The organism is Pluralibacter sp. (genome assembly GCF_019237635.1).
Classification (GTDB): Bacteria; Pseudomonadota; Gammaproteobacteria; order Enterobacterales; family Enterobacteriaceae; genus Enterobacter_B.
The window spans coordinates 1-41,049 of sequence record NZ_JAFAGS010000185.1 but is presented as its reverse complement, the minus strand read 5'-3'; the positions used below and the strand labels follow the sequence as shown (position 1 = coordinate 41,049).

37 protein-coding genes, 3 pseudogenes and 1 other annotated feature are annotated in these 41,049 nt (G+C 57.8%); of the genes and pseudogenes, 27 read left to right on the top strand and 13 right to left on the bottom strand.

From position 1 onward, the window contains the following. A partial coding sequence (locus JO226_RS22515) for an inverse autotransporter beta domain-containing protein (RefSeq protein WP_296407665.1) occupies positions 1 to 4,155 on the bottom strand: 4,155 nt, incomplete at its 3' end. Positions 4,156 to 4,677: 522 nt separating this feature from the next. On the opposite strand from JO226_RS22515, the gene JO226_RS22510 reads away from it, so the two are divergent. The 4 genes from JO226_RS22510 (at position 4,678) to JO226_RS22495 (ending at position 8,824) form a co-directional block, all read left to right on the top strand. Then, positions 4,678 to 5,052 carry a hypothetical protein gene (locus tag JO226_RS22510; protein WP_296407662.1) on the top strand — a complete coding sequence of 125 codons (375 nt, stop codon included), beginning with the start codon at positions 4,678 to 4,680 and terminating at the stop codon, positions 5,050 to 5,052. A gap of 205 nt (positions 5,053 to 5,257) precedes the next feature. Beyond that, the gene (locus JO226_RS22505; RefSeq protein WP_296407673.1) at positions 5,258 to 6,301 is read left to right on the top strand and encodes a hypothetical protein; all 1,044 of its coding nucleotides are present in this window, start codon (positions 5,258 to 5,260) and stop codon (positions 6,299 to 6,301) included. Then, entirely contained in the window at positions 6,301 to 7,437 is a 1,137-nt protein-coding gene (locus JO226_RS22500; RefSeq protein ID WP_296407660.1) for a BamA/TamA family outer membrane protein, read from the top strand. Before JO226_RS22505 ends, JO226_RS22500 begins: the two co-directional genes overlap by 1 nt. A 163-nt stretch (positions 7,438 to 7,600) precedes the next feature. Next, positions 7,601 to 8,824: a DUF3748 domain-containing protein gene (locus tag JO226_RS22495; protein WP_296407657.1), complete on the top strand. Its 1,224-nt coding sequence runs from the start codon at positions 7,601 to 7,603 to the stop codon at positions 8,822 to 8,824. Between the two features lies 1 nt (position 8,825). On the opposite strand, the gene JO226_RS22490 is transcribed toward JO226_RS22495, so the two are convergent. Then, the gene (locus JO226_RS22490) at positions 8,826 to 9,155 is read right to left on the bottom strand and encodes a YceK/YidQ family lipoprotein (protein ID WP_296407655.1); all 330 of its coding nucleotides are present in this window, start codon (positions 9,153 to 9,155) and stop codon (positions 8,826 to 8,828) included. A gap of 241 nt (positions 9,156 to 9,396) precedes the next feature. Continuing rightward, positions 9,397 to 9,471 (top strand) — a sequence feature (ROSE (Repression Of Heat Shock gene Expression) occurs in the 5'-region of heat shock genes and acts as an RNA thermometer to modulate expression.). Between JO226_RS22490 and ibpA the strand changes: the two genes are divergently transcribed. From ibpA to JO226_RS22455, 7 genes are all read left to right on the top strand, one after another. Then, entirely contained in the window at positions 9,465 to 9,878 is a 414-nt protein-coding gene (ibpA, locus tag JO226_RS22485) for a small heat shock chaperone IbpA (RefSeq protein WP_296407652.1), read from the top strand. Its footprint overlaps the feature before it by 7 nt. A 116-nt stretch (positions 9,879 to 9,994) precedes the next feature. Continuing rightward, the gene (gene ibpB, locus JO226_RS22480) at positions 9,995 to 10,423 is read left to right on the top strand and encodes a small heat shock chaperone IbpB (protein WP_296407650.1); all 429 of its coding nucleotides are present in this window, start codon (positions 9,995 to 9,997) and stop codon (positions 10,421 to 10,423) included. 145 nt (positions 10,424 to 10,568) lie between these two features. Further along, the gene (gene dinD / locus JO226_RS22475; RefSeq protein ID WP_296407648.1) at positions 10,569 to 11,402 is read left to right on the top strand and encodes a DNA damage-inducible protein D; all 834 of its coding nucleotides are present in this window, start codon (positions 10,569 to 10,571) and stop codon (positions 11,400 to 11,402) included. A gap of 92 nt (positions 11,403 to 11,494) precedes the next feature. Next, positions 11,495 to 13,156 carry a putative transporter gene (locus JO226_RS22470; protein WP_296407646.1) on the top strand — a complete coding sequence of 554 codons (1,662 nt, stop codon included), beginning with the start codon at positions 11,495 to 11,497 and terminating at the stop codon, positions 13,154 to 13,156. A 63-nt stretch (positions 13,157 to 13,219) separates the two neighbouring features. Further along, on the top strand, positions 13,220 to 13,567 hold the full coding sequence (locus JO226_RS22465) for a YidH family protein (RefSeq protein WP_296407644.1): 348 nt from the start codon (positions 13,220 to 13,222) through the stop codon (positions 13,565 to 13,567). Continuing rightward, positions 13,557 to 13,919 (top strand): DUF202 domain-containing protein, encoded by a 363-nt coding sequence (locus tag JO226_RS22460; RefSeq protein ID WP_296407642.1) that lies wholly within the window; start codon positions 13,557 to 13,559, stop codon positions 13,917 to 13,919. The genes JO226_RS22465 and JO226_RS22460 overlap by 11 nt, the downstream gene beginning before the upstream one ends. Continuing rightward, positions 13,916 to 14,665 (top strand): SPASM domain-containing protein, encoded by a 750-nt coding sequence (locus JO226_RS22455; RefSeq protein ID WP_296407640.1) that lies wholly within the window; start codon positions 13,916 to 13,918, stop codon positions 14,663 to 14,665. Before JO226_RS22460 ends, JO226_RS22455 begins: the two co-directional genes overlap by 4 nt. On the opposite strand, the gene dsdA is transcribed toward JO226_RS22455, so the two are convergent. Continuing rightward, positions 14,662 to 15,966 carry a D-serine ammonia-lyase gene (gene dsdA / locus JO226_RS22450; RefSeq protein WP_296407637.1) on the bottom strand — a complete coding sequence of 435 codons (1,305 nt, stop codon included), beginning with the start codon at positions 15,964 to 15,966 and terminating at the stop codon, positions 14,662 to 14,664. The two genes, JO226_RS22455 and dsdA, sit on opposite strands and share 4 nt — an antisense overlap. A gap of 65 nt (positions 15,967 to 16,031) precedes the next feature. Further along, positions 16,032 to 16,856, bottom strand: a pseudogene (locus JO226_RS22445) (gluconate:H+ symporter); the annotation flags it as partial. A gap of 226 nt (positions 16,857 to 17,082) precedes the next feature. Between JO226_RS22445 and dsdC the strand changes: the two are divergent. Then, complete coding sequence (gene dsdC, locus JO226_RS22440; protein ID WP_296407629.1) at positions 17,083 to 18,036, top strand: DNA-binding transcriptional regulator DsdC; 954 nt, start codon at positions 17,083 to 17,085, stop codon at positions 18,034 to 18,036. On the opposite strand, the gene emrD is transcribed toward dsdC, so the two are convergent. Further along, positions 18,011 to 19,195, bottom strand: coding sequence for a multidrug efflux MFS transporter EmrD (emrD, locus tag JO226_RS22435; protein WP_296407627.1), 1,185 nt, complete (start codon positions 19,193 to 19,195; stop codon positions 18,011 to 18,013). The genes dsdC and emrD overlap by 26 nt on opposite strands. A 317-nt stretch (positions 19,196 to 19,512) precedes the next feature. Here emrD and ivbL point away from each other — a divergent pair, with 317 nt between their 5' ends. The 8 genes and pseudogenes from ivbL to JO226_RS22395 all read left to right on the top strand — a co-directional run bounded on the left by ivbL (position 19,513) and on the right by JO226_RS22395 (position 27,281). Next, positions 19,513 to 19,611: an ilvB operon leader peptide IvbL gene (gene ivbL, locus JO226_RS22430; protein ID WP_296407625.1), complete on the top strand. Its 99-nt coding sequence runs from the start codon at positions 19,513 to 19,515 to the stop codon at positions 19,609 to 19,611. A 103-nt stretch (positions 19,612 to 19,714) separates the two neighbouring features. Further along, on the top strand, positions 19,715 to 21,403 hold the full coding sequence (ilvB, locus tag JO226_RS22425; RefSeq protein ID WP_296407623.1) for an acetolactate synthase large subunit: 1,689 nt from the start codon (positions 19,715 to 19,717) through the stop codon (positions 21,401 to 21,403). A gap of 3 nt (positions 21,404 to 21,406) precedes the next feature. Beyond that, entirely contained in the window at positions 21,407 to 21,694 is a 288-nt protein-coding gene (gene ilvN / locus JO226_RS22420) for an acetolactate synthase small subunit (protein WP_296407621.1), read from the top strand. Positions 21,695 to 21,768: 74 nt separating this feature from the next. Further along, positions 21,769 to 22,362 carry a transcriptional regulator UhpA gene (uhpA, locus tag JO226_RS22415; RefSeq protein WP_296407619.1) on the top strand — a complete coding sequence of 198 codons (594 nt, stop codon included), beginning with the start codon at positions 21,769 to 21,771 and terminating at the stop codon, positions 22,360 to 22,362. Next, positions 22,359 to 23,872 (top strand): annotated as a pseudogene (uhpB, locus tag JO226_RS22410) (signal transduction histidine-protein kinase/phosphatase UhpB); the annotation flags it as partial. The gene uhpA and the pseudogene uhpB, both read left to right, overlap by 4 nt. Further along, positions 23,868 to 25,196 carry an MFS transporter gene (locus JO226_RS22405; RefSeq protein ID WP_296407617.1) on the top strand — a complete coding sequence of 443 codons (1,329 nt, stop codon included), beginning with the start codon at positions 23,868 to 23,870 and terminating at the stop codon, positions 25,194 to 25,196. The pseudogene uhpB and the gene JO226_RS22405, both read left to right, overlap by 5 nt. 133 nt (positions 25,197 to 25,329) lie before the next feature. Further along, positions 25,330 to 26,721 carry a hexose-6-phosphate:phosphate antiporter gene (uhpT, locus tag JO226_RS22400; protein ID WP_296407615.1) on the top strand — a complete coding sequence of 464 codons (1,392 nt, stop codon included), beginning with the start codon at positions 25,330 to 25,332 and terminating at the stop codon, positions 26,719 to 26,721. A gap of 107 nt (positions 26,722 to 26,828) precedes the next feature. After that, positions 26,829 to 27,281, top strand: a complete 453-nt coding sequence (locus tag JO226_RS22395) for a DUF1198 domain-containing protein (protein ID WP_296407613.1) — start codon at positions 26,829 to 26,831, stop codon at positions 27,279 to 27,281. Between the two features lie 85 nt (positions 27,282 to 27,366). On the opposite strand, the gene phnX is transcribed toward JO226_RS22395, so the two are convergent. Together phnX and phnW are read right to left on the bottom strand one after the other, a co-directional pair. Further along, positions 27,367 to 28,176 carry a phosphonoacetaldehyde hydrolase gene (phnX, locus tag JO226_RS22390; RefSeq protein WP_296407611.1) on the bottom strand — a complete coding sequence of 270 codons (810 nt, stop codon included), beginning with the start codon at positions 28,174 to 28,176 and terminating at the stop codon, positions 27,367 to 27,369. A gap of 9 nt (positions 28,177 to 28,185) precedes the next feature. After that, positions 28,186 to 29,289, bottom strand: a complete 1,104-nt coding sequence (gene phnW / locus JO226_RS22385) for a 2-aminoethylphosphonate--pyruvate transaminase (protein ID WP_296407609.1) — start codon at positions 29,287 to 29,289, stop codon at positions 28,186 to 28,188. 143 nt (positions 29,290 to 29,432) lie between these two features. On the opposite strand from phnW, the gene phnR reads away from it, so the two are divergent. The 5 genes from phnR to phnV all read left to right on the top strand — a co-directional run bounded on the left by phnR (position 29,433) and on the right by phnV (position 34,109). After that, positions 29,433 to 30,152: a phosphonate utilization transcriptional regulator PhnR gene (gene phnR, locus JO226_RS22380; protein WP_296407607.1), complete on the top strand. Its 720-nt coding sequence runs from the start codon at positions 29,433 to 29,435 to the stop codon at positions 30,150 to 30,152. 166 nt (positions 30,153 to 30,318) lie between these two features. Further along, the gene (gene phnS / locus JO226_RS22375; protein WP_296407605.1) at positions 30,319 to 31,332 is read left to right on the top strand and encodes a 2-aminoethylphosphonate ABC transporter substrate-binding protein; all 1,014 of its coding nucleotides are present in this window, start codon (positions 30,319 to 30,321) and stop codon (positions 31,330 to 31,332) included. Positions 31,333 to 31,337: 5 nt separating this feature from the next. After that, a complete protein-coding gene (phnT, locus tag JO226_RS22370; protein ID WP_296407603.1) occupies positions 31,338 to 32,447 on the top strand; it encodes a 2-aminoethylphosphonate ABC transport system ATP-binding subunit PhnT in 1,110 nt (369 codons plus the stop codon). Position 32,448: 1 nt separating this feature from the next. Then, positions 32,449 to 33,312 (top strand): 2-aminoethylphosphonate ABC transporter permease subunit, encoded by an 864-nt coding sequence (phnU, locus tag JO226_RS22365; protein ID WP_296407601.1) that lies wholly within the window; start codon positions 32,449 to 32,451, stop codon positions 33,310 to 33,312. After that, complete coding sequence (gene phnV / locus JO226_RS22360; protein WP_296407670.1) at positions 33,312 to 34,109, top strand: 2-aminoethylphosphonate ABC transport system, membrane component PhnV; 798 nt, start codon at positions 33,312 to 33,314, stop codon at positions 34,107 to 34,109. Before phnU ends, phnV begins: the two co-directional genes overlap by 1 nt. Positions 34,110 to 34,126: 17 nt before the next feature. Here phnV and JO226_RS22355 read toward each other — a convergent pair whose 3' ends face one another. From JO226_RS22355 to murQ, 4 genes are all read right to left on the bottom strand, one after another. After that, complete coding sequence (locus tag JO226_RS22355; protein WP_296407599.1) at positions 34,127 to 34,417, bottom strand: YicS family protein; 291 nt, start codon at positions 34,415 to 34,417, stop codon at positions 34,127 to 34,129. Between the two features lie 32 nt (positions 34,418 to 34,449). Next, positions 34,450 to 35,355, bottom strand: coding sequence for an EamA family transporter (locus tag JO226_RS22350; RefSeq protein WP_296407596.1), 906 nt, complete (start codon positions 35,353 to 35,355; stop codon positions 34,450 to 34,452). A gap of 105 nt (positions 35,356 to 35,460) precedes the next feature. After that, positions 35,461 to 36,906 (bottom strand): PTS N-acetylmuramic acid transporter subunit IIBC, encoded by a 1,446-nt coding sequence (murP, locus tag JO226_RS22345; protein WP_296407594.1) that lies wholly within the window; start codon positions 36,904 to 36,906, stop codon positions 35,461 to 35,463. Between the two features lie 26 nt (positions 36,907 to 36,932). Then, positions 36,933 to 37,835: an N-acetylmuramic acid 6-phosphate etherase gene (murQ, locus tag JO226_RS22340; protein WP_296407592.1), complete on the bottom strand. Its 903-nt coding sequence runs from the start codon at positions 37,833 to 37,835 to the stop codon at positions 36,933 to 36,935. Positions 37,836 to 38,006: 171 nt separating this feature from the next. On the opposite strand from murQ, the pseudogene JO226_RS22335 reads away from it, so the two are divergent. Further along, positions 38,007 to 38,225: pseudogene (locus JO226_RS22335) on the top strand (GNAT family N-acetyltransferase); the annotation flags it as partial. On the opposite strand, the gene JO226_RS22330 reads toward JO226_RS22335, so the two are convergent. After that, positions 38,222 to 38,872 carry a TetR/AcrR family transcriptional regulator gene (locus JO226_RS22330; RefSeq protein ID WP_296407590.1) on the bottom strand — a complete coding sequence of 217 codons (651 nt, stop codon included), beginning with the start codon at positions 38,870 to 38,872 and terminating at the stop codon, positions 38,222 to 38,224. The pseudogene JO226_RS22335 and the gene JO226_RS22330 sit on opposite strands and share 4 nt — an antisense overlap. A gap of 79 nt (positions 38,873 to 38,951) precedes the next feature. On the opposite strand from JO226_RS22330, the gene JO226_RS22325 reads away from it, so the two are divergent. Further along, positions 38,952 to 40,454, top strand: coding sequence for an MDR family MFS transporter (locus tag JO226_RS22325; protein ID WP_296407588.1), 1,503 nt, complete (start codon positions 38,952 to 38,954; stop codon positions 40,452 to 40,454). 23 nt (positions 40,455 to 40,477) lie between these two features. Here JO226_RS22325 and JO226_RS22320 read toward each other — a convergent pair. Beyond that, the coding region (locus JO226_RS22320; protein WP_296407586.1) for a hypothetical protein at positions 40,478 to 41,049 on the bottom strand (572 nt) is incomplete at its 5' end.

The window sequence follows — 41,049 nt, the reverse complement described above, 5'->3', positions numbered from 1 at the left end:
AATAAATTCACTATCGGCTACCGTACCAAAGTCTGATGCTGGGTAGGCGTTTAGCCCTCCCCATTCTTGGAATACATCGTCCCCGTCAATAGCGGATATTTGTACGGCTCCGTTGCTTGAGCAATAATCACGCCCATCATTTCCATTCATTTTCAGATTCCCTGGTGTGGTAAACCAGTGATTGACCGTGAAGGTATACACCTGCGGTGTACCTCCGTAACTTGAGTTTCCTGTCAGGGTTACGGTTTTACTCCCCCCCGAAGGTGTTCCGGCAAGAGTAACCTTACCATTATTGCTCACCTGTACCCATGGACGGTTTGAAGACCAGGTATAATTTGCCGGTACGCTTCCGTTCAGCAGTATCTGGAAATCGGCATTCCGGAACCCTGTCCCCGGGAAACCTGATGTCGAGCTATAGTTTTTACCATTTGTACTCAGGGTGAGTATTGCAATCAACTCCACTGAAACAGCTGGCACACTAAACGCGCTACCATTTACCAGCGCAGTTATACTGGTGATTCCTTCGCTGGTTCCTGTTAGATCTGCGGTATAAGTCCCATCATCATTGTCGGTCACGTTACCAACAGTTGTCCCCTGTAAACTACTGATAAAATTCACTGTCTGTCCGGTTACGACATTATCATAAATATCTTTCAGCGTTATTGTCAGGCGTGCGGAAGCGTTGCCATCTGCCAGGATGCTGCCTGACCCCGAAACCAGCGAGGAGTGTGCCGCATCAGGATTTCCCGCCACCAGGGTGACAACGGCAGGAGTAACACTAAATGCACTTCCATTGACTTGTGCGGTGATATTTGTCTGACCGATTTTTCTCCCCGTCAATGCAGCTGTGTAGGTCCCGTCGTCGTGATCCGTGACATTTCCCACAAAAGACCCCGCCAGACTGCTACTAAAGGCAACTGACTGACCCACCACTGCATTACCATTGATATCTTTCAACGTCAGAATAATGACCGACTCACTGGTCCCATCGGCGACAACAGACACTGGAGTCGCCGATATCGTTGAGGTTGCGGTATCTGCATCTCCAGCGACAAAATTAACGATGACTTCCTGAGAACTGCCATTGAAAGAGGCGGTGACTTTACTCTGACCGCTGGTAACACTTTTCAGGGGCATCGTAGTTTCACCATTTACATCGGTGGTAGATGAAGCGCCGATCACCGCACCGTTATCTGCGCTGAAGCTCACCGTCTGACCGGCCAGCGGGTTGCCGTTGGCGTCGGTCACTGTGGCGCGCACGCGGTTATGCGCCGTGCCGTCGGCCTTCGCGCCGTCGACCAGCACGCTCAGGGCACCGGGGGCGATGCCCGCAGTGGCATCGTCCGCGACGAAGTTCACCGTCACGGTCTGGCCGCTGCCGTTCACCGAGGCGGTGACCGTGCTGGCTCCCGCCACGGTGCTGCTGAGGGAGACCGTGACGCCGCCGTCGGCGCCGGTGATCCCGGAGACGGCGATGCTCGCGCCGTTGTCGGCGCTGAAGCTCACGGTCTGGCCGGCCAGCGGGTTGCCGTTGGCGTCGGCCACCGTGGCGCGCACGCGGTTCTGCGCCGCACCGTCGGCCTTCGCGCCGTCGTTCAGCACGCTCAGGGCGCCGGGGGCGATGCCCGCGGTGGCATCATTGCCAGTCAGCGTGACTGTCCTGGTAAGTTCAGTAAAGGTTATACCCGTGGTCGCAGGGGTCACCTGCACCTGCCCGGCTTGCGTTCCGGACAATCTGGCAACATACACTCCAGGAGAGATCTCTTCAGTGCGTGTTACTGAAGCTCCATCCACGCCTGTAACACGGAAAATGACATCATTCAGCCCACTCTGTGGCTGTCCGCTCTGATTATTTGCCGCCAGTGACAGGGTACTGAAGGACACTCCATCAGCCACAATCGTGTCTGGACTGACGGTCAGTGAAGAACGCTCCGCCGAGATAGCGATATCCGTGAAAGTGATGATGCTTTGCTGGCTGATATTACCTGCCGTGGCGGTCACTGTGGCTTTTCCTGATACTGTCGAAGTAATCGCATTCTGTGTCTGCCCCTTCGCATCTGTTACAGTATCTCGTACATGTTCACTTCCATCCGCATACACGACTTTCATATTTACCGTCTGGTCGGCAAACGGCGCTCCGTTGCTGTCCAGTACTGTCGCGATAACGGTCACTGGTGTTTTGCCGTCAGCAGGAGCATTGTCTCCAGTCACCATCATCTCACCGCTGAAGCTTAATTGTGGTGGTAGCACTTCGACTGTCAGTTCCTGCGGTGTACCTCGGTTGCCGTTGTTATCCACCGCTGTGGCAGTCAGAACATAGAAGTTGGTGACGGGAACCATGGTCTGTTTCATGACACCAACACTGGTCTGTGAAGCCCGGTGTGCGGGCAGTGTCAGTCTCGCCTGGGTTATATCCGTCTGCGTGAAGGTGCCTCCGGCTGCGAGAAACGCGGCATTGTCCCAGCTCACCTGTTGGAGCGGATATTTACTGTTAACCTGTACAGTCACGCTGTGCGCACTGCCTGGTACATCCTTAATCGCTGACGGTCCTACGCTGGATTTAATCAGCATCTGCTTACGATAATCCAGAATAATATTGTTATTACGGTCTATCAGGTTATGACGGCTCCCGCTCAGGCGACGCATGCCGTCTACTTCGGACGATGATATCTGAGAACCCCAGGATTCATCAGGCTTCCAGGTCAGCTGTAAGTTAATACTGGCTTCTTTCTGGTCATCTTCTCCGGCGCGGTGGTCAAGCCCAACGGTCAGCAGAGGGAACGGTGTCCAGTGAATTCCCGTCGTTATGGCATAGGGGTTTTTCTGTCGTTGGCTGTCGTCGCTACCGAACAGGGCCACACTCTCACCGTAATACTTCTCATAAACCAGCTTGCCGCCGATCTGCGGATATGCTGGCAGCCAGCCATTCAGTCGGATATCCCAGCCGTTAGCTGGCCGCTCGTCATAATCTGCAAAATCTATGGACTGGTGCCAGTCTGTCAGGCGGAAGTAGCCATTGGCAGATGCAGTGATATAGTCACGCCAGTACTCCAGACCAAGACCCAGACGACGGTTATCGCCGGTGATATCGGCGTCATAGAAGCTGTTGAAGCCAACCATACTGTCAGTCGTAAACAGGCGCATGCCGAGACCCAGGTTCACCGTGTTACGGTCGTCCTTGTTCCGCCAGCCCAACTGGGTGAAAAGGAGATTACCCGGGGTCTCATACAGGGGAACCAGCCAGTCAATGCTACTATCTTCCAGGCGCCAGTCGTCGTTCATACTTAGCTGTGCCTGAACCGTACCAAACTGACCCAACCACTGCTCAATCGTCTGACTGGCAGTTCCGGTTATAGCCGAGCGTGCTGCCTCTGTAGCGGCGTTCGATATGTCACCGCTGGCGGCTATTCCTGCGAGACCGTTCAACTGGCCAGCCAGGCGGGCCGTAGAGTCATCGCCCGTGAGGTCAGCGGTTTTTTCTGCGGAAGGGGGAGCGGAAGGCGTCAGCGCTGAAGACGGTGTTATTTTCATCCCGGAAGCGGGAATATCCAGTTCATCACCAGCGGATAAGTGGGCGAAGGGTTTGCTGAAGCTACGGAACTGGTTGTAAGTCTGCAGCTGTGGAAGCGTCAAGCCAAGGCGCTCCGCAATCATTTCGCTGGTTTCTCCGGGGGCCAGCTGATACACCTGTGCCGGGCGGTTCAGCAGGTCGCTCGCCCAGGCGGACGGTTGCGGAGTGGTTACCGCAGCGACGACGGGTGAAGTGATGGAAAAAAGCTGCAGCAAAAGACACACCCATGCCCTGCGCCACTGTCTGCGTTCGGCTGGAGCGGGTACCTCACCGGAGGCCCTTCTGTGCCTCCAGGATAGAATATAGCTCAGGTATTTTATCAGGTTATCCATATTAATATTTTTTTCATGCAACTGATTGTTATATAAATCGATAATGAAGATTACGTTCCTTACAGAGGCATCACCTTTTTTGGGATATTTTTCATTATTTTTATTTATTAAGGGTGGTGGTGTTTCTGGGGGTTGAAACCTTTTCTTGGGGAAAAAGAAATGAAATGGATGTAACAGGGTGTTAATAATGTCTCCAATAATTTTAATTGCCCTTGAAATGATAAACAAAAATATCTCAATGAAATTGTTCATGGTGATTTACTTTTCATCTGTTCAACATGATGATGTTATTATTGCGTTTTTAATGTATTTCAACCCTGTAAATACATGTATGGTTTTACACAAATAAATAATACCTGTCGAATTAAGGTAAATCAGTTTCCCTCTCAGGACACGAACTTCGACGCAGCCAAGCAGTAACAGTCTGTCATCTGCCAACACCTTGCCAGGCCCACGGTTAAGCTATTAAAGAGGTTAATTAAAGGAAGATCCTGATGAAAATATGATGAAAATATAACGAAGGGCGACATATTTAAATTTAAACAACATTCATGGTCAGGATATTTTTAAAGCACTTTTCCAGATTCCTAACCAGAACGGTAGCGCCCTTTCAGGGCGAGCGTCACGGCTTCGCCGTTCCGATGGCGTTCATGACCGGCACACGGACTTATACTCTGCGATATGTTAATTTTTGCAGGAACTCATTGATATGGCTAGCAGCAAAGCCCCCAGAAAGCGTAAACCGCCCCCTTCATCCCGACGCACACGCCCTGAATGGGTGCTACTGTTCAGACAATAAATCTTGATAATAAATCGGTCATTGTTATCGATATTCGGGCTGCAAGACGGGAGCACAAGCCGATCTATCTCAGCAACCAACCGATGACGGAGACATACATCCGGCGCCATGAGGGGGATTGCCATTGTTCTGAAGAACAAATCAAAAGAATGATGGCTGAGCAGGTCGAGGACAGTCGCGACGACAGAATTCTTGCTGGATTTGATTTCAGTGATATCGATCAGGACAGTTTGCGTGCATACCGTAATCTCTTTGCTGTCGCTAAGCCCCAACATCCCTGGCTGGAACTGGATCTCATCGATTTATTCAGGAATGTCGGTATCGAAAACTCATTACCGATCTTAAAGTGACTTTTGAATTGAGGTGAAGATTATAACGTTAACCGTACAGAGTTTTCATTGCTCCATTTTTTTGTTATGGGATGTTAATACGCACATTAATCCCTCTTTTACATCACCAGTTCCTATATTCTCGCCCCTTCTTGTCACACTTTTAGCTTGCTAATATATTTACATGGATAATATTAAAACAGACATCCGTTCAGTGCTGGCGCTGATGGTCTTTATGTCTTTTCAGGCCTTATCCGCATCCGATAATACAGAAGCTCTGACGCCGCTTTATAGCTATCATGATGATAATCAGCAGGTTGGAGTTGGTGCCCAACAACCTGAAAAGCCGCCGGTTAACCATTCTTTATTGCCATTTTTAGGCGACGACGCACGCGCCAGAGGCTATGACTTGCCGGAGCCTTTCGGTGTAAATATAAATTACATGAATATTAGACAGAATATTGATGTGGACAGCATCAATTTTAACGGTCTGTCATTAGATGGCGGTAATATTCAATGTAAAACCCGTACCTGTCAGCGCGCTTTTAATAAAATCTTCGGCAATGGTCCTGTTCCGCTGGGTAACGCTTTTAAAATTGATGTCGGAAAAACGCGCGAGAACAGTAAAACGGAAACGCTTAAGCTGGATGCGTGGCTGCTGCCTTTTATGAACGTCTATGGCCTGGTCGGCCATACTGAAGGACACTCGATATCGCAGATAGGCGTTGGCGTCGATTTGCCGAAAGCGGGCACTGTCCACCCGAAAAATTTGCAAAATCTGGACTTCAGGCTCGATTTTAAAGGCACCACCTACGGGGTGGGAATGACGCTTGTCGGCGGCATCGGCAACGGGTTCGCTTTGATGGACGGTAACTATACCCAGACGCGCTTTGACATCCTCGACGGCAGCATTAACGCCTTTACCTTTTCGCCGCGTGTGGGTTATCGCTTCACCACGCCCGCAGTGGATACTATCCACCTGCCCTCCGGCAAGCTGAACGTATGGGTCGGGAGCATGTATCAGGACGTACAGCAGGAGTTTAAAGGGAGCCTGAGCGATCTCACCATGCCGTCACAGGCGCTGCAAAGCATGGTCAACCTGGCAAACCAGCACGACAACGGGCGCTTTGACGTCAAGCAGCACCTGCAGTCGCCATGGAACGTCTTGCTGGGAGCCCAGTATGAAATTACCCGCTATTTTAACGTCACTACGGAAATCGGTTTTGCCGAGCGCAACAGCTTCTTTGTGGCCGGTGAATACCGCTTCTGATGCGCAGGATAACTGTTGTTCTGACGTGTGCGTCCTGTGTGCTGACAGGCCCGGCGCAGGCCACGCTGCCGAGCCGCGAACAGGTGGACGGCTGGCTCAATAGCCTCGGCGCGGGGGACCATTTTGATGCCGCGAAGGGGATTGACTGGGGCGTTATGCCCGGCCCGTTTTATACGCCGGAGCTGGGGCCTGGAATCGGTGCTGCGGTGGTCGGGATGTACCGCCCGGACTCCAGCGACCGCGTCAGTCAGAACTCAACGCTGTCGCTCAGTGGCTATTTCAGCGCCACCGGCGCGTTTGGCATAAATATGGCGAATTATGCTTTTTTCGCCGACGATCGCTGGCGTTTATTTCTGGAAGGCGCGCTGAGCGATACACCGACGTACTACTGGGGGCAGGGGTTCGCGGCGGGCGATAAAGACAGCGCAAAGCAAAAATATACCTCGCAGGTGTTGAACCTGCGCCCGACGATTTACCGCCGCCTGGCGCCGCACGTGTATCTGGGCGTGGGCTGGTCGTTGGCGACGCAGCACGCTGCGCAGATAGACAGCAATGACCCGGCGAAGATAGAGCAGACCGCGCAGGGGGAGTCCGTTTTCAACTCCGGTAGCAGCATCGCGCTGAGCTGGGACGATCGCGATTTTGTCGCCAACCCGCGCAAAGGCCAGTATGCCGATGCGCGCTATACCCGCTACACGCCCGATGTCGGCAGTGACACGCGCTTTGATGAATACCAGCTGCACTACAGCCGCTACGACGCATTGAATGAGAAAAGCGTGCTGGCCTGGGAGATTGATGGCGCTTTTACCCAGGGAGAGGTGCCATGGACGATGCTGCCGCTGCTGGGCAGTAACCAGCGGATGCGCGGTTATTACGAGGGGCGCTATCGCGATAAAAACACGCTCAGCGGCCAGCTGGAGTATCGCCGCAAGCTGGACTGGCGCCACGGCGTTGTCGGCTGGGTTGGGGCCGGGACGATGGGGTCTTCGTTTCATGCGCTGGATGACGGACGCTGGCTGCCCTCCGCCGGGGTAGGCTATCGCTTTGAATTTAAACCACGGGTGAACGTCCGTCTTGATTACGGCATCGGTAAGGGCAGCAGCGGGTTTTACTTTCAGGTCGGCGAGGCCTTTTGAGTTTGTTACATCGGCGATCCAGTGGCCAGCTGTTTACCCTTGAGACGGTATTGAATGTTGACGAGTGTTCACTGTATTCCTCATCGTGGAGTCATTAAAACGGGTGGGCGAAATGCGCGCCGTGCGATACCCTGATGCGATAACTGCGCATCAGGGTCTCCCCATGAAACAAATCACCTTCGCTTCCCGCAACCATCAGCTCACCAATACCAGTACCTGGACACCAGACAGCAACTGGCTTGCCTATGACGTGCGCCCCTCCGGCGCATCGTTTACCGGTGAAACCATCGAGCGGGTGAACGTCAACACGGGTGAGGTTGACGTCATTTATCGCGCCGCCAACGGGGCGCATGTTGGCGTGGTGACGGTTCATCCAACGGACGAGCAATACGTTTTTATCCACGGACCGGAAAACCCTGATGCAGACTGGCAGTACGATTTTCACCATCGGCAGGGCGTCATTGTGCAGCAGGGGCTGGCCAGCAATCTGGACGCGATGGATATCACCGCGCCTTACACACCGGGCGCCCTGCGTGGCGGCAGCCACGTTCACGTCTTTAGCCCGAACGGACAGTTCGTCAGCTTTACCTATAACGATCACGTGCTGCACGAGTACTCCCCGACGCTGGATTTACGCAATGTCGGCGTCGCGGCGCCGTTTGGTCCGGTCTCTCCGGCAGGGGCTCATCCGCGAAACTACGGCGGCAGCCGCTGGTGCGTGTTGGTCAGCCGCACGACGCCAACGCCTGCGCCGGGCAGCGATGACATCAACCGCGCCTATGAAGAAGGGTGGGTGGGCAATGACCGGCTGGCGTTTATCGGCGATACGCTGTCCGCGCGCGGCGAAAAGGTGCCAGAGCTGTTTATTGTCGATTTGCCGAAAGATGAGCTGAGCTGGAAACGTGCAGGCGAGGCGCCGTTGCAGGGAACGACAAATACGATGCCCGCGCCGCCTGCAGGCGTGATACAACGGCGTTTAACCTTTACCCATCAGAATCGATATCCGGGACTGGCGAGCCAGCCCCGGCACTGGGTGCGGAGCAACCCGCAGGGCGATACGCTGGCCTTTTTAATGCGGGACGATACCGGCTTAGTGCAGCTGTGGTGCATTTCACCGCAGGGCGGAAATCTTCGTCAGGTGACGAACACAAGCGGCATTCAGTCTGCGTTTAACTGGCACCCGTCAGGGAAATGGCTGGGGTTTGTGCTGGAGAACCGCATCGCGCTGTGTGAGGCGCAAACGGGAGAGATAACCTTTTTGACGGCCGATCACGGAAATCCGCCTTCAGCGGATGCAGTAGTCTTTTCGCCGGATGGGGCGCTTATCGCGTGGATGGCGGACGTCGACGGCTATCGTCAGCTGTGGGTCACGCAGACCCAACGTTAGCTTATTGCGCTGGCCCTGAGGCTGGCGGAACCACCGCATTTGTCGCCATCGTATCGCGCTCGCTTTTTTCCACGCGCGATTTTACCGAGGTATCGGTACGGAACATGTCCCAGGGCAGCAGCAGCGTATCCAGCATCGCCGTAAGCGGCATATCCAGCGCCACCAGCGATTTGGTGCCCCAGTTGGTGTCGTCATCGCCCAGCATTGTCGCGCTGGCGCGCGTGCCCGGGTACGTCCCTTCTTTTCCGCCAGTATGTGACATCACGCTTGAACATCCTCCCAGCATCACCATGCCGGAGAAGACCGTCAGCTTTAACAGATCGTTTTTCATCGCGTTGTTATCATTGTTGCTGTCTGTCCATCCATTGGGTAAATAGCGGCCCGCTACAAAAATAAATAGCCCCGAATCGCTGCACTGTGGCGACGCTCGCAATTTGGCTTTTCATGCTGCATATCAGTCTAAGCGTTACGCTGGAAAGTGCAAAAAAAGTAAGACAGATTCCCTTGAAAAACGTTCCGGTAAACCCATTTTATGAGTGTGACCCACCAGAGGAACTCGCCAGATGGGTGTTCCGGGCACTTTCGACCTGTCCATTGTGGAAGGTCAGTGAATTCTCGCTGATTTCAGGAGCTTTTTATTATGCGTAACTTCGATCTTTCTCCGCTGTACCGTTCTGCAATTGGTTTTGACCGCCTGTTTAACCTGCTGGAAAGCAACCAGAGCCAGAGTAATGGCGGCTACCCTCCGTATAACGTCGAGCTGGTGGACGAAAACCACTACCGCATCGCGATTGCGGTGGCCGGCTTCGCTGAAAACGAACTGGATATTACCGCGCAGGACAACCTGTTACTTGTAAAAGGCGCTCATGCCGCCGAGCAAAAAGAGCGTACCTATCTCTATCAGGGTATCGCCGAGCGCAACTTTGAGCGCAAATTCCAGTTAGCGGAAAATATCCACGTGAAGGGCGCTAACCTGGTCAACGGCCTGCTGTATATCGATTTGCAGCGCGTCATTCCGGAAGCGAACAAACCGCGCCGTATCGAAATTAACTAACGGATCCCCGTTGGGTGGCGATGCCGCTGCCCTTATACCTCATGCTTGCCGTAAGGGAGCATATGCGAGCCGCGAGGCTTGCAGGACACTACTCGCTTCTCAGAAGGAGAAACATCATGCGTAACTACGACTTATCCCCCATGCTGCGTCAGTGGATTGGCTTCGACAAACTGGCGAACGCCATGTTGAATACTGGTGAAACCCAAGGTTTCCCGCCGTACAACATCGAAAAAAGCGACGATAACCACTATCGCATCACGCTGGCGCTGGCCGGGTTCCGTCAGGAAGATTTAGACGTCCAGCTGGAAGGTACTCGTCTGACGATTAAAGGTTCGCCGGTAAAACCGGAGTCAGAGCCAAAATGGCTGCACCAGGGGTTGGTCACCCAGCCGTTCAGCCTGAGTTTTACACTGGCTGAACATATGGAAGTCGCGGGCGCGACCTTTACTAACGGTCTGCTGCATATCGACTTGACCCGCAATGAGCCGGAAGCGATAGCCCCACAGCGTATCGCCATCAGCGAGCGCCCAGCGCTGAACAGCTGATTTATTAGATTTTCCTTATAAGGCCCCGATTTCCGGGGCTTTTTTGTGCGTCTTCGCTCAATAAATCACCTTGCTGCAAACGTGTTTTCATTTTAAAAACAGAGTGTTTTATGTGGATTTATTGGGATTTCACAAGGAGAACGCAATGACCGATCACCAACCTTTTGATGCGATGAAATTACAGGATGAAGATGACCAGGAGTACTGGTCAGCACGGGCGCTGGCAAAGGTGCTGGGCTACTCCGAATTCCGGCATTTTAACCCTGTTCTTGAAAAGGCAATGGAGTCCTGTAGCAATAGCGGGCAACGGGCTGATGACCATTTCGAGGGGGTCCTCGTTATGGTTAAGATTGGCTCCGGGGCTTCTAGAAAACTCAAAGATTTCAAACTATCACGCTATGCCTGCTATCTCGTCGTGCAGAATGGTGACCCAGGGAAGCCGGTGATCGCCGCCGGACAAACCTATTTTGCGATGCAGACTCGTCGGCAGGAGTTGGCGGATGATGAGCATTTCAGGCAGTTGCGTGAAGATGAAAAGCGGCTTTTCCTGCGAAGTGAACTGAAAGAACACAACAAGTACCTGGTGAAGGCAGCGCATAAGGCGGGGGTCGCGACTACGTTGGATTTTGCCATTTTCCAGAATCATGGCTACAAAGGCCTCTATGGCGGACTCGATCAGCGGGCGATTCATGAACGCAAGGGGTTGGGGAAAAACCAGAAGATCTTGGATCATATGGGGTCGACAGAGCTGGCAGCAAACCTGTTCAGAACGACGCAAACAGAGGATAAACTACGGCGAGATAACGTAATGTCGCGGGATATCGCTAACCAGACGCACTACGCCGTAGGGCAGAAGGTGCGTCAGACAAGCAACGAGCTGGGTGGAACGATGCCGGAAAATCTCCCCGTCCCGGAAAATAGCATTCAGCAGCTTCAATCGCAGGTTAAGAAACTGGCGAAAAAGCCCGGAAAGGCCTGATAAAAGGGTAATTGTGCGCCATCACGCATACATCATTTAGCCACTCTGCCAGAATCCCCGGTAGTAATAATGTTATTCACAGGGAAAATACTATGAGTGATATAGCATTGACCGTCAGCGTGCTGGCATTGGTCGCGGTGGTCGGGCTGTGGATTGGCAATGTTAAGATTCGTGGAGTGGGGTTTGGCATTGGCGGGGTGCTGTTTGGCGGCATCATTGTCGGGCATTTTGTTGATCAGGCCGGGATAGCCCTCAGCAGCCCGATGCTGCACTTCATCCAGGAGTTCGGCCTGATCCTGTTCGTTTACACGATAGGCATTCAGGTAGGACCGGGCTTTTTTGCCTCGCTGCGGGTGTCCGGCCTCAGGCTGAACCTCTTCGCCATTATGATTGTGATTCTCGGCGGGCTGGTCACAGCGCTGCTGCACAAACTTTTTAATATCCCGCTGCCGGTGGTGCTGGGGATCTTCTCCGGGGCGGTCACCAACACCCCTGCGCTGGGCGCCGGACAACAGATTCTGCGCGATCTCGGCCAGCCTTTTGCCGTGGTCGACCAAATGGGCATGAGCTACGCCATGGCCTATCCGTTTGGGATTTGCGGCATTCTGCTGACCATGTGGCTGGTACGCCTGTTCTTTCGCATCAACATCGAAAAAGAGGCGCAGCAGTTTGACGAACATGCGGGTAGCGGGCATGCGCACCTGCAGACCATCAACATCCGCGTCGAGAACCCGAACCTCAATAACCTCGCCATTCAGGACGTACCGGTCCTCAATAGCGATAAAATCATCTGCTCACGGCTTAAACGCGATGACATGCTGATGGTGCCGTCGCCCGTGACGCTTATCCAGACCGGCGATCTGCTGCACCTGGTAGGACAGCCAGCGGATTTACATAACGCGCTGCTGGTGATCGGCAAAGAGGTGGATACCTCACTGTCCACGCGGGGGACGGATTTACGCGTCGAGCGCGTGGTGGTGACCAACGAGAAGGTGCTGGGGAAAAAAATCCGCGATCTGCACTTCAAGCAGCGCTATGACGTGGTTATCTCCCGGCTCAACCGCGCGGGCATTGAGCTGGTGGCCAGCAGCGATGCCAGCCTGCAGTTTGGCGATATCCTTAACCTGGTGGGACGTCCGGCCTCTATTGATGCCGTGGCGGCAGAGGTTGGCAACGCGCAGCAAAAGTTGCAGCAGGTGCAGATGCTGCCGGTGTTTATCGGGATCGGCCTCGGCGTGCTGCTGGGCTCGGTGCCGCTGTTTATTCCCGGCTTCCCGGTGGCGCTGAAGCTCGGGCTGGCGGGCGGACCGCTTATCATGGCGCTGATTCTCGGGCGAATCGGCAGCATCGGCAAGCTGTACTGGTTTATGCCGCCGAGCGCTAACCTCGCGCTGCGCGAGCTGGGCATTGTGCTGTTTCTGTCGGTGGTCGGCCTCAAATCCGGCGGGGACTTTATCGCTACGCTGACTCAGGGCGACGGCCTGAGTTGGATCGGTTACGGTATCTTTATTACAGCGATCCCGCTGCTAATGGTCGGCATTCTGGCGCGAATATTCGCGAAAATGAACTATCTGACGCTGTGCGGTATGCTGGCCGGGTCGATGACTGACCCACCAGCGCTGGCGTTTGCCAATAATCTGCATGCCACCAGCGGCGCGGCCGCGCTCTCTTATGCCACGGTGTACCCGCTGGTGATGTTCCTGCGCATTATCACCCCGCAGCTACTGGCGGTGGTGTTCTGGGGGATAAGTTAGCAGTTTATCCGGATCAGTCGGCAATGCTAAGGTGAGGGGGTTGAGCCGACACAAGGAACCCCCATGAAGATATCCCGCCTCGGCGAAGCGCCGGACTACCGCTTCTCGCTGGCTAATGAGCGCACGTTTCTCGCGTGGATCCGCACTGCCCTCGGTTTTCTGGCGGCAGGCGTCGGCCTCGATCAGCTGGCGCCTGATTTCGCTACCCCGCTGATTCGTGAAGTGCTGGCCCTGCTGCTGTGCCTGTTCGCGGGCGTGCTGGCGATTTACGGCTACCTGCGCTGGCTGAACAACGAAAAGGCGATGCGTCTGAAAGAGGATTTACCCTACACCCGGGGGCTGCTGGTGATTAGCGTTACCCTGCTGATCGTGGCGGCGGTGGTCATCGCGCTGGTGCTGTATGGCGGCTAACCGCAAGGCGCGGCGGGAGAGCGACCCCGGGCTTCAACCCGAACGTACCTCGCTGGCCTGGTTTCGTACGCTGCTGGGCTATGGCGCGCTGATGGCGCTGGCGATAAAACACAGCTGGCACCGGGCGGGGTTGCCGTTCTGGATATCGATTGGGGTGCTGGCGGTGGTGGCGCTGATCCTCTGGCGCTACACCCGCAATCGCAATCTGATGGACGTCACGCGCAGCGATTTCGCCCAGCCCCGCGCGGTGCGTGACAAATTTTTGATCTCCCTCGCAGTGCTTTCCCTCGCATTACTGTTTTCTGTAACTCATCTACGACAACTCATTTTGTTTATCGAGGGACTCATATGACAGGAGGTCAACCCTGGGCAGAGCAGCCTTGTTTATGCGCTAATCACTATTGCCGCAACGGTATCTACCTCACCCCATCACCCGCGTTCACCATGCGGGATATGACACTGCTCTGCTTGCCGGAGACGGTGCTGACAGATGAAGCATGTCAGTCATTGAAAACCCGTCCTGGGGCGGTGATAGTCTCTCTTGACGGGGAGGTCGCATCAGAAGCGCTCACGACGTCGATGGAAAGGCTTCGTCACCATGCTGTGGCGTTTACGTTACTGGCCTGGGTGACGCGGGATAATAGCGATACCCCTCAGGCGCGATACCGGTACTGGCGAAACCTGGGAGCAACGGTGATTCATCTTTTGCCGCAGGTCCATATTCATGAGATGGCTTCAGGGGTGAATACGCAACGCTGGGGCGTTTTTTTACGTTCGGTATTTGAGCTTTGGGTGCGAGAGGATGTGGGGCGGGTATCAGTGCAGGTGTTTGATGATGCGCTTGCGGTCTGGCGTGGTACTGGCGCCAGAATGGCTACTGAGGCGCTTCCCGAGGAGTGCCAGCGTTGTCCGGCGCTCAGACTGTGTAATGGGGATTGCCCGAAGCACCGGATGGCGGACGGGCGCAGCGCGCTCTGTGAAGGCTATCAGGATTTTTTCACCTGGAGCGCGCCCTATATGCGCGTTATGCGTGACCTTCTGGCGCAGCATCGCTCGCCGATGGAGCTCATGGCGATGCTGCGCCAGCAGCCGATTTAGCGTCCGCGGGACAGATAGCGCGCCATCTCGTCTTCCGGCACCATACCGCCGCCAGTGGCCCAGACCAGGTGCGTCGCCTGATGCGCGTGCGTACCGGCCAGCCCCACGCCTGCTCGCTGCGGGCCCGCCATGCCCGCCAGCGCCGAAGGTTCCAGGCGAATTCCTTCCTCCTGCGCCAGCCAGCCAAGCATGTCGTACATCGTCTGATCGTCCAGGGTGTAGAAGCCGTCGAGCAGTTTCTCCATCGCCCGGCCCACGAACCCGGAGGCGCGTCCGACCGCCAGCCCATCGGCCGCCGTCTGGTTATCAATCCCTAAATCCTGAACCGCGATACCGTCATGTAACCCGGTATAGACGCCCAGCAGCATGCACGGCGAGTGTGTCGGCTCGGCAAACAGGCAATGCACATCATCGCCAAACGCCAGCTTCAGGCCAAAGGCCACCCCGCCAGGGCCGCCGCCCACGCCGCAGGGCAGGTAGACAAACAGCGGATGTTCGTGGTCCACCACGCGGCCCTGTTGGGCAAATTGTGCTTTCAGGCGCTGCCCGGCGACCGCGTAGCCGAGGAACAGCGTGCGGGAGTTTTCGTCATCAATAAAGAAACAGTTCGGGTCGGACTCGGCCGCTTTGCGCCCTTGCTCGACCGCGACGCCGTAATCCTGCTCGTATTCCACCACCGTGACGCCGTGGCTGCGTAGTTTGGCTTTTTTCCACTCACGGGCGTCTGCCGACATATGCACCGTCACCTTAAAGCCGATACGGGCGCTCATGATGCCGATGGAGAGGCCGAGGTTGCCGGTGGAGCCGACCGCAATGCTGTACTGACTAAAGAAGTCGCGGTATTGCGGGGCTAGCAGCTTGCTGTAGTCATCGTCCAGCGACAAAATGCCAGCCGCCAGCGCCAGCTTTTCGGCGTGCGCCAGTACTTCATAAATACCGCCGCGGGCTTTGATGGAGCCGGAGACAGGCAGGTGGCTGTCTTTTTTCAGCAGCAGCGTGCCGCCGAGCGGGGCGCCATACTCTTTTTCCAGCCTGCGCTGCATGGCCGGAATGGCCACCACGTCAGACTCGATAATGCCGTTTGTCGCCGCGGTTTCGGGAAACGCCTGCGCCAGGTACGGCGCAAAGCGCGCCAGCCGGGCATGCGCGTCCTGGACGTCCGCGTCGGTTAATCCCACGGCGGGCAGCCCTTCGGCAAGCGTGGTGGCGCGGGGGTTAATCCAGGTGGTTTCCTTCAGGGCGATCAGATCCTCCACCAGAGGATAGTTAGCCAACAAGGTAGTCATTTCAGCGTTGTTCATAATACGTCTCTTTGCGCTCAGATGATGAAAGAAAGCAGGAATGTCGCGGCCAGCGCCAGTATCGAGGCGATAAACATCGCGGTGATCGGGTTGCCGATAAACTGCAGCATCATATACAGCGAGCCGCTTTTCGCCATGTTCAGCTCGGCGATGGTTTTCACCAGCATCAGGCCGATAGGCAACAGGACGGTAAACAGCGTCGCGCCCAGCGACGGCAGCGAAGATTCTTCGCGCACTTCAAGGTTAGCAAACTCTGCGGGTACCGTTTTAAACGGCAGACGGTTGCCGAGCAGCTTCAGGAACAGCGGCCCACCCACCAGCGACGCCATCAAGCCGACCAGCAGACCGTAGACGATAACGGTGCCGATATCCGCGCCGAGCTTGTTGGTGACATACAGCGCCGCCGGGTGCGGCGGCACCACGCAGTGAACGGCCATCAGCGCGGTACACAGCGGAATCGCCAGTTTCAGCAGCGAGGTATTCGTCTTTTTGGCGATAGAAAACGCCAGCGGGATCAGCAGCACCACGCCCACTTCGACGAACAGCGTGATGCCGCAGATGAGCCCCACCAACACCATGATGACGTCAGCCGACAGCCAGCGGCAACGCTGTAGCGCCAGGCCGATACGTTCCGCCGCGCCGGACACTTCCATCATTTTGCCCAAAATCGTTCCAAGGCCGATCACCGCTGCGAGGAAGCCCAGCGTGCCGCCGATCCCCACCTCGATGGCGTTGACCATCGCGATCGGGCTCATGCCCATCATGGCGCCAACGAAGAAGCTCGCCAGCAGCAGCGCCAGAAACGGGTGTAATTTTAATTTTACAATGGTCAATACAATCAACACGATGCTGATAAGCAGAGTGCTCACAACCCAAATTTGCGATTCCATATCCCACCTTGTCTGTGTGTTGTCTGCCCCTATTGGACAGAAAAACGGCGTCGGCTGACAAACGATGAAATTCGCTATTCAAGTGAATTAGATTGAATCAAACAGGTGATGAGGTTCTAAAATCGCGGTGTATTTTTGCTTTGCCTCAATATTATTCATCTTTTTGCTGCGTATTTGGCCCGCCTTTTTTACAATTACCGCAGAATAAACCGCTGCGGAGAGCGTTATGGATGTTGCCACTGATGTCAGAAACCGCCTGCTGAACGGTTGGCAGCTGTCGAAGCTCTATACCTTCGAGGTGGCGGCGCGGCATGAGTCTTTTGCGCTGGCGGCCGATGAGCTGTCGTTGACCCCAAGCGCCGTCAGCCACCGCATCAATCAGCTGGAGGACGAGCTGGGCATACAGCTCTTTGTGCGCTCGCACCGTAAAGTGGAGCTCACGCGAGAGGGAAAACGGGTGTACTGGGCGGTGAAGGCGTCGCTGGATTCGCTGAACCAGGAGGTGCTGGATATCAAAAACCAGGAGCTGTCCGGCACGCTGACGGTCTATTGCCGTCCGTCCATCGCCCAGTGCTGGCTGGTGCCCGCGCTGGGGGATTTTACCCGCCGTTATCCGGCGATATCGCTGACGATGCTGACCGGTAACGATGACGTCAATTTACAGCGCAGCGGTATCGATTTGGCGCTCTATTTTGACGATACCCCCTCGTCGCATCTGAACCACCACTTTTTGATGGACGAGGCCATTTTGCCGGTCTGCAGCCCGGAGTATGCCCGTACGCACGAGTTGTTGCGCCACCCGGATAACCTCCGTCACTGCACGCTGCTGCACGACCGGCAGGCCTGGAGCCACGATTCAGGGACAGACGAGTGGGTTAGCTGGGCGCAGCATGCGGGGGTATCGTTGCCGCAATCGGCAGGTATTGGCTTCGATCGTTCGGATTTAGCGGTGATTGCGGCGATCAACCACGTCGGCGTGGCGATGGGGCGTCAGCGGCTGGTGCAAAAACGCCTCGACAGCGGCGAGTTGGTGGCGCCCTTCGGCGAGCTGACGCTCAAGTGCCACCAGTATTACTACATTTCGACCCTGCCGGGGCGGCAGTGGCCGAAGATAGATGCGTTTATCAGCTGGCTTCAGGGGCTGGCGAACCCGGTTAAATCGTCTGCTGTTTCTGGCTAAAGCGCGATGCCAGCGGCAGCCAGCACAGCAGGATAAGCAGTCCCATCAGCATCATCAGCAAGCCGAGGCTGGCCTGTCCGGTCTGCGGCAGCATCGCCGAGAGCCAGGCAAGCACGCCGGAGCCGATGTTCTGCAGACCGCCCACCAGCGCCCCGGCGGTACCGGCGAGGAACGGGAACGGCTCCATCGCGCCGCTGGTCGCCAGCGGAAACAGCATCCCGGCGCCGAAGAAGAACAGCGCGGCAGGGATCAGCAGCGTCCAGACGGTCATCACGCCGAAAAGTCCGGGGACCCACATCATTATCCCAGCCGCCAGACAGCTAATGACCGACTGCCACATCAGCGTCGGGAAGGCTTTGTTCGGTCGTCCGGCAACCCATGCGCCCAAAAACGCCGCCGGGATCGGCAGAATAAACAGGATACTGACCGTCATGCTGTTGAGACCGAGCACTGCGCCCATCAGCACGCCGGAGCAGGCTTCAAACACTGCAATCCCCGCCAGGCCGCCAACCAGCATCAGCAGATAGCAGTTGAACGCGGTGGTGCCGAACAGCGTTTTGTAGCTGGTGACCAGCCGGGTGCGCGGGGCTTCGCTGGGGCGGGTTTCCGGCATCCAGCGCGCCATGCTGAAGGTGACTATCACGCACAGCACCAGCAGGAAGGCGTAGCAGGCGCGCCAGCTCCATAGCGTATCCAGCATCCCGCCGATGAGCGGCGCCAGCAGCGGGCTGACCAGAATCCCCATATTGAGCAGGCTGTTGGCATGGCGTAACTGCGTCCCCTGATAGAGGTCGCGCGGCAGCGTACGCGCCATCACGCCGCCGACGCCGGTCCCCATCCCCTGCATGGCGCTGGCGGCAATGAGCACCGTCAGGCTGTGGGTGGTGATGGCAATAAGCGTCGCCAACATAAAAATCGTCATGCCTGCCAGAATCACCGGGCGACGGCCGATGCGATCCGACAGCGGGCCGTAAAACAGCTGTGAGACGCCGTAGGTCAGCAGGTAGGCCGCCATAACGCTCTGAACCGCGCCTTCACGCACGTTCAGCTCCCGCGCCATATCGGCAATTGCCGGAATATAAATGGTTTGCGCCATCTGACCGACGGCCACCAGCAATACCAGCATCAACAACAAATTGATGTTCTTATGCCTTTTCATGTCGATGAATAATTTGTGAGTAGTTTAAATTGAAGAATATGTGACTGGCACATGCCGTAAATGCGAGGGGAATCTACCACAGTAAAATGACAGAACAACTCTCCGACAACGATTCATTGCGTGAATTTGTAAACAAATCTCGGCAACAATTGTTGCCAGCTTGAATGGAAGGATTTTGCTGTTAAACAGGGGGATAGTTGCCCGCTGTTAAGTGTGATCGGCAACACATTTTTACGCCAGTGCGTATAAAGCAGTTGCCGACAGCATGAAAGCTGTGTTTGTATAAATTCAGTCAATAAATAAACCAATGGTCCCTAATGAACGCCATCCTGAACGCAACGAACCTACTAGCTACCGCGCAACCCGCCGCGGTGGTCGTCGTGCGTGTGGTGGTGGTCGTCGGCAATGCGCCGTAGGGTCCGGAACAACACACGATTCCAAAACCCCGCCGGCGCAAACCGGGCGGGGTTTTTCGTATAAAGCGCCCCCGGAAAGTCGGCTCAGAAGAAGGACTGGAGCATGGCAAGTTCGGGCACAACATCCGCAAAGACGCGTTTTACCGGCGCGCAGTTAATCGTTCACTTACTGGAACGGCAGGGGATCACCACCGTTACCGGTATTCCCGGCGGCACCGTGCTGCCGCTCTATGATGCGCTGAGCCAAAGCAAACACATTCGCCACGTGCTGGCGCGTCATGAACAGGGCGCTGGTTTTATCGCCCAGGGGATGGCGCGCACGCAGGGCAAACCGGCGGTCTGTATGGCCTGTAGCGGCCCCGGCGCCACCAACCTGGTGACCGCGATTGCCGACGCGCGCCTCGACTCCATTCCGCTCATCTGCATTACCGGCCAGGTGCCGTCCTCGATGATCGGTACCGATGCGTTCCAGGAAGTGGACACCTACGGCATCTCTATCCCCATCACCAAACATAACTATTTGGTTCGCGATATTAGCGAGTTACCCCAGGTTATCAGCGATGCGTTCCGCATTGCGCAGTCTGGCCGTCCAGGCCCGGTGTGGATAGACATTCCTAAGGATGTCCAGACCGCAGAGACCGACATCGACGTGCTGCCAGAACCGGGCGGTTGTGCTCCCGCGCCGCAATTCAGTACTGAAAGCGTGCGTGACGCGGCGGCGATGATTAACGCGGCCAAACGTCCGGTGCTGTATCTGGGCGGCGGGGCGATTAACGCCGCTGACGCGGTACGCACGCTTGCGGAAAAAGCCAACCTGCCCACCACCATGACCCTGATGGCGTTGGGGATGCTGCCGAAGGCGCACCCGCTGTCATTGGGCATGCTGGGAATGCACGGAGCGCGCAGCACCAACTACATTCTGCAAGAGGCTGATTTACTGGTTGTTCTTGGCGCCCGTTTTGATGACCGGGCGATTGGCAAAACCGAACAGTTCTGTCCGAACGCGAAGATCATTCACGTGGATATCGACCGCGCGGAACTCGGTAAAATCAAGCAGCCGCACGTGGCGATTCAGGGCGATGTCACCGAAGTCCTGGCGCAGTTGCTCCCGCAAACAGAGGCGGCCAGCCGTGAAGACTGGCGTCAGCGGGTTGCCGACCTGCAAAAAGAGTTCCCGGGCGCTATCCCAACCGCGGGTGACCCGCTCAGCCACTACGGGCTGATTAACGCCGTGGCGGCCTGCGTGGACGACAGCGCGATTATCACCACCGACGTCGGTCAGCATCAGATGTGGACCGCGCAGGCCTATCCGCTGAATCGCCCGCGCCAGTGGCTGACCTCCGGCGGCCTAGGCACCATGGGCTTTGGTCTGCCTGCCGCCATCGGCGCGGCGCTGGCCAACCCGGATCGCAAAGTCATCTGTTTTTCCGGCGACGGCAGCCTGATGATGAACATTCAGGAAATGGCGACGGCGGCCGAAAACCAGTTAGACGTAAAAATTATTCTGATGAATAACGAAGCGCTGGGACTGGTGCACCAGCAACAGAGTCTGTTCTACAAGCAGGGGGTCTTTGCTGCGACCTATCCTGGGACCATCAATTTCATGCAGATTGCCGCCGGTTTTGGCCTGCATACCTGCGATCTGAACGCTGAAGAGGATCCCCACGCGGCGCTGCAGGTGGCGATTGCCCGCCCGGGTCCGGCGCTGATCCACGTACGTATCGACCCTGAACAAAAAGTGTATCCGATGGTGCCGCCGGGCGCGGCCAATACTGAGATGGTGGGGGAATAAGCCATGCAAAAACAACACGATAACGTTATTCTGGAACTCACCGTCCGCAACCATCCTGGCGTAATGACCCACGTCTGCGGGCTCTTCGCCCGTCGCGCCTTCAACGTCGAAGGTATTCTTTGTTTACCGATTCAGGGCAGCGACCACAGCCGTATCTGGCTACTGGTGAACGACGATCAGCGCCTTGAGCAGATGATGGCGCAGATAGACAAACTGGAAGATGTCACCCGGGTGGCGCGCAACCAGTCCGATCCCACGATGTTTAACAAAATCGCGGTGTTTTTCGAATAAATCGCTCATAGCTTGAACACCCACGCGCTTATCGTTAAGGTAGGCGCGTTTTTTTTACCCGCCAGGAACGCGCCATGACCACTATCGCCCTTATCGACGACCACCTTATCGTCCGCTCCGGATTCGCCCAGCTGCTGAGTCTGGAGCCTGATTTTCAGGTGGTGGCCGAATTCGGTTCCGGCCGCGAGGCGCTTACCGGGCTGCCGGGGCGTGGGGTGCAGGTCTGTATTTGCGATATCTCGATGCCGGACCTCTCCGGGTTAGAACTGCTGAACCAGTTGCCGAAAGGGATGGCGACGATCATGCTGTCGGTCCACGACAGCCCGGCGCTGGTGGAACAGGCGCTGAACGCCGGGGCGCGCGGGTTTCTCTCTAAACGCTGCAGCCCCGATGAGCTGATCGCCGCCGTACGCACCGTTGCGACCGGCGGCTGCTACCTGACGCCGGATATCGCCATTAAGCTGGCGACAGGGCGTCAGGACCCACTGACCCGCCGCGAACGTCAGGTGGCGGAAAAGCTCGCCCAGGGGATGGCGGTGAAAGAAATCGCCGCCGAGCTCGGGCTGTCGCCGAAAACGGTGCACGTCCACCGCGCCAACCTGATGGAAAAACTCGGTGTCAGCAACGACGTCGAGCTGGCGCGCCGCATGTTCGATAACTGGCAATGAGCCCCTTCTTTTCCCGGTTGATCGCCGTTGTTGCCAGCTTTTTTATCTTCTCTGCCGCCTGGTTTTGTCTGTGGAGCATCAGCCTGCATCTGGTCGAACGCCCGGAGCTGGCGGTACTGCTATTCCCGTTCGGCCTGCGCCTGGGGTTGATGCTGCAATGTCCGCGCGGCTACTGGCCGGTGCTGCTGGGGGCTGAGTGGCTGATGCTGGTCTGGTTGGCGCAGGAAGTGGCGCTGGCGCATCTGCCGTTGCTGATGACCGGTGGCGTGCTCACCCTGCTGCCGGTGGCGCTCACCTCCCGCTATCGTCATCAGCGCGACTGGCGCACGCTGCTCCACCAGGGGGCGGCGCTGATCGCCGCTGCGCTACTGCAGTCGTTGCCGTGGCTGGGGCAGCAGGAAACGCTGAACGCCCTGCTGCTGACGCTCACTGGCGGATTGACGCTGGCGCCGACTTGTCTGGTTATCTGGCATTACCTCACCAGCACCGTCTGGCAACCGCTGGGGCCTGCGCTGGTCTCCCAGCCGGTAAACTGGCGCGCCCGGCACCTTATCTGGTACCTGCTGCTGTTTGTGGTGAGCTTGTGGCTGCAACTGGGGTTGCCCGCCGAACTTTCCCGCTTTACGCCGTTTTGCCTGGCGTTGCCGATTATCGCGCTCGCCTGGCACTACGGCTGGCAGGGGGCGCTGATCGCGACCCTGATGAACGCCATTGCGCTGATCGCCAGCCAGACCTGGCACGATCATCCGGTCGATTTACTGCTCTCCCTGCTGGCCCAGAGTCTGACCGGGCTGCTACTCGGCGCCGGTATCCAGCGCTTGCGTGAGTTGAACCAGTCGCTGCAAACCGAGCTGGCGCGCAACCACCGCCTGGCGGAGCGTCTGCTGGAAACCGAGGAGAGCGTGCGGCGCGACGTGGCGCGCGAGCTGCACGACGATATCGGTCAGACCATCACCGCCATTCGCACCCAAGCGGGGATTGTGCAGCGCCTGGCGCCGGAAAATGTCGGCGTGAAGCAGAGCGGCGCGCATATCGAACAGCTCTCTCTTGGCGTGTATGACGCGGTGCGCCGCCTGCTGGGACGTCTGCGTCCGCGCCAGTTGGACGACCTCTCTCTTGAGCAGGCGGTACGCTCGATGATGCGCGAGATGGAGCTGGAGAGCCGCGGCATCGTCAGCCATCTTGACTGGCGCATCGACGAAACACCGCTCAGCGAAGGTCAGCGCGTTACGCTGTTTCGCGTCTGTCAGGAGGGGCTGAACAATATCGTCAAACATGCCGATGCCAGCGCGGTCACGTTGCAGGGCTGGCAACAGAGCGACCGGCTGATGCTGGTGATTGAAGACGACGGCTGCGGCCTGCCGCCGGGTTCCGGTCAGCAGGGGTTTGGTCTGGCGGGGATGCGCGAACGCGTCACGGCGCTCGGCGGCACGCTGACGATTTCCTGCACGTACGGCACCCGCGTTAGCGTCAGCCTGCCGCTGCGTTACGCATAAGGACTCACCATGTTCAGGTTTTTGCAAACACCGGCAAACGTCGCCCCCCTCAAGGACAACGCCGACATCGATGCCCGCTACCGCTACTGGCGTCGCCATATTTTGATCACTATCTGGCTTGGCTATGCGCTGTTTTACTTCACCCGCAAAAGCTTTAACGCCGCCGCGCCGGAAATTCTCGCCAGCGGGGTGATGACGCGCACCGATATCGGCCTGCTGGCGACGCTGTTTTACATCACCTACGGCCTGTCGAAGTTTTTCTCCGGTATCGTCAGCGACCGCTCCAACGCCCGTTACTTTATGGGGGTCGGGCTGATGGCGACGGGGGGGGTGAATATCCTGTTTGGTTTCTCCACCTCGCTGTGGGCCTTTGCCCTGCTGTGGGCGCTGAACGCCTTTTTCCAGGGCTGGGGCGCGCCGGTGTGCACCCGCCTGCTCACCGCATGGTATTCGCGCAACGAGCGCGGAGGCTGGTGGGCGGTGTGGAACACGGCGCATAACGTCGGCGGGGCGCTGATCCCGATGGTGGTGGGCGCAGCGGCGCTGCACTACGGCTGGCGTGTGGGGATGATGATCGCCGGAGGCTTAGCGATTATCGCTGGGCTGTTTCTCTGCTGGCGTCTGCGCGACCGCCCGCAAACCGTCGGCCTGCCGCCGGTGGGCGACTGGCGGCGCGACGCGCTGGACATCGCCCAGCAGCAGGAGGGCGCCGGGCTGACCCGCAAAGAGATCCTCACCAGATACGTGCTGCTGAATCCGTATATCTGGCTACTGTCGCTGTGCTACGTGCTGGTCTACATCGTGCGTGCGGCGATCAACGACTGGGGGAATCTGTACATGTCGGAGACCCTCGGCGTGGATCTGGTGACCGCCAACTCGGCAGTCACCATGTTCGAGCTGGGCGGGTTTATCGGCGCACTGGTGGCGGGCTGGGGCTCGGATAAGCTGTTTAACGGCAACCGCGGGCCGATGAACCTGATCTTCGCCGCCGGGATTTTGCTCTCCGTGGGTTCCCTGTGGCTGATGCCGTTTGCCAGCTATGTGATGCAGGCGGCCTGTTTCTTCACCACCGGCTTCTTCGTCTTTGGTCCGCAGATGCTGATCGGCATGGCGGCGGCGGAATGCTCGCACAAAGAGGCGGCGGGCGCGGCAACGGGCTTTGTCGGGCTGTTTGCCTATCTCGGCGCGTCGCTCTCCGGCTGGCCGCTGGCGAGGGTGATCGACATCTGGCACTGGAGCGGTTTTTTCGCCGTGATCGCCACCGCCGCCGGGATTTCCGCGCTGTTGTTGCTGCCGTTTTTAAGCGCTCAGACGCCGCGAAGCGCCACGGAAGCGTGATACACCTCACTTTTTCTTATCAAAGCGGGCAAAACTAAGACATTTTCCCGGTTTTGCCTGGACGCTGTCTCAGGCCAGTTGGACGGCTGATTTTTACAATACCTGCAACAATCAGTTCAGGAGCAACCCAATCATGCTGGCCTTCTTAAACCAGGTGCGCAAGCCGACCCTGGATCTGCCGCTCGACGTGCGGCGCAAGATGTGGTTCAAACCGTTCATGCAGTCTTATCTGGTGGTCTTTATTGGCTACCTGACCATGTACCTGATCCGCAAGAACTTCAACATCGCGCAGAACGACATGATCTCGACCTACGGGCTGAGCATGACGCAGCTGGGGATGATTGGTCTGGGCTTCTCCATTACCTATGGCGTGGGCAAAACGCTGGTCTCTTATTACGCGGACGGCAAAAACACTAAGCAATTCCTGCCGTTTATGCTGATCCTCTCCGCCATCTGCATGCTTGGCTTCAGCGCCAGCATGGGCTCAGGTTCTGTTAGCCTGTTTTTGATGATCGCTTTCTACGCGCTGAGCGGCTTCTTCCAGAGCACCGGCGGTTCGTGCAGCTATTCGACCATCACCAAGTGGACGCCGCGCCGTAAGCGTGGGTCGTACCTCGGCATGTGGAACATCTCCCACAACCTCGGCGGCGCGGGTGCGGCAGGCGTGGCGCTGTTCGGCGCGAACGTCCTGTTCGACGGCCACGTGATCGGCATGTTTATCTTCCCGTCGATTATCGCCCTGATTGTCGGCTTTATCGGCCTGCGTTTTGGCAGCGACTCCCCGGAATCCTACGGCCTCGGTAAAGCCGAAGAGCTGTTCAGCGAGGAGATCAGCGAAGAGGATAAAGAGACCGAAGAAAACGCGATGACCAAATGGCAGATTTTTGTGGAGTACGTGCTGAAAAACAAAGTGATCTGGCTGCTGTGCTTTTCCAACATCTTCCTGTACGTGGTGCGTATCGGTATCGACCAGTGGTCTACCGTGTATGCCTTCCAGGAGCTGAAGCTCTCTAAAGAGGTGGCGATTCAGGGCTTTACCCTGTTTGAAGTGGGCGCGCTGGTCGGCACCCTGCTGTGGGGCTGGCTCTCTGACCTCGCCAATGGACGTCGCGCGCTGGTGGCCTGCGTCGCGCTGGCGCTGATTATCGCCACCCTGGGCGTCTATCAGCATGCCAGCAACCAGTATGTCTACCTCGCGTCCCTGTTTGCGCTGGGCTTCCTGGTGTTTGGTCCGCAGCTGCTGATCGGCGTGGCCGCAGTCGGTTTCGTCCCGAAAAAAGCGATCGGCGCTGCCGATGGTATTAAAGGCACCTTCGCCTATCTTATCGGCGACAGCTTCGCCAAGCTGGGTCTGGGGATGATTGCCGACGGCACGCCGGTCTTTGGTCTCACCGGCTGGGCGGGCACCTTCGCCGCGCTGGATGCTGCCGCCATCGGCTGTATCGTCCTGATGGCGATGGTCGCCGTGCTGGAAGAACGCAAAATCCGTCGCGAAAAACGCCTGCAACAACTGCGAACGGCCTGAGGATTCTGGTCACCGTTTTGCCCGGTGTGATGCCGGGCTTTTTTATGCCCGCTGTCGACAATACCTCGTTTCCCGATATCATGAGGCACCTGAATTTAGGAGAACGCATGGTCTGGATAATGCTGGCAACGCTTGCCGTGGTTTTTGTTGTCGGGTTTCGTATCCTGACGTCCGATTCCCGCCGCGCCATTCGTCGTCTGAGCGAGCGCCTTGGCATCACCGCGATGCCGGTGGAATCGATGATCGACCAGTTTGGTAAAACGGCGGGCAACGAGTTTATCCGCTATCTTGAGCGTCCTGAAGAGGCCCATCTGCAAAACGCGGCGCAGGTGTTGCTGATCTGGCAGGTGTGCATCGTCGATAGCAGCGAAGAGAACCTGCAGACCTGGTATCGCCTGCTACGCAAAGCCCGTCTGGCGACGCCCATCACCGATGCGCAGCTTCGCCTGGCGCTTGGCTTTATGCGTGAACTGGAGCCGGAGCGACAGGAGCTTAACGCCTTCCAGCTGCGCTACAACCAGCTCTTTATGCCGGAAGACGGCGTGTTTTATCTGCACTGATGAAAACGCGGAGCGAGGGGACGGCGTTGCTAACGGCAACGAAGATAGCGTAAGCCCGGCGATACAATATCGCAGGGCGTACCGGCTACGGCCTTTCGCCCTGCGCCAGGCGGGCGTTAATCTGCGCAATCACGTCAGGTAGACTCGCCAGCGTATCAATGACATAGTGCGCGCCAGCGGCATACAGCTTCCCGGCCGCCTGCTCGCGGCGGGCGGCGACCTCCTGGGCCGACATCGCCTGGTACTCTTCCCAGGTTGCGCCGAATTCGTTGCCGGACACCGCCAGCCCCACGCTCCACATCCCGGCGCGCAGCCCTTCCTCAATACCCGGCACCGCATCATCGACTTTCACGCAGTGCGATACCGTATCAATACCGAGCGCAATAACGTTTTGCAGCGCCATCCACGGGCCGGGGCGGCCACCGGCGGCAAGGTCGTCAGTCGCGACCCAGTAATCCGGGGTGTAACCCTGAGCCGCGGCGGCAGGGACCAGTTTTTCCATCACCGGGCGTGGGTAACCGGAGCAGGAGCCAATTTTCAGCCCCTCGGCGCGCAGTGCGGCGATCGTGTCGACAACACCGGCGATTGGCGCGGAAAAATCGACGACTTTGGCAATCTGTAGCGGCATAAAGGCCGCGTAGATGGCATCAATATCCGCAGGCGTCATCCCTCGGCCGAATCGGGCCTGCCAGCGGCTGTTCACGGACGGCAGTTTACCCAGCGCTTCGATATGCTGCCATTTGCCAAGCCCCATCGGCACGCGGGCTTCCGCCAGCGTAATCTCAATATCAAAGGCCCGGCGGAAGGCCTCCACAAAAATCTGCGTTGGCGCGAAAGAGCCAAAATCAACGGTGGTGCCAGCCCAGTCGAGAATGACGGCAGTGATACGGTTCATCGTGGTTCCTTACTGTTTCCAGTACATGGCGCGTTCAATGGCGGTGAGCAGGGCGGTGATATCGGCGTCGTACACTTCGCCGATATTCCCGATGCGGAAGCAGTCGCTCTGCGACACTTTCCCCGGATAGATAACAAAGCCCTGATCTTTCAGGTGCTGATAGAACGTGTTAAAGCGGTACTGCGGTGCCTGCGGCGAGTAGAAGGCGGTGATGATCGGCGAATGCAGCGCATCCTCGAGCAGCGGCTGAAAACCGAGCGCGCGCATCCCTGCCACCAGGCGACGCTGGTTATTGCTGTAGCGCTGATAACGCGCCGCCACGCCGCCCTCGTCGGCCAGCTCTTTCAGCGCCTGGGCGAAGGCCAGCACGGTGTGCGTCGGCGAGGTAAAACGCCATTTGCCGTGGTTATCTTCCATGCAGCGCCACTGGGCGTACAGGTCGAGCGACAGGGAGCGCGAGCGGCCTTTGCAGGCTTCCAGCGCCGACTGGCGGGCAATCACAAAGGCAAAACCCGGCACTCCCTGAATGCATTTGTTGGCGGAGCTTATCAGGAAATCGATATTCAGCGCCGCCACGTCCAGCGGGATGCCGCCAAAGCTGCTCATCGCATCCACGATGTACTGCTTCTGGTAGCGGCGGGCCAGTTCGGCGACATCGGCGATGGGGTTAAGCATGCCGGTGGTGGTTTCACAGTGCACCATCGCGATATGGGTAATGGCGCTGTCCTGCCGGAGGAGGGTCTCAATGGCCTGCGCATCCGGGCGCGTCACCTCGCCGCAGTCATAGGCGTGATGCGCCACGCCCATCAGCGCGGCCATTTCAATCATTCGCGCGCCGTAGGCGCCGTTGCTGACGATCAGCACCTTACCCTGCTGGCCGATCACGGAGCCGAGCACCGCTTCCACCGCGTAGCTGCCGCTGCCTTGTAGCAGCACCGAGGTGTAGCCAGGCAGCGGCGTGGCGAGCGCAACCAACTGCTGGCGAAGGGCCTGTACCACGCCGAGGTTGTAGTCGTCGTCCCAGGTGCAGCTGTCGAACAGCATGGCCTCTTTCACGGTGCGAGACGTGGTTAATGGGCCGGGGGTCAGAAGCAGATAGTTACGCGAAGTCATGGGTTTCACCTTTTTGGTCTATACCAGATTTGCGAGTATCATGAAGAAAAGGGCGCGTGAAGGTCAAAGGGAATCTGCGGCTGCAACAAAAAATTCATCTGCCGGTGTATAATGAGCGGCAACAAAAACCATAGCGAAACACCATGAAATCACCCGCTGGCGAGTTACCGCAGTACCTGTTGATCAAAGCGCAGTTGCAGGCGCGCATTCAGAACGGCGCGCTGAAAAGCGGCGATAAACTGCCGTCCGAGCGCGAGCTGTGCGCCATTTTTAACACCACCCGCGTGACCGTACGCGAGAGCCTGGCGATGCTGGAAGCCAGCGGCGTTATCTACCGTGCAGACCGCCGCGGCTGGTTCGTGACGCCGGAGCGGCTGTGGCTGGACCCGACCCAGAACACCAACTTCCATAAGCTGTGCGTGGAGCAGGGGCGCGAGCCGAAAACGGTACTGCTGGACGGACGCGTCACCACCGTGCCGCTGGACGTGATGGCCCCGCTGGCGCTACAGCCGTTCGACCAAATCTACCTGTTGACCCGCTTGCGCTATGCCGATGGCCGCGCGGTGTGCTACTGCGAAAACCACTGCCTGCCCGCCCGCGTGCCGGAGCTGCTGCGCCACGATCTCAACGGCAGCCTGACGGAGATTTATCAGACCCATTACGGGCTGATCTATACCAGTATGCATCTGACGTTTTACCCCACCTCAATGCCGCCGCAGGCCGCTGAAGCACTGGGGGTGATGGAGGGGCGTCCGGCGCTGTTGCTGCGTCGTCTCAACTACGATCAGCACGGGCGTATTCTCGATTTCGATACCGAATACTGGCGCCACGACAGCCTGCGCATTGAAGTCGACACCCACTAAATCCTCAGCTTTGCCCGGCACCCTCGCCGGGCGGCGACTCTTCCCCGCCCTTCGCTAAAACACAGCTTCGACGCATTTCTTTCATCTTTCTGTCACAAACTCCGGTTAGCGTGAAAACAAATCTGGTGTAGACCAGAATGTTTATCAACTCCATGAGGCTAACACGATGAAACTCACCCGACTTGCTCTGTTGTCTGCGATCGCGCTGGTAAGCAGCCCCGTCTGGGCGGATGGCGTAGTGACGGTATATTCCGCCGACGGTCTGCACGACGGCGACAACAGCTGGTATCAGAACCAGTTTAACGCCTTTACCAAAGCCACGGGCATCAAAGTACAGTACGTTGAGGGCGGCTCTGGCGCGATCGTCGAGCGTCTGGCTAAAGAGCGCAGCAACCCGCAGGCCGACGTGCTGGTGACGGTGCCGCCGTTCATTCAGCGTGCGGCAGCGGAAAAGCTGTTGGCCGAGTTCAAACCCGAATCCGCCGCGCAGATTGCGGGCACGACCGGCCGCTACGCGCCGCTGGTGAACAACTACCTGAGCTTCATCTACAACGACAAGGCGCTGAAGGCCGCGCCAGCGACCTGGCAGGAACTGCTCGACGGCCGCTTTAAGAACAAGCTGCAGTATTCCACCCCGGGGCAGGCTGGCGACGGTACGGCGGTGATGCTGCAGGTGTTCCACAGCTTTGGCGGCAAGGACGCCGGTTTTGACTATCTCGGCAAGTTGCAGGCCAACAATGTCGGGCCTTCCGCCTCCACCGGTAAGCTGACGGCGCTGGTCAACAAAGGCGAACTGTACGTTGCCAACGGCGATCTGCAGATGAACCTGTCGCAGATGGCTCGCAACCCGAATGTGAAAATTTTCTGGCCTGCGGACGCCAACGGCGAACGCAGCGCGCTGGCGCTGCCGTACGTGATTGGTCTGGTCCAGGGCGGGCCGCAGAGCGAAAACGGCAAGAAGCTCATCAACTTCCTGCTGGCGAAAGAGGCGCAGAGCAGCGTCAGCGCCCTCTCCTGGGGGATGCCGGTGCGTAGCGACGTGACGCCGACGGATGCCAATTATCAGGCGGCAAAAGCCGCGCTGGACGGTGTGAAAAGCTGGACGCCGAACTGGGATGACGTTGCGGTTTCTCTGCAGGCAGATATTGCCCGCTGGCATAAAGTGACCGACAGCGAGTAAGCGTGATGTTGATGAAAAATACGACCTTCCAGCCCGGCGTGCGCGCGGGAACTTCCGGGATTACCCTGGATTCACTGCGCGTCTCCTACCATGGCAATGTGGTGCTCAAGCCGCTGTCATTGACCATCGAGCCCGGTGAAGTGCTGGCGCTGATTGGCCCTTCCGGCTCGGGGAAAACCACGGTGCTGCGCGCCATTGCGGGGTTCGTACAACCGGCTGGCGGACGTATTTTGATTGGCGACACGGACGTCACCCACCTGCCGCCCTACAAGCGCGGTCTGGGCATGGTGGTGCAAAACTACGCCCTGTTTCCGCATATGAAGGTGGAGGATAACGTCGCCTTCGGCCTGCGGGCGCAAAAGCAGCCCAACGCGCTGATTGCCGAACGGGTCGCTGAGGCGTTGAAGATTGTCGGCATGTCGGATTACGCCACCCGCTATCCGCATCAGCTTTCCGGCGGCCAGCAGCAGCGCGTGGCGATCGCCCGCGCCATCGCCGTTCGTCCGCGGGTGCTGCTGCTCGATGAGCCGCTGTCGGCGCTGGATGCGCAAATTCGCCATTCGATGGTCGAGGAGATTGCCCGCCTGCACCGCGAACTTCCCGAGCTGACCATTCTCTATGTGACCCACGATCAGACCGAAGCCCTGACCCTCGCCGATAAAATCGGCATCATGAAGGACGGCTCGTTGATTGCCCATGGCGAAACCCATGCGCTCTACCACCATCCGCCGAACCGTTTCGCCGCCGAGTTTCTCGGGCGCGCCAATATTCTCGCCGCGACCGCGCTGAACGCGTCTCCGGCTGCGGGTGTTGTCAACGTCAGCTGCGGCGGAACGCTGGTGAATGCCTGGAGTCAGGGGGCGCATCACGGTCATAACAAGCTGCTGTGCATTCGCCCGCAGCATATGAGCCTGACGCCGCGCTCGGCGCAGAGCAACCGCCTGAACGCGGTGCTGACCTCCGTACACTGGCAGGGAGATTTAACCCATCTGCTGTGCGATGTCGCCGGTGAAAGCGTGCGTATCGTGCTCACGCAGGTTAACCCACTGCCGCGCGCGGGCGACCGGCTGGCGCTCTATTTCGAACCTAACGACGCCGTGCTGATAGAGGTGTGACATGTCGATGATACTGACGCTGGAACGCCCGGCGGCGCAGGCGCGTCGCGGCCTGTGGGTGGCGCTGCCGCTGCTGGTGCTGGCGACGCTGTTTTTCTATCCGCTGCTGTTGATTGTTGAGCAGGCGCTGCGTGACACCCGCGGCCACTGGAGCCTCGATACCTTCTGGCAGGTGGTGGAATCCCGCCGTTTTAGCGGCGCGCTGCTCAATACCCTGCAGATTGCTGTGTTCGCGACCCTGGGCTGCCTGGTGCTGGGCAGCGTACTGGCGCTGATTCTGGTGTTCATCCCTTTCCCCGGCAGTGGCCTGATGGGGCGGGTGATCGATACCTTCATTGCGCTGCCGACGTTTTTAATCACCCTCGCCTTCACCTTTATCTACGGTTCGGCGGGGCTGCTTAACGGCTCGCTGATGGCCTGGTTCGGCGTCGAACTGCCGCCGGTGGATTTTCTCTACTCGATACAGGGTGTGATCCTTGCTGAAATCACCGTGTTTACGCCGCTGGTGATGCGCCCGCTGATGGCGGCGCTGCGGCAAATCGACAAAAGCCAACTGGAGGCTGCCAGCATTCTCGGCGCGCATCCGTGGCGGGTGATGGCGCAGGTTATCTTTCCGGCGGCGCTGCCTGCGCTGCTGGCGGGCGGCAGCCTGTGCCTGCTGCTCACCACCAATGAGTTCGGCATTGTGCTGTTTATCGGCGCCAAGGGCGTCAACACGCTGCCGATGATGGTCTACAGCAAGGCGATTCTGGAGTCTGACTACAGCGTGGCCTGCATGATAGCGCTGCTCAATATCCTGCTGTCGCTGGGATTGTTCCTGCTCTACCGCGTGGCGGCTTCCCGTACCGGCGTAAGGAATGCATGATGTTAATCTGGTCCTCTAAAGGGCGTATCGTCGCGGGCGTGCTGGCGGCAACGCTGTTTACCGTCTTCTTCTTTCTGCCGCTGGCGGTCATTTTGATGTCCAGCCTGAGCCAGCAGTGGAACGGCGTGCTGCCGACCGGGTTTACGCTGGCGCACTTTGTGAATGCGTTTCGCGGCGCGGCCTGGGATGCGCTGTTCTCCAGTCTGGTTATCGGTTTTTGCGCCAGTCTGTTCGCGCTGCTGTGCGGCGTCTGGGCGGCGCTGGCGCTACGTCAGTACAGCGCCCGGGCGCAAAAATATCTGGGGATGGCGTTTTATCTGCCGAGCGCTATCCCGTCGGTGTCGGTCGGGTTGGGGATTCTGGTGGCCTTCAGCCAGGGACCGCTACAGATGAACGGGACGTTCTGGATTGTGCTGGCGGCGCACTTTGTGCTGATATCCGCCTTCACCTTCAGCAACGTGTCGACGGGGCTGGCGCGCATTTCCGCCGATATTGAAAACGTCGCATCGAGCCTCGGCGCTTCGCCGTGGTACAAACTGCGCCATGTTACGCTGCCGCTGCTGATGCCGTGGATGCTCTCCGCGCTGGCGCTCAGCCTGTCGTTGTCGATGGGGGAACTGGGCGCCACGGTGATGATTTACCCGCCGGGCTGGACGACGCTGCCGGTGGCGATTTTCAGCCTGACCGATCGCGGCAACATCGCCGACGGCGCCGCGCTGACCATTGTGCTGGTGGCGATCACGCTGCTGTTGATGATGAAACTTGAGCGGATAGCCAGACGGTTAAGCCAGCGCTAAACCGCTCTCGTGCCCGGTTACTGCGCCGGGCATTTCACTTTACTTATTGCGTCCTTGTAAGCCTGTTTGTTATTGCGATCCAGCGCAAGGGTGGCTTCGCGCACGTGGAGTTTGTTGTCCTCTGAGGCGATCACCTTGTTGGCGAAATCATTGTCGCTGAGGGGGGTCTTTGGTTTGCAGACGGCTTTGATATCTTTTATCACCTGCTGTTTTTGTTGCTCAAATTTCAGCCCTTGTAGCGGTGAACTGGCAAACGCCGCCGGTACGCTCAGCAGGGCGACAAAACAGAGTAAGGATGTGAATTTCATCAGATGACCTCCCTTCAGATGTAATGACTCAACTATAACGTGGGCTTCGTCCTTTTGCGCGAATCCAGCGAAATCAGCACCACGGACGACAGGATCAGCAGCGTGCCCAGCCAGTCCGGCAGCGCAAAGCTAACACCCAGTAATATCACGGAAAGCAGGGCGCTGCTAAGCGGTTCGGCACAGCTCAGAATACTGGCTTTTGGGCCGCCAATCATCTGCGCGCCCTTCAGGTACAGGCTGAAGGTGAGCGAGGTGCCGATCACCACCAGATAGAAAAATGCCAGCACCAGGCTGCCATTCACCACAAACGTCGTCCCCTTACCGGCATAAAACGGCAGCAGAAACGCGCCGCCCAGCAGCATGCTCCAGCCGACGATCGGCAACGTGCCGTAGCGGGCGATAAGCGCTGAAGGATAGGTGGTATAAAACGCAGCGGCAAAGGCGGAGGCAATCCCCCAAAACACCGCAGCAGCCGACACCGACAGCGAGGTCGGGTTGCCGTGGGTCACCAGCAAAAAGGTGCCGATAAGCGATGTGAGGATCGCGGCGAACACCAGCGGACCCGGGCGTGCTTTTTTCACCAGCGCAAACCATGCCACGATGATGGTCGGCGACAGAAACTGCAAAACCGTGGCGGTGGCGGCGTTGGATTTTTCAATGGTCAGCAAAAAGGTCAGCTGCACGGTCAGCGCGCCGACCAGCGAAAACACCAGCAGGCTGAAGGCGTCTTTGCGGTTTTTCAGAATACGGAAAATTTTATCGCCGTGAACGAAGGCGAGGGTGAGCAGGATGAACCCGGCGAACAGCAGGCGCACCATGGTCAGAAACGGCGACGACATCTGGCTTTGCGCCATAATGTACTGCGCGCAAACCCCTGAACTGCCCCACAATACGGCGGCGATCAATACGTTAAGCATCCCTTTTCTGGTGGCGCCCATCTTATCCTCGTCAGCGTTTTTGGTGTGAAGGCATCATAGCACAGGCAAGAAAAAAGGAGGCCGAGGCCTCCAGACATCAAGGGGAACTGCAAGGCGGATGGGGAATCAGCTTAAATCAACATTTTTACTGCCGAACAACCAGGTCAGCACAAACCCGCACACATAGGCGACGCACAGCCCGGCGGCGTAGACCGCCATCCCGGCATAGATGCCGTGACTGGAGGTCATCAGCGGCAGCGCCACCAGACCAGATGGGCCAAACACGGTGTTAAGCCCGACCGGCAGCCCCATCCAGGCCACCAGACCGATAAAGAACCCGCCGCAGGCGCCGCCGAGACAGGCGGTGATAAACGGCTTCATGCGCGGTAGCGTGACGCCGTAAATCAACGGTTCGCCGACCCCGAGCAGGCCCGGAATAATCGCCCCTTTGATCTGCGTGCGCAGCAGCGCGTCTTTTTTGGCGCGGAAGTAGAGCGCCAGCGCTGCGCCGACCTGCCCCGCGCCCGCCATCGCCAGGATGGTAAACAGCGAGTTGAAGCCTTGCGCATCCATCAGCGCAAAATAGACTGGCACAAACCCCTGATGAACGCCGAACATCACCGCCAGCAGGAACAGGCCCGCCAGCACCGCCGAACCGAACGGGTTGCCGTTAAGGTGCAGGAACAGCCATGACATACCGGTGAACAGGTACCCGCCGATCGGCATGATCACGATAAAGGTGACGGCGCCCATGATAAGCAGCGTGACGGCGGAGGTCAGGAGCATATCGAGGTTCGCGGGCATGACGCTGCGCACGCGGCGCTCGACCCAGGCGCCGAGGATAGACGCAATCAGCACGCCGATGATGTTGCCGCGCGGGTCGATGCCGTGACCGAAGAAGTTCGAAATACCGGCGTAGAAGCCGACGGTGGCGTCCGGGTTATAGCCCAGCACGAACAGCGCGGCGATGATCGCCCCGTTGACGCCGGAGCCGCCGAACGCCTTCTGCGCGTTATAGCCAATCAGGATGCTCAGGAAGGTGAACATCCCCTTACTGAACACCTTCATATAACCGATGATTTCGACCAGCACTGCATTCGGATGGGCATTTTCCAGCACGAATGCCTGCTCCGCCAGCGTGGCGAAGCCCAGCAGCAGACCGACGGCGATAAACCCGGGAATGAGGGGGGTAAAGATGGTGGCGAACTTCGACAGAAACTTCTGTACGCCGCTGGTCTGTTTACCCTTGAGCTCCTGCTTTTTCGCGGCCGCCACGTCCGCCAGCGACTGACCCGGCGTGGCAACGAGAGGCGGTTCGCTTTCCAGCATATGGTTCAGCATTTCCGCCGCCATTTGCGCTTTGCCAAGGCCCAGCACCACCTGGAACTGCTCGTCACTGACGATAACACCCATGACGCCGTCAATCTGACGGATGGCGGCAACGTCGGTAAGCGTATTATCGTGTAGCGTCAGACGCAGGCGGGTCATGCAGTTTCCCGCCTGCGCTACGTTTCCGGCGCCGCCCACATGGGACAGGAGCCGGGCTATCATCTCTTTCGTTATTTTCGCCATTCAACGTTACCTGTGCGTGTAGGGGATCAGGCTTGTGCGAGCGCCTGACGAATAAATCCGTGGTGTTGAGAAAGCAGGTTTTTCGCCTCGTCGGCATCTAACCCCGCCATCACCATGACGATCGCCGTTTTGCAGTGGCGGTTGCAGGCGTCCAGCGCGGCTTGCGCCGTCGGGCGGTCGCAGTCGGTGGCTTCCATCACAATGGAGACCTGACGCTCCATCAGCTTGGCGTTAGTCGCTTCGACATCCACCATCAGGTTGCTGTAAACCTTGCCGATGCGGATCATCGCGCCGGTGGTTATCATATTCAGCACCAGCTTTTGCGCGGTGCCGGCTTTCAGACGGGTCGAGCCGGTGACCACTTCCGGGCCTACCGCCGGGGTGATAGCGATATCCGCCATCTGCGCCATTTCGCTGTGCGGGTTGCAGCTCACCACGGCGACGCAGGCGTTCAGGCTTTTGGCGTACTCCATAGCGCCGATGACGTATGGCGTGCGACCGCTGGCCGCCAGACCCACCAGTACGTCATGCTGGCTGAAGTGGATGGCTTTCAGATCCTCCGCACCCTGCGTTTTGTTATCTTCCACGCGTTCGACGGCGCTTAAGATAGCCTTGTGACCCCCGGCAATCAGCCCGACAACCTGCTCCGGACGGGTGCCGAAGGTGGGCGGACATTCGCTGGCGTCCAGAATACCCAGACGCCCGGAGGTACCTGCGCCGGTATAAATCAGACGACCGCCGTTTTGCAGCGCGGCGGCGACCTTGTCGACGAGTTGGGCAATCTGCGGCAGGTAAGGGGTGATGGCGTGAGGCACCTGCTGGTCTTCACGGTTGATCACCGCCAGCATCTCTTCGGTGGAAAGGGTGTCAATGTGGGTGCTGTTGGTGTTGCGACGCTCGGTCAGCAGTTTACTCAGGTCGATACTCATACTTGCCTCGTAGTCATCAGATGCCATCAGTATAAGGAATAAATTATTCCATTGATGTGAAGATAGTCACGATAAGATTACGTGTTCACTGTTATCACTGCAATTGTGAGGAATTTTTTATTATTACTGGTCGTATGGAGAGGATGTGCAATAGTGTAGAACATCATGAGATGGGTCAGTACGGAGGCACGCGGCAACGGGCTTGGCAGCCAGCTGATTCGCGCTGCCGAGGAAAATGCCCGCACCTGCGGCTGCCGCCATGTGCTGGTGGACACCATCAGCTTTCAGGCCAGGCCGTTCTACGAGAAGTACGGCTTTACGCTTAAGACCACGCTTGATGATTTCCCGCAGGTGGGCATGCAGCGCCACTATCTGACCAAAACCATTTAACCCCCAAGCCCCTGGCGCATTAGCGCCAGGGCGTGGCGCACGATGGTCTCCGGCGCCACTGCGTGCAGCCGTTCATCGCTGCGTATCCGTGAGAAGGGCACCAGCACCAGGCTTATCAGCGTGGTGACGAGCAGCTCCGGCGCCAGCTCGCGGTTCAGCTTTCCCGCCTGCTGCCAGTGCGCCACGGTGCTCAGCATCTTGTGATATTTATCGTCGCCGAAGCGGGCGTGCATGTGCTGGCGCAGTACCGGCATCTCACCGATCATCTCCTGCATCCACAGCGGCGCAAACCACGCGTGCTGCTCCGCCAGCTCTGCCAGCACCTGCACCATCTGGGTAAAGGCGGCGATCGGGTCGTCCGGGTGCTCGGTAAACACCGTGCTGATGCGGTTGCGCAGCGGCATAAAACGCTCTTCCAGCAATTGGTCGACCAGCGCATCGCGGGTGGTGAAGTAATAATGCAGCATTGCTGGCGTTACCCCCGCCTCTTTGGCGATCGCATTGAGCGAAATATTGGCAATGCCATGGCGGGAGAACAGCTGCAGGGCGATGTCCATCAGCTGCTCGCGGTTGGCGGTGCCCGCGGTTTTGCCGCGTGGCCGACCCGGTCGACGCGGGGCGGGGCGATTGTCCTTTTGTGCTGTCATCTGTTGGCTGTCTCTTGACCTGAACCCTAACTTACTCAAATATTAATTATGCAATTAATTAATTTCAAGTGAGCCTGCTATGGATTCGCACACAATGACGACGCCGTTGACGAGCGTTCGCTCCGTTCGGCTGCTGTTCAGCGCGCTGCTGCTGGTGATGCTGCTGTCGGCGCTCGATCAGACCATTGTCTCGACGGCGCTGCCGACGATTGTCGGCGAACTGGGCGGCCTGGAGAAGCTCTCCTGGGTGGTGACGGCCTATATTCTGACCTCGACCATCGTGGTGCCGTTGTACGGCAAATTTGGCGACCTGTTTGGCCGCAAGAAGGTGCTACAGATTTCCATTGTACTGTTTCTCGTCGGCTCCGCCCTGTGCGGGATGGCGCAGAACATGACGCAACTGGTGCTCATGCGCGCCCTGCAAGGGCTGGGCGGCGGCGGCCTGATGGTGATCAGCATGGCGGCGGTGGCGGACGTGATCCCGCCTGCCGAACGTGGGCGTTACCAGGGACTGTTTGGCGGCGTTTTTGGCCTCGCGACGGTGATTGGCCCGCTGATTGGCGGCTTTATCGTGCAGCACGCCTCCTGGCGCTGGATTTTTTATATCAACCTGCCGCTCGGCATCTTCGCCCTGCTGGTTATCGGCGCGGTGTTTCATAGCAGCAATACGCGCCGCCAGCATGAGATAGACTGGCTGGGCGCGGTGTACCTGAGCATGGCCCTGCTGTGCATTATCCTTTTCACCACGGAAGGCGGCACGGTGCGCCCGTGGAGCGACCCGCAGCTGTGGTGCATCCTGGCGTTTGGCCTGGTGGGGATTGCCGGGTTTATCTACGAAGAGCGGCTGGCGTGGGAGCCGATTATCCCGCTGTCGCTGTTTCGCAACCGCAGCTTTCTGCTGTGCAGCCTGATCGGGCTGATTATCGGTATGTCGCTTTTTGGTTCGGTCACTTTCCTGCCGCTGTATCTGCAGGTGGTGAAAGGGGCGACGCCGACCCAGGCGGGGCTGCAGCTGATCCCGCTGATGGGGGGGCTGCTGCTGACCTCGATTATCAGTGGGCGCATTATCAGCCGTACCGGAAAGTATCGCCTGTTTCCCATCGCCGGTACGCTGCTTGGCGTGATAGGGATGGTGCTGCTGACGCGTATCACGATCGATTCGCCGACCTGGCAGCTGTACCTGTTCACCGGCGTGCTGGGGATGGGGCTCGGTCTGGTGATGCAGGTGTTGGTGCTGGCGGTGCAGAACTCAGTGGCGGCGAACATGTACGGGGTGGCGACTTCCGGGGTTACGCTGTTCCGCTCGATTGGCGGCTCCATCGGCGTGGCGCTGTTTGGCGCAGTATTTACCCATGTGTTGCAGTCAAACCTGACGCGCCTGCTGCCGGAAGGGGCCGAGATCCCGCACGGGATGAACCCGGTGGCGATTCACCACCTGCCGGACGCCCTGCGAGGCAATTATCTGGATGCCTTCGGCGCGGCGATCCACGCCGCGTTCCTGATGGCCGCCTGCATTATGGTGCTGGCGTTCGCGCTGTCGTGGTTCCTGCGCGAGACGCCGCTGAAGAAGGCGCATTATTAGTGGGATGGCGAGAGTCGTTTGGATTAGGCCGATGTGAACGAGCCAAACCCTCTGCCGGAGAACTGTCCAGCAATGTTTGGGGCATATTGCGGTGGATGATCCAGAACCGCCAGCACGCGTCCCCCTTCCTGAAGGGTTAACTTAGCTCGGCCGGGGTTGCCTGGACTCAGCGACAATTCCAGTGAAAGTGGAATACCAATAAGGTCATAAGCATTATACGTCCCTTGCAAAGGGCCTTGCAGATAAAGGGTAGGAATGTTGATGTTTGTCCCTTCGCCCGTGGCTGTCCCATTGAAATGTACTGATAAATTGTTTGAAGAATTTGGCGCGGAGCCGATAAAGGCTAATGTCGACTTAATGATGACAGTACCTCCACCACAGCCTTGACTTTCAAAACAGAAATAGCCACCGATAAGCAGCCCACACCCACAACCGTTGTTATTATTGTTGTTGTTGTTGTTGTTGTTGTTGTTGTTGTTGTTGTTGTTGTTGTAGTTGTTGTTGTTGTTGTTGTTGTTGTTGTTGTTGTTGTTGTTGTTGTTGTTGTTGTTGTTGTTGTTGTTGTTGTTGTTGTTGTTGTTGTCGTTGTTGTTGT

What these genes read in the sequence shown, in the direction of transcription:
- JO226_RS22330 (WP_296407590.1), bottom strand. Translation starts at nt 38,872, where the DNA reads ATGACAGCACAAAAGGACAATCGCCCCGCCCCGCGTCGACCGGGTCGG.
- JO226_RS22460 (WP_296407642.1), top strand. Translation starts at nt 13,557, where the DNA reads ATGGCGGCTAACCGCAAGGCGCGGCGGGAGAGCGACCCCGGGCTTCAA.
- ilvN (WP_296407621.1), top strand. Translation starts at nt 21,407, where the DNA reads ATGCAAAAACAACACGATAACGTTATTCTGGAACTCACCGTCCGCAAC.
- JO226_RS22405 (WP_296407617.1), top strand. Translation starts at nt 23,868, where the DNA reads ATGTTCAGGTTTTTGCAAACACCGGCAAACGTCGCCCCCCTCAAGGAC.
- phnS (WP_296407605.1), top strand. Translation starts at nt 30,319, where the DNA reads ATGAAACTCACCCGACTTGCTCTGTTGTCTGCGATCGCGCTGGTAAGC.
- dinD (WP_296407648.1), top strand. Translation starts at nt 10,569, where the DNA reads ATGACCGATCACCAACCTTTTGATGCGATGAAATTACAGGATGAAGAT.
- murP (WP_296407594.1), bottom strand. Translation starts at nt 36,906, where the DNA reads ATGGCGAAAATAACGAAAGAGATGATAGCCCGGCTCCTGTCCCATGTG.
- JO226_RS22325 (WP_296407588.1), top strand. Translation starts at nt 38,952, where the DNA reads ATGGATTCGCACACAATGACGACGCCGTTGACGAGCGTTCGCTCCGTT.
- JO226_RS22465 (WP_296407644.1), top strand. Translation starts at nt 13,220, where the DNA reads ATGAAGATATCCCGCCTCGGCGAAGCGCCGGACTACCGCTTCTCGCTG.
- emrD (WP_296407627.1), bottom strand. Translation starts at nt 19,195, where the DNA reads ATGAAAAGGCATAAGAACATCAATTTGTTGTTGATGCTGGTATTGCTG.
- JO226_RS22395 (WP_296407613.1), top strand. Translation starts at nt 26,829, where the DNA reads ATGGTCTGGATAATGCTGGCAACGCTTGCCGTGGTTTTTGTTGTCGGG.
- ivbL (WP_296407625.1), top strand. Translation starts at nt 19,513, where the DNA reads ATGAACGCCATCCTGAACGCAACGAACCTACTAGCTACCGCGCAACCC.
- phnX (WP_296407611.1), bottom strand. Translation starts at nt 28,176, where the DNA reads ATGAACCGTATCACTGCCGTCATTCTCGACTGGGCTGGCACCACCGTT.
- uhpA (WP_296407619.1), top strand. Translation starts at nt 21,769, where the DNA reads ATGACCACTATCGCCCTTATCGACGACCACCTTATCGTCCGCTCCGGA.
- phnU (WP_296407601.1), top strand. Translation starts at nt 32,449, where the DNA reads ATGTCGATGATACTGACGCTGGAACGCCCGGCGGCGCAGGCGCGTCGC.
- phnR (WP_296407607.1), top strand. Translation starts at nt 29,433, where the DNA reads ATGAAATCACCCGCTGGCGAGTTACCGCAGTACCTGTTGATCAAAGCG.
- JO226_RS22510 (WP_296407662.1), top strand. Translation starts at nt 4,678, where the DNA reads ATGGGTGCTACTGTTCAGACAATAAATCTTGATAATAAATCGGTCATT.
- JO226_RS22470 (WP_296407646.1), top strand. Translation starts at nt 11,495, where the DNA reads ATGAGTGATATAGCATTGACCGTCAGCGTGCTGGCATTGGTCGCGGTG.
- phnT (WP_296407603.1), top strand. Translation starts at nt 31,338, where the DNA reads ATGTTGATGAAAAATACGACCTTCCAGCCCGGCGTGCGCGCGGGAACT.
- JO226_RS22455 (WP_296407640.1), top strand. Translation starts at nt 13,916, where the DNA reads ATGACAGGAGGTCAACCCTGGGCAGAGCAGCCTTGTTTATGCGCTAAT.
- dsdA (WP_296407637.1), bottom strand. Translation starts at nt 15,966, where the DNA reads ATGAACAACGCTGAAATGACTACCTTGTTGGCTAACTATCCTCTGGTG.
- phnV (WP_296407670.1), top strand. Translation starts at nt 33,312, where the DNA reads ATGTTAATCTGGTCCTCTAAAGGGCGTATCGTCGCGGGCGTGCTGGCG.
- dsdC (WP_296407629.1), top strand. Translation starts at nt 17,083, where the DNA reads ATGGATGTTGCCACTGATGTCAGAAACCGCCTGCTGAACGGTTGGCAG.
- ibpA (WP_296407652.1), top strand. Translation starts at nt 9,465, where the DNA reads ATGCGTAACTTCGATCTTTCTCCGCTGTACCGTTCTGCAATTGGTTTT.
- JO226_RS22505 (WP_296407673.1), top strand. Translation starts at nt 5,258, where the DNA reads ATGGTCTTTATGTCTTTTCAGGCCTTATCCGCATCCGATAATACAGAA.
- phnW (WP_296407609.1), bottom strand. Translation starts at nt 29,289, where the DNA reads ATGACTTCGCGTAACTATCTGCTTCTGACCCCCGGCCCATTAACCACG.
- JO226_RS22495 (WP_296407657.1), top strand. Translation starts at nt 7,601, where the DNA reads ATGAAACAAATCACCTTCGCTTCCCGCAACCATCAGCTCACCAATACC.
- uhpT (WP_296407615.1), top strand. Translation starts at nt 25,330, where the DNA reads ATGCTGGCCTTCTTAAACCAGGTGCGCAAGCCGACCCTGGATCTGCCG.
- JO226_RS22355 (WP_296407599.1), bottom strand. Translation starts at nt 34,417, where the DNA reads ATGAAATTCACATCCTTACTCTGTTTTGTCGCCCTGCTGAGCGTACCG.
- JO226_RS22500 (WP_296407660.1), top strand. Translation starts at nt 6,301, where the DNA reads ATGCGCAGGATAACTGTTGTTCTGACGTGTGCGTCCTGTGTGCTGACA.
- ilvB (WP_296407623.1), top strand. Translation starts at nt 19,715, where the DNA reads ATGGCAAGTTCGGGCACAACATCCGCAAAGACGCGTTTTACCGGCGCG.
- murQ (WP_296407592.1), bottom strand. Translation starts at nt 37,835, where the DNA reads ATGAGTATCGACCTGAGTAAACTGCTGACCGAGCGTCGCAACACCAAC.
- ibpB (WP_296407650.1), top strand. Translation starts at nt 9,995, where the DNA reads ATGCGTAACTACGACTTATCCCCCATGCTGCGTCAGTGGATTGGCTTC.
- JO226_RS22350 (WP_296407596.1), bottom strand. Translation starts at nt 35,355, where the DNA reads ATGGGCGCCACCAGAAAAGGGATGCTTAACGTATTGATCGCCGCCGTA.
- JO226_RS22490 (WP_296407655.1), bottom strand. Translation starts at nt 9,155, where the DNA reads ATGAAAAACGATCTGTTAAAGCTGACGGTCTTCTCCGGCATGGTGATG.